This window comes from Campylobacter showae CSUNSWCD (genome assembly GCF_000313615.1).
Taxonomy (GTDB): domain Bacteria; phylum Campylobacterota; class Campylobacteria; order Campylobacterales; family Campylobacteraceae; genus Campylobacter_A; species Campylobacter_A showae_A.
In genome coordinates, this window is the sequence record NZ_AMZQ01000001.1 from 113,354 (window position 1) to 167,818 (window position 54,465).

General features: G+C 46.2%; 61 protein-coding genes, 1 tRNA gene and 1 pseudogene (2 of these 63 only partly in view). 22 read left to right on the top strand and 41 right to left on the bottom strand.

Annotated features, from left to right (window positions below; all coding sequences use genetic code 11):
- From CSUNSWCD_RS00550 to CSUNSWCD_RS00575, 6 genes are all read left to right on the top strand, one after another.
- Nucleotides 1-789, top strand: partial view of an NAD(P)/FAD-dependent oxidoreductase gene (locus tag CSUNSWCD_RS00550; protein WP_009492559.1) — the 3' portion only. It extends 558 nt beyond the left edge of the window; 789 of the gene's 1,347 nt are visible here — the last part of the coding sequence; its start codon lies beyond the left edge, outside the window; it ends in the stop codon at nt 787-789.
- 10 nt (nt 790-799) lie between these two features.
- Nucleotides 800-1,012 (top strand): YgaP family membrane protein, encoded by a 213-nt coding sequence (locus tag CSUNSWCD_RS00555; protein WP_009492561.1) that lies wholly within the window; start codon nt 800-802, stop codon nt 1,010-1,012.
- Nucleotides 1,006-1,179 (top strand): YgaP family membrane protein, encoded by a 174-nt coding sequence (locus CSUNSWCD_RS00560; RefSeq protein WP_009492563.1) that lies wholly within the window; start codon nt 1,006-1,008, stop codon nt 1,177-1,179. Before CSUNSWCD_RS00555 ends, CSUNSWCD_RS00560 begins: the two co-directional genes overlap by 7 nt.
- Nucleotides 1,180-1,344: 165 nt before the next feature.
- A complete protein-coding gene (locus CSUNSWCD_RS00565) occupies nt 1,345-2,550 on the top strand; it encodes a multidrug effflux MFS transporter (protein WP_009492565.1) in 1,206 nt (401 codons plus the stop codon).
- Between the two features lie 126 nt (nt 2,551-2,676).
- Nucleotides 2,677-3,039, top strand: coding sequence for a diacylglycerol kinase (locus tag CSUNSWCD_RS00570; RefSeq protein WP_009492567.1), 363 nt, complete (start codon nt 2,677-2,679; stop codon nt 3,037-3,039).
- 133 nt (nt 3,040-3,172) lie between these two features.
- Nucleotides 3,173-4,705, top strand: coding sequence for a phosphoethanolamine transferase (locus tag CSUNSWCD_RS00575; protein WP_009492571.1), 1,533 nt, complete (start codon nt 3,173-3,175; stop codon nt 4,703-4,705).
- A gap of 320 nt (nt 4,706-5,025) precedes the next feature.
- Here the strand turns inward: CSUNSWCD_RS00575 and CSUNSWCD_RS00580 are convergent, their stop codons facing one another.
- On the bottom strand, nt 5,026-5,442 hold the full coding sequence (locus CSUNSWCD_RS00580) for a pyridoxamine 5'-phosphate oxidase family protein (RefSeq protein ID WP_034964033.1): 417 nt from the start codon (nt 5,440-5,442) through the stop codon (nt 5,026-5,028).
- Nucleotides 5,443-5,452: 10 nt separating this feature from the next.
- A complete protein-coding gene (locus tag CSUNSWCD_RS00585; RefSeq protein WP_009492577.1) occupies nt 5,453-5,830 on the bottom strand; it encodes a hypothetical protein in 378 nt (125 codons plus the stop codon).
- Between the two features lie 87 nt (nt 5,831-5,917).
- On the opposite strand from CSUNSWCD_RS00585, the gene CSUNSWCD_RS00590 reads away from it, so the two are divergent.
- The 6 genes from CSUNSWCD_RS00590 (at nt 5,918) to CSUNSWCD_RS00615 (ending at nt 10,505) form a co-directional block, all read left to right on the top strand.
- On the top strand, nt 5,918-6,433 hold the full coding sequence (locus CSUNSWCD_RS00590) for a hypothetical protein (protein WP_009492579.1): 516 nt from the start codon (nt 5,918-5,920) through the stop codon (nt 6,431-6,433).
- 54 nt (nt 6,434-6,487) lie between these two features.
- Nucleotides 6,488-7,183 (top strand): dUTPase, encoded by a 696-nt coding sequence (dut, locus tag CSUNSWCD_RS00595; protein WP_009492581.1) that lies wholly within the window; start codon nt 6,488-6,490, stop codon nt 7,181-7,183.
- A 251-nt stretch (nt 7,184-7,434) separates the two neighbouring features.
- Entirely contained in the window at nt 7,435-8,169 is a 735-nt protein-coding gene (locus tag CSUNSWCD_RS00600) for an EI24 domain-containing protein (RefSeq protein WP_009492585.1), read from the top strand.
- 62 nt (nt 8,170-8,231) lie between these two features.
- Nucleotides 8,232-8,420, top strand: a complete 189-nt coding sequence (locus CSUNSWCD_RS00605; protein ID WP_002949209.1) for a hypothetical protein — start codon at nt 8,232-8,234, stop codon at nt 8,418-8,420.
- Nucleotides 8,421-8,899: 479 nt separating this feature from the next.
- Nucleotides 8,900-10,258, top strand: coding sequence for an NADP-specific glutamate dehydrogenase (gdhA, locus tag CSUNSWCD_RS00610; RefSeq protein WP_009492590.1), 1,359 nt, complete (start codon nt 8,900-8,902; stop codon nt 10,256-10,258).
- On the top strand, nt 10,251-10,505 hold the full coding sequence (locus tag CSUNSWCD_RS00615) for a hypothetical protein (protein ID WP_009492592.1): 255 nt from the start codon (nt 10,251-10,253) through the stop codon (nt 10,503-10,505). Before gdhA ends, CSUNSWCD_RS00615 begins: the two co-directional genes overlap by 8 nt.
- A 195-nt stretch (nt 10,506-10,700) precedes the next feature.
- Here CSUNSWCD_RS00615 and CSUNSWCD_RS00620 read toward each other — a convergent pair whose 3' ends face one another.
- Nucleotides 10,701-11,474: an ABC transporter ATP-binding protein gene (locus tag CSUNSWCD_RS00620; protein WP_009492594.1), complete on the bottom strand. Its 774-nt coding sequence runs from the start codon at nt 11,472-11,474 to the stop codon at nt 10,701-10,703.
- Nucleotides 11,474-12,481, bottom strand: a complete 1,008-nt coding sequence (locus tag CSUNSWCD_RS00625) for a FecCD family ABC transporter permease (protein WP_009492596.1) — start codon at nt 12,479-12,481, stop codon at nt 11,474-11,476. Before CSUNSWCD_RS00625 ends, CSUNSWCD_RS00620 begins: the two co-directional genes overlap by 1 nt.
- Nucleotides 12,482-12,786: 305 nt before the next feature.
- Between CSUNSWCD_RS00625 and CSUNSWCD_RS00630 the strand changes: the two genes are divergently transcribed.
- The gene (locus CSUNSWCD_RS00630; protein WP_157788733.1) at nt 12,787-12,957 is read left to right on the top strand and encodes a hypothetical protein; all 171 of its coding nucleotides are present in this window, start codon (nt 12,787-12,789) and stop codon (nt 12,955-12,957) included.
- Here the strand turns inward: CSUNSWCD_RS00630 and CSUNSWCD_RS00635 are convergent.
- The 3 genes from CSUNSWCD_RS00635 to CSUNSWCD_RS00645 all read right to left on the bottom strand — a co-directional run bounded on the left by CSUNSWCD_RS00635 (nt 12,916) and on the right by CSUNSWCD_RS00645 (nt 17,885).
- Nucleotides 12,916-14,397 (bottom strand): subtype B tannase, encoded by a 1,482-nt coding sequence (locus tag CSUNSWCD_RS00635; RefSeq protein ID WP_009492600.1) that lies wholly within the window; start codon nt 14,395-14,397, stop codon nt 12,916-12,918. The two genes, CSUNSWCD_RS00630 and CSUNSWCD_RS00635, sit on opposite strands and share 42 nt — an antisense overlap.
- Nucleotides 14,398-14,450: 53 nt before the next feature.
- A complete protein-coding gene (locus CSUNSWCD_RS00640) occupies nt 14,451-15,470 on the bottom strand; it encodes an ABC transporter substrate-binding protein (protein WP_009492602.1) in 1,020 nt (339 codons plus the stop codon).
- 156 nt (nt 15,471-15,626) lie between these two features.
- Nucleotides 15,627-17,885, bottom strand: a complete 2,259-nt coding sequence (locus tag CSUNSWCD_RS00645; protein WP_081585276.1) for a molybdopterin oxidoreductase family protein — start codon at nt 17,883-17,885, stop codon at nt 15,627-15,629.
- Nucleotides 17,886-18,383: 498 nt separating this feature from the next.
- On the opposite strand from CSUNSWCD_RS00645, the gene ciaB reads away from it, so the two are divergent.
- The gene (gene ciaB, locus CSUNSWCD_RS00655) at nt 18,384-20,213 is read left to right on the top strand and encodes an invasion protein CiaB (protein ID WP_009492608.1); all 1,830 of its coding nucleotides are present in this window, start codon (nt 18,384-18,386) and stop codon (nt 20,211-20,213) included.
- A gap of 233 nt (nt 20,214-20,446) precedes the next feature.
- Nucleotides 20,447-20,863 carry an acyl-CoA thioesterase gene (locus CSUNSWCD_RS00660; protein ID WP_009492612.1) on the top strand — a complete coding sequence of 139 codons (417 nt, stop codon included), beginning with the start codon at nt 20,447-20,449 and terminating at the stop codon, nt 20,861-20,863.
- Nucleotides 20,864-21,620: 757 nt separating this feature from the next.
- Here CSUNSWCD_RS00660 and CSUNSWCD_RS00665 read toward each other — a convergent pair.
- The 5 genes from CSUNSWCD_RS00665 to CSUNSWCD_RS00685 all read right to left on the bottom strand — a co-directional run bounded on the left by CSUNSWCD_RS00665 (nt 21,621) and on the right by CSUNSWCD_RS00685 (nt 23,614).
- Nucleotides 21,621-21,887, bottom strand: coding sequence for a type II toxin-antitoxin system RelE/ParE family toxin (locus CSUNSWCD_RS00665; protein ID WP_009492614.1), 267 nt, complete (start codon nt 21,885-21,887; stop codon nt 21,621-21,623).
- The gene (locus CSUNSWCD_RS00670; RefSeq protein ID WP_009492616.1) at nt 21,881-22,105 is read right to left on the bottom strand and encodes a hypothetical protein; all 225 of its coding nucleotides are present in this window, start codon (nt 22,103-22,105) and stop codon (nt 21,881-21,883) included. The genes CSUNSWCD_RS00665 and CSUNSWCD_RS00670 overlap by 7 nt, the downstream gene beginning before the upstream one ends.
- A gap of 651 nt (nt 22,106-22,756) precedes the next feature.
- Nucleotides 22,757-23,077 carry a hypothetical protein gene (locus CSUNSWCD_RS00675; protein WP_009492618.1) on the bottom strand — a complete coding sequence of 107 codons (321 nt, stop codon included), beginning with the start codon at nt 23,075-23,077 and terminating at the stop codon, nt 22,757-22,759.
- Complete coding sequence (locus CSUNSWCD_RS00680) at nt 23,074-23,328, bottom strand: hypothetical protein (protein WP_009492621.1); 255 nt, start codon at nt 23,326-23,328, stop codon at nt 23,074-23,076. Before CSUNSWCD_RS00680 ends, CSUNSWCD_RS00675 begins: the two co-directional genes overlap by 4 nt.
- A 13-nt stretch (nt 23,329-23,341) precedes the next feature.
- Nucleotides 23,342-23,614, bottom strand: coding sequence for a hypothetical protein (locus CSUNSWCD_RS00685; protein ID WP_009492623.1), 273 nt, complete (start codon nt 23,612-23,614; stop codon nt 23,342-23,344).
- 145 nt (nt 23,615-23,759) lie between these two features.
- Here CSUNSWCD_RS00685 and CSUNSWCD_RS00690 point away from each other — a divergent pair, with 145 nt between their 5' ends.
- Nucleotides 23,760-23,978: a hypothetical protein gene (locus CSUNSWCD_RS00690; RefSeq protein ID WP_009492625.1), complete on the top strand. Its 219-nt coding sequence runs from the start codon at nt 23,760-23,762 to the stop codon at nt 23,976-23,978.
- 1,364 nt (nt 23,979-25,342) lie between these two features.
- On the opposite strand, the gene CSUNSWCD_RS00695 is transcribed toward CSUNSWCD_RS00690, so the two are convergent.
- The 12 genes from CSUNSWCD_RS00695 to mraY all read right to left on the bottom strand — a co-directional run bounded on the left by CSUNSWCD_RS00695 (nt 25,343) and on the right by mraY (nt 34,091).
- Nucleotides 25,343-26,530: an AAA family ATPase gene (locus CSUNSWCD_RS00695; RefSeq protein ID WP_009492627.1), complete on the bottom strand. Its 1,188-nt coding sequence runs from the start codon at nt 26,528-26,530 to the stop codon at nt 25,343-25,345.
- 2 nt (nt 26,531-26,532) lie between these two features.
- Nucleotides 26,533-27,336 carry a hypothetical protein gene (locus tag CSUNSWCD_RS00700; protein WP_009492629.1) on the bottom strand — a complete coding sequence of 268 codons (804 nt, stop codon included), beginning with the start codon at nt 27,334-27,336 and terminating at the stop codon, nt 26,533-26,535.
- Entirely contained in the window at nt 27,333-27,740 is a 408-nt protein-coding gene (locus CSUNSWCD_RS00705) for a hypothetical protein (protein WP_009492631.1), read from the bottom strand. The genes CSUNSWCD_RS00700 and CSUNSWCD_RS00705 overlap by 4 nt, the downstream gene beginning before the upstream one ends.
- Entirely contained in the window at nt 27,737-28,003 is a 267-nt protein-coding gene (locus CSUNSWCD_RS00710; protein ID WP_009492633.1) for a hypothetical protein, read from the bottom strand. The genes CSUNSWCD_RS00705 and CSUNSWCD_RS00710 overlap by 4 nt, the downstream gene beginning before the upstream one ends.
- The gene (locus CSUNSWCD_RS00715; RefSeq protein WP_167536545.1) at nt 27,990-28,274 is read right to left on the bottom strand and encodes a hypothetical protein; all 285 of its coding nucleotides are present in this window, start codon (nt 28,272-28,274) and stop codon (nt 27,990-27,992) included. Before CSUNSWCD_RS00715 ends, CSUNSWCD_RS00710 begins: the two co-directional genes overlap by 14 nt.
- Nucleotides 28,252-28,470: a helix-turn-helix transcriptional regulator gene (locus CSUNSWCD_RS00720; RefSeq protein WP_034964036.1), complete on the bottom strand. Its 219-nt coding sequence runs from the start codon at nt 28,468-28,470 to the stop codon at nt 28,252-28,254. The genes CSUNSWCD_RS00715 and CSUNSWCD_RS00720 overlap by 23 nt, the downstream gene beginning before the upstream one ends.
- A gap of 185 nt (nt 28,471-28,655) precedes the next feature.
- Nucleotides 28,656-29,168 carry a hypothetical protein gene (locus CSUNSWCD_RS11215; RefSeq protein WP_157788734.1) on the bottom strand — a complete coding sequence of 171 codons (513 nt, stop codon included), beginning with the start codon at nt 29,166-29,168 and terminating at the stop codon, nt 28,656-28,658.
- 350 nt (nt 29,169-29,518) lie between these two features.
- Entirely contained in the window at nt 29,519-30,763 is a 1,245-nt protein-coding gene (locus CSUNSWCD_RS00730) for a tyrosine-type recombinase/integrase (RefSeq protein ID WP_009492639.1), read from the bottom strand.
- 252 nt (nt 30,764-31,015) lie between these two features.
- A tRNA-Phe gene (locus CSUNSWCD_RS00735) sits at nt 31,016-31,091 on the bottom strand.
- A gap of 144 nt (nt 31,092-31,235) precedes the next feature.
- Nucleotides 31,236-32,498, bottom strand: a complete 1,263-nt coding sequence (gene murD, locus CSUNSWCD_RS00740) for a UDP-N-acetylmuramoyl-L-alanine--D-glutamate ligase (RefSeq protein WP_009492641.1) — start codon at nt 32,496-32,498, stop codon at nt 31,236-31,238.
- Complete coding sequence (locus CSUNSWCD_RS00745) at nt 32,495-33,019, bottom strand: hypothetical protein (RefSeq protein ID WP_009492643.1); 525 nt, start codon at nt 33,017-33,019, stop codon at nt 32,495-32,497. Before CSUNSWCD_RS00745 ends, murD begins: the two co-directional genes overlap by 4 nt.
- A gap of 7 nt (nt 33,020-33,026) precedes the next feature.
- Nucleotides 33,027-34,091: a phospho-N-acetylmuramoyl-pentapeptide-transferase gene (gene mraY / locus CSUNSWCD_RS00750; protein ID WP_009492645.1), complete on the bottom strand. Its 1,065-nt coding sequence runs from the start codon at nt 34,089-34,091 to the stop codon at nt 33,027-33,029.
- 79 nt (nt 34,092-34,170) lie between these two features.
- Between mraY and gpmI the strand changes: the two genes are divergently transcribed.
- From gpmI to accA, 5 genes are all read left to right on the top strand, one after another.
- A complete protein-coding gene (gene gpmI, locus CSUNSWCD_RS00755) occupies nt 34,171-35,649 on the top strand; it encodes a 2,3-bisphosphoglycerate-independent phosphoglycerate mutase (RefSeq protein WP_009492648.1) in 1,479 nt (492 codons plus the stop codon).
- 80 nt (nt 35,650-35,729) lie between these two features.
- Entirely contained in the window at nt 35,730-36,473 is a 744-nt protein-coding gene (gene fabG / locus CSUNSWCD_RS00760) for a 3-oxoacyl-ACP reductase FabG (protein ID WP_009492650.1), read from the top strand.
- Between the two features lie 80 nt (nt 36,474-36,553).
- Nucleotides 36,554-36,787 carry an acyl carrier protein gene (gene acpP, locus CSUNSWCD_RS00765; RefSeq protein WP_009492652.1) on the top strand — a complete coding sequence of 78 codons (234 nt, stop codon included), beginning with the start codon at nt 36,554-36,556 and terminating at the stop codon, nt 36,785-36,787.
- Between the two features lie 19 nt (nt 36,788-36,806).
- Nucleotides 36,807-38,015, top strand: a complete 1,209-nt coding sequence (locus CSUNSWCD_RS00770) for a beta-ketoacyl-ACP synthase II (protein WP_009492654.1) — start codon at nt 36,807-36,809, stop codon at nt 38,013-38,015.
- Entirely contained in the window at nt 38,015-38,956 is a 942-nt protein-coding gene (accA, locus tag CSUNSWCD_RS00775) for an acetyl-CoA carboxylase carboxyl transferase subunit alpha (protein ID WP_009492656.1), read from the top strand. Before CSUNSWCD_RS00770 ends, accA begins: the two co-directional genes overlap by 1 nt.
- Before the next feature lie 1,026 nt (nt 38,957-39,982).
- On the opposite strand, the gene CSUNSWCD_RS11830 is transcribed toward accA, so the two are convergent.
- From CSUNSWCD_RS11830 to CSUNSWCD_RS00840, 15 genes and pseudogenes are all read right to left on the bottom strand, one after another.
- Nucleotides 39,983-40,120: a hypothetical protein gene (locus CSUNSWCD_RS11830; RefSeq protein WP_009492660.1), complete on the bottom strand. Its 138-nt coding sequence runs from the start codon at nt 40,118-40,120 to the stop codon at nt 39,983-39,985.
- Nucleotides 40,117-40,716, bottom strand: coding sequence for an amino acid ABC transporter ATP-binding protein (locus CSUNSWCD_RS00785; RefSeq protein ID WP_009492662.1), 600 nt, complete (start codon nt 40,714-40,716; stop codon nt 40,117-40,119). Before CSUNSWCD_RS00785 ends, CSUNSWCD_RS11830 begins: the two co-directional genes overlap by 4 nt.
- Nucleotides 40,716-41,333 carry an amino acid ABC transporter permease gene (locus tag CSUNSWCD_RS00790; RefSeq protein ID WP_081585278.1) on the bottom strand — a complete coding sequence of 206 codons (618 nt, stop codon included), beginning with the start codon at nt 41,331-41,333 and terminating at the stop codon, nt 40,716-40,718. Before CSUNSWCD_RS00790 ends, CSUNSWCD_RS00785 begins: the two co-directional genes overlap by 1 nt.
- Before the next feature lie 334 nt (nt 41,334-41,667).
- A pseudogene (locus tag CSUNSWCD_RS00795) lies at nt 41,668-42,435 on the bottom strand (transporter substrate-binding domain-containing protein).
- Between the two features lie 113 nt (nt 42,436-42,548).
- Nucleotides 42,549-43,376: a radical SAM protein gene (locus CSUNSWCD_RS00800; RefSeq protein WP_009492674.1), complete on the bottom strand. Its 828-nt coding sequence runs from the start codon at nt 43,374-43,376 to the stop codon at nt 42,549-42,551.
- The gene (locus CSUNSWCD_RS00805) at nt 43,376-44,152 is read right to left on the bottom strand and encodes a 4Fe-4S binding protein (protein ID WP_009492676.1); all 777 of its coding nucleotides are present in this window, start codon (nt 44,150-44,152) and stop codon (nt 43,376-43,378) included. Before CSUNSWCD_RS00805 ends, CSUNSWCD_RS00800 begins: the two co-directional genes overlap by 1 nt.
- Nucleotides 44,145-44,447 carry a substrate-binding domain-containing protein gene (locus CSUNSWCD_RS11835; protein WP_009492678.1) on the bottom strand — a complete coding sequence of 101 codons (303 nt, stop codon included), beginning with the start codon at nt 44,445-44,447 and terminating at the stop codon, nt 44,145-44,147. The genes CSUNSWCD_RS00805 and CSUNSWCD_RS11835 overlap by 8 nt, the downstream gene beginning before the upstream one ends.
- Nucleotides 44,444-45,001: a substrate-binding domain-containing protein gene (locus CSUNSWCD_RS11840; RefSeq protein WP_009492680.1), complete on the bottom strand. Its 558-nt coding sequence runs from the start codon at nt 44,999-45,001 to the stop codon at nt 44,444-44,446. Before CSUNSWCD_RS11840 ends, CSUNSWCD_RS11835 begins: the two co-directional genes overlap by 4 nt.
- Nucleotides 44,998-46,185 carry a double-cubane-cluster-containing anaerobic reductase gene (locus CSUNSWCD_RS00815; RefSeq protein WP_009492682.1) on the bottom strand — a complete coding sequence of 396 codons (1,188 nt, stop codon included), beginning with the start codon at nt 46,183-46,185 and terminating at the stop codon, nt 44,998-45,000. Before CSUNSWCD_RS00815 ends, CSUNSWCD_RS11840 begins: the two co-directional genes overlap by 4 nt.
- Nucleotides 46,175-46,768, bottom strand: a complete 594-nt coding sequence (locus tag CSUNSWCD_RS00820; RefSeq protein ID WP_009492684.1) for an acyl-CoA dehydratase activase — start codon at nt 46,766-46,768, stop codon at nt 46,175-46,177. Before CSUNSWCD_RS00820 ends, CSUNSWCD_RS00815 begins: the two co-directional genes overlap by 11 nt.
- Before the next feature lie 22 nt (nt 46,769-46,790).
- Nucleotides 46,791-46,937 (bottom strand): hypothetical protein, encoded by a 147-nt coding sequence (locus tag CSUNSWCD_RS11625; RefSeq protein WP_009492686.1) that lies wholly within the window; start codon nt 46,935-46,937, stop codon nt 46,791-46,793.
- 410 nt (nt 46,938-47,347) lie between these two features.
- Entirely contained in the window at nt 47,348-48,262 is a 915-nt protein-coding gene (locus CSUNSWCD_RS00825; RefSeq protein ID WP_009492692.1) for a hypothetical protein, read from the bottom strand.
- Between the two features lie 273 nt (nt 48,263-48,535).
- Entirely contained in the window at nt 48,536-49,564 is a 1,029-nt protein-coding gene (locus CSUNSWCD_RS00830) for a c-type cytochrome (protein ID WP_009492694.1), read from the bottom strand.
- Entirely contained in the window at nt 49,561-50,823 is a 1,263-nt protein-coding gene (locus CSUNSWCD_RS00835) for a cytochrome b (protein WP_009492696.1), read from the bottom strand. The genes CSUNSWCD_RS00830 and CSUNSWCD_RS00835 overlap by 4 nt, the downstream gene beginning before the upstream one ends.
- Nucleotides 50,824-50,833: 10 nt before the next feature.
- Entirely contained in the window at nt 50,834-51,337 is a 504-nt protein-coding gene (locus CSUNSWCD_RS00840) for a Rieske 2Fe-2S domain-containing protein (protein WP_009492698.1), read from the bottom strand.
- A 341-nt stretch (nt 51,338-51,678) separates the two neighbouring features.
- Between CSUNSWCD_RS00840 and CSUNSWCD_RS00845 the strand changes: the two genes are divergently transcribed.
- Nucleotides 51,679-52,059 (top strand): VOC family protein, encoded by a 381-nt coding sequence (locus tag CSUNSWCD_RS00845; RefSeq protein WP_009492702.1) that lies wholly within the window; start codon nt 51,679-51,681, stop codon nt 52,057-52,059.
- 96 nt (nt 52,060-52,155) lie between these two features.
- On the opposite strand, the gene mnmG is transcribed toward CSUNSWCD_RS00845, so the two are convergent.
- On the bottom strand, nt 52,156-54,021 hold the full coding sequence (mnmG, locus tag CSUNSWCD_RS00850; protein WP_009492704.1) for a tRNA uridine-5-carboxymethylaminomethyl(34) synthesis enzyme MnmG: 1,866 nt from the start codon (nt 54,019-54,021) through the stop codon (nt 52,156-52,158).
- Nucleotides 54,022-54,229: 208 nt separating this feature from the next.
- Nucleotides 54,230-54,465, bottom strand: the 3' portion of a protein-coding gene (locus CSUNSWCD_RS00855) for a hypothetical protein (RefSeq protein WP_244263899.1). The gene runs 184 nt beyond the window's last position; the window shows 236 of its 420 coding nt (coding positions 185-420); its start codon lies off the right edge, out of view — the gene reads right to left on this strand; its stop codon occupies nt 54,230-54,232.

The following is a 54,465-nucleotide window of genomic DNA, read 5'->3' on the forward strand; positions in this document are numbered from 1 at the left end:
AAGATAGTCTTTAGCGACAATAAAACACCGATGAAGTGTTCGGGTGCAAATAAAAAAGTAACGCTACTAACCGAAGATATGGCGCGAAATTTAGGCAACAGAGACAAGCTTGATATCTCGATATACTCGGGTGCTCGGACGATATTTTCCGCTCCTGTTTATGCTAAAATGATAGAAGGGATGCTGGAGGAGCGAGACGTGAAGTATTTTACCTCGCATCAGCTGGTTGAGGTGGATAAAAGTGCTAATATAGCGGTATTTGAGCACGCTATGCCGTACCGCGAAAACGGCGAAAATAAACTCGCTAAAGAGCTAGTCGAAGTAAAATTCGACTACCTACACCTAGTGCCTCGCATGAAGGCTTCTAAAATCTACGCTGATGCAGGGCTAAGCGTAGAAAAGGGCGATGTGGCGGGCAACTGGATTAGCCTCACGCGCGAGACGCTGCAACACTCGAAATTTAAAAATATATTTGCTATCGGCGATGCTTGCGGATTTCCCGCCGGTAAAACTGGAGCTAGTATACGCAAGATGTATCCAGTGCTGGCGCAAAATTTAGCCGACGTTATAAAAGGACGCGAGCCGAGTGCTAGATACGGCGGCTACACCGCGTGCCCGCTGCTAACGAAATTCGGCAAAGCGGTGATGGTGGAGTTTAACTGGACGGGCAAGCCCGAGCCTACGATAGCGTGCATGGGCGCGACTCGCGAGAGCTACCTAAACTGGGCGATGAAGCTATATATGATGAAGCCGATGGTCATGCAAGGCATGATAAGAGGCCTAGCATAAAGGAGAGAAAATGCAAAACGTCGGGATTTTAGATAAAACTATCCGCCTAGTAATCGCTGCGGTTTGGATATACGCATTTGGGTTCGTCTGCGAGTGCTGGCTGTGGCTGGTCGGTCTCGTGCCGCTACTGACGGCTGTTTACGGTTATTGTCCTCTTTATAAATTTTTTGGTATAAATACGTGTAAAAAATGCAAGAACAAAGAAAGGAATACGCAATGCTAAGTAAAAAAACTAGGATAATAAGAGCGCTGATCGGGCTAGCCATAATGATCGCTGGAGCGGTGTTTAGCAGCTGGTGGGGGCTAGTAGGGCTCGTGCCGTTTATCGTGGGCGTTACGGGATTTTGCCCCGCTTGCTACTTTTTAAACCGCTGTTCGCTAAAGCGCTAAATTTAGCCAAATTTGCACGCGCGGGCTTAAATTTAACCTCAAATTTGAGTCCGCGCTTTTAGATATATCAAATTTAAATCGGCGCACATTTCTACCCAAACAAACCTCAAAATTTAAGCTTATTTTTTATACAATCGATCCCAAATCCAAAAAGCGGAGTTTAAGATGAAATTTATCCCCAAAACCATACCTTTTGCTGAATTTATCGCGCTTATGGCGCTTCTAACCTCGCTTGGAGCTATGAGCACAGACGCGATGCTGCCAGCACTCATGCAGATCGGTCTGGATCTTGGCGTGACGCAGATAAACCAAACCCAGCTCGTCATCTCCTCGATGTTTGCGGGCTTTGCCGTCGGACAGATATTTTACGGGCCGCTTAGCGACTTTATCGGGCGACGAAACGCCGTACTGCTCGCGCTTGCGATATTTACGGCAAGCTCCTTTATTTCGGTCGTCACGAGCGATTTTACCGCGCTTTTAGCAAGCAGATTTTTCCAGGGGCTAGGCGCTGCGGGCCCTAGGATCATCGCGATGGCGCTTATTCGCGATCTTTACGAGGGGCGTGCGATGGCCCGCGTGATGAGCTTTATCGCAGCCGTTTTTATCATTGTGCCAGCACTCGCCCCGATTATCGGCGGCTTTATCTTTAAAATTTATAATTGGCGCAGCATATTTTTAATGCTCACTTTTATGGGACTTACGTGCCTAGCGTGGTTTGGGCTGCGTCAGAGCGAGACTCTGCCTGTGCAAAATCGTAATAAATTTAGCCTAAATTTGATAAAAAGCGAAGCCGCGCAGGTCGTGAAAAACAGGCGTACCGCAGGCTACACCATCGTTTTGGGGCTGATTTTTGGGATGTTTTTGAGCTATATCAGCACCGCTCAGCAGATTTTTGAGGTGAGTTACAAGCTAGGTGACGAGTTTCCTATATATTTTGCTATAAACGCTCTGGCCCTTGGCGTCGCGTCGATGATAAACGCAAAACTCGTGATGATCTACGGTATGCGCTATCTTAGCCTGCGAGCTATGGGGGCGTTTTGCGTCATAGCGGTCGCGTTTTTGTCAGTCGTCCTCGCGTATGAAGGAGTGCCGCCACTGTGGACTTTTATGGCGTTTTGTATGAGTAGCTTTTTTTGCGTGAGCATACTTTTTGGCAACCTAAACGCGATGGCGATGGAGCCCATGGGCAAGATCGCGGGCATGGCGGCTGCACTGATTGGCTCGGTTTCAACCTTTGTTTCGCTTCCTATCGGAATCGCGATCGGACAGCTATTTGAGGGTACGCTACTGCCTATGGTTGCGAGCTTTGCGCTTATCGGAGCGACGGCTTTTGCGCTGCTTTACAGGACTTCAAAGATTTCTGATGAGTAAAATAAACTAGCCGAGTTTTATTAAATTTTAGCGACAAATTTGGCTACGCTTAAATAACCGCGCCGTTCGCAAAAGCGCCTTATAAAGCAAATTTACGTTATCATTGCGCAAATTTAAAGGCAAGATATGAAACCCAAATACAACTTTTTTAAAAACTCCAAATTTGCATTCGAGGGGCTTGCTGCGATGCTAAAAAACGAGGCGGCATTTCGCACTGAGCTTTGCGTCATCGTCCCACTCGCGGTAGTTTCGCTGTTTTTACCCGTTTCTGCCGCACAGCATGCGCTACTGATCGCCGTTTTCGGACTCGTTTTGATCTGCGAGTGCCTAAATACCGCGATAGAAGCGGTAGTAGATCTCGTTTCGCCGGGCTTTCATCCGCTGGCTAAAATCGCCAAAGACTGCGCCTCCGCCGCCGTTTGCCTCTCTATCTGCACGGCTGCGATAACTTGGGCTTGGACGATTCTTACGCTTGTATTTGGCGAGTAAATTTGAGAACCGATCGGCTACCAAATTTGCGCTCAAAATCTAAATCTAAAAACTCGAATTTTACGCCGAACGACTAAAGCTTTAAGCTTTTTTTGGATAAAGTTTCACTCTTATTATCAATATTAGGAAAGCTATGAAGCTACGTATTTCTTGGTTTAAATTTACGCTTTTAAACGCAGTTTTTATCGCCGCGCTAAATTTCGCATTATTTAAATTCGCCTACTCAAAGCTTAGTTTTGACGCGGACGCGCCGATGGCCGCGAGTCTGCCGATCATCTATTTTTCGCTACTTTGCGCGCTATTTTCGCTCGTTTTTTTGCCTTATCTTGCTAAGCCCGTTAGCATCGCTGCGATTGCCATTACGTGTGGCAGCAGCTACTTCATGCAAAGCTACGGTATCATAATCGATAGCGAAATGATAAGAAACGTCGCGCAAACGGACGCGGGCGAGGTGTTAAGCTTTTTAAATCCAAAACTCATTTGCTACATGCTATTTTTGGGCGTTTTGCCCTGCCTTTTGGTCGCGTTTACAAGGATCGAGTACGGCGGCGTAAAGCGGCATCTAAAGGTCAAATTTGTGGCATTTGTGGGCTTTTTAGCGCTCGCGGCGGCTCTATTTTTGCCACAAACCAAATCCATAATCCCGTTTTTTCGCGAAAACAGCTTCATTAGAGCCTACAACCTGCCGTTTTATCCGATTTACGCGGCGCAAAAATATATAAAAATCGAGTTTTTCAAGCCCGAATTTAAACAAATCGGCACGGACGCGACGATGAGGCCAAGCCGCGAGCGACGGCTGATGGTGCTGATCGTCGGTGAAACGGCCCGCGCGAAAAACTATTCGCTCGGCGGATACGCCAAAAACGATACGAATTTTTACACGAAAAATGAGCCAAATTTGGTCTATTTCGGCGACGCTCGCTCGTGCGGAACTGCGACAGCTGTTTCGCTGCCGTGCCTGTTTTCAAAGTCCACGAGAAAAGAATACAGCAGTAAAGAATTTAGCGAAAACGCGCTTGATATCTTAAAACGAGTCGGCGTCAAGGTCGTGTGGCTAGGCAACAACTCGGGCAAGTGCAAGGGCGTTTGCGACCGTTTGGACGCGGGCGACGTCGAGTATTTTGACGCGGGATACGATACGAATATGCTACTTTCCCTCAAAAAACGCCTCGAAAATCTCGCGCAAAACGAGATCATCGTCCTGCACCTGCAAGGCTCGCACGGACCGGCCTACTACGCGCGCTATCCGAGCGAATTTCGCAAATTTACCCCGACTTGCGACACGAGCGAGCTTAGCTCCTGCGATAGCGATAGTATCGTAAACACATACGACAACACGCTGCTTTTTACCGATTTTTTTGTTGGCGAGGTCATCAAGGCAGTTAAGGACGTGGGCGGCGATAAGAGCGCTGTTTGGTACTTTTCAGATCACGGCGAGAGCCTAGGTGAAAACGGCATCTATCTGCACGGCATGCCCTACGCCATCGCGCCCGAGACGCAAAAGCACATCCCGATGATGGCGTACGCAAGCGACGAAGCGACGCTAGCTCGCCTGCGCGCGCAAAAAGACGAAGCCGTCTCGCACGATAATGTTTTTAGCTCGTTGCTTGGGTTTTTTGGGGTGGAAACAAAAGAATATGACAAAAAACTCGACATGTTTAATTAAGCAGTTTCCGCGGCTTGTCTTTTTCCGCCATACTTCGTTATCGGCTCAGTCGGCCTCGGTCACGTATTATATATACGCTCCCTCGCCTCGCTCGCCGCTGCCTCGTCTGACGAAAAAATACGGCGCCTTGACTTCTTAATATTCAAATTTGAAGCTGAAATTTACAAATTTAACTGTAAATTTGGAAGCAAAGCAACAGGGCGAAGTATCGTGAGATGATTTTTCGAGTTTTGAAGCAAAATTGAGCGCGCGCTAGGCATATAGCCTGCGGAGCGAAAATTTTGCGAAATCTCGGAAAAGCACTCGCGAGACAAGCCTTTTTATTCAATTTGCTCTCTCTGCCATATGAGTTTTTTCCCAAACCCCAACGCATTATGCGTAAATTTAACCCAGCCAAGGCTCAAAGCATAAAGGCTCGGGTTCATCGCCAAAGCGTAAGGAAAGCGCGTGAAGTAAATTTTGCTTTGCTGCGCGGTCGCGGGAGCGGCTAGGGCGCGAAACTGCACGCCCTCTATCTTGCCCACCACCTTCGTATCAAGCGCGACGGTGCCGGCAACGCCAGGCTCAGCCAAAAACGCCCTCACGTGAGCGCTCTGCTCGCCGCCAGCTACGATAAAGGCCAAATTTTCCTCGTCAAAGGCGTAAAAACAGCTCGCGCAGTATGGCCTACCATCATCTAAAACAGCAAGGCTAAGCAGGTGCATCTTGCGGATAAATTTTAAAATTTTTTCATCCATTTCGTCCACTTTAAGCGCTAAAAACTTGAGCCAAATTTGCCGAAACCCAGCTAAAATTTAGCGCTAAAAAGCAAGCTAAAACTAGCCAAAAAGCGAATATAAAAAGCTCTATTTTGACAAATTTAGCTCCCGCTTTTTCGCGTTTAAATAAAGCCACTCCAAGCCCGGCCGCAAAGCCGCCGATAAAGCTAAAATAGTGCACCGCCGCGGGCTTAACGAAGCTTGGGAGTTTGCCCGCAAAAAATAGCGAAAATATCGTAAACGAGATCAAATTTGCCAGTAAAAAGTAAAACGCGACGACGGGAATTTGCGGGAAAAATCCGTGCAAAACAAAGCTCAAAACGGTCGCGCTAATGAGCAAAAATACGCGCGTGGCAAAACAGCACATTTTCATCCTTTTTTTGCGTGATTTTAGCGCAAGGGGTATTAAGAAAAAAGAAATTTAGCCGATATAAAGCCAAAAGGACGACAAATCATGAAACTACAAAACTACCAAAGCGCGAGCCTAAACAGCTTTGATTTTAGCTTTAAAACCAGCAGCGGCGATGAAATAAATCTAAAAATGTACGACAACAAAACCGTATACTACACTAGCGCCAAAACAGCCGGTGCATCAGCATCTGCGCTCACTCTCACGCACGAGTACGGATATAGTTTCTCGTATAAAGGCGACGGTCTGGACGCGCGCGATAAAGAGGAGCTCGCAATCGCTCTAGAAAAGATAGCGCCTAGCATAGATAAATTTATGAAAAACGTCAAAGAGGGCGAGGACTGGGTATCTTCGCGCGTGACAAATCTCGCAAACTCCCTTCGCAAGGAGCTTCCAGAGGTCAAAGACGAAAATCATAAAAATTTTATCGCGGACGGCACGCTAAAGCTTTTTGATAGGCTGATGGAACAAAATAAAGCGGATAACAGGCTGCTACAAAACTCCAAAAAGCTCTTTGACGAGCTCATTTCTCAGCTGGATAGCTTTAAATTTTACGTTTAGTTCGCGGTTTAAAATTTTCGCTATAATTCATAAATTTTAAAAATAGGAAAATTTATGAACGCGAATGAAAAAATCACCCAAATGCTAAATCTCCAGCAGAGCCTAAACGACGATACCAACGGCATCGGCTGGGAAAATGGCGTAAACAAAAACGGCAAACTCATCAGCTGGAAACGCTGCATATATATGGAGTGCGCCGAGCTCATAGATAGCTTTGCCTGGAAACACTGGAAAAGCATAAACGCACCGACGAATGAAGAAAATCTGCGCGTCGAGGTCGTGGATATCTGGCACTTTTTGATGAGTTTGATGCTCGAGCAGTACAAGCTAAATAATCTGGGCGATATCGCAAAGCTATCAAGCGATATCTGTGCTAGCAGCGGCTTTGAGGCGTTTTGCCGCGAGCCGTTTAACGTCGCTGAAGAGAATATCTATGAGATCATAAACGACGTCGAAATGCTCATAAATAAGTGCTCGGGCTTTGAGTATACACTCTTTGATCTGCTCAAAATTTACTTCACGATGAGCCTAAAATGCGGCGTAAATCTCAGCTCGCTTTACGAGTGCTACATCGGTAAAAACGTCCTAAACCGCTTCCGTCAAGACCATGGCTATAAAGAGGGTGCGTATAAAAAGGTCTGGAACGGCAAGGAAGATAACGCCGTGATGAACGAGATCCTCGCTCGCGGGCTAAAAAGCGTGGACGAGATATACGCCGCGCTCGAGGCCGAGTACAAGGCGGTAAAATAAAATTTGACGGCTTTGCGGGCTAAATTTGCGCCTCTTTGGTTGTTAAATTTAGCAAATTTAGCCAAATTTTTTACGATTTAGCTTAGTGGTTTAAGTCGTGGGCTGTTAAATTTGACTGCAGTTTAGCTGTGCTCGTAAAAACTCGCCGCTTTGCGCAAAGTAAAAAATGCGCGTCAAATTTAGAAAAGCCGTCGCGCCCAAACGCCCTTTCGCCGCAAAACGGCGATAAATTTAAATAAAATGGAGATTTATTGTTCGTTGATATTTTACGCCTTTCGTTAAAGGACCTTTTCACGCCCAAATTTATCGCGCTCTCTATCTTGCCGCTAGTTTTTTCAGCGCTCATCATCGCAGCGATCGCGATGTTTGGCGGACGCGAGCTATACGAGGCGCTAAATGCCGCCGTATCGGGCGAGGCAGGCGCGCTAGCCGAGTATCCGATGGTGGCTAAAATCCTCAGCCTAGGCATCGCAAAATGGCTCATCGGCGCGATATTTTACGCCGTCGGCGCATATCTGGTCGTCATGCTTTCAGTTTTTTGCGCGCTCGCGGTTGCGGGCTTTCTAACTCCTACGATCGCCCGCGAGATAAACCGCAGACACTACCGCGTGGAGGAGTCGCAGCTGGCAAATATCAGCCTAGCTCGCCAAACGGCTCTTATGGGTCAAATTTTACTCAAATTTATCCTGATCGCGCTTATTTGCGTGCCGATTTTAGCCGTGCCTGCGCTAAATTTCCTCGCCCTGCATCCGGCGTTTTTTTACCTTTATTATTCGCTGCTTTTCATCGACGTCGCTCCAAACGCCCTCTCGCGGCACAAATTCGAGCTTTACTTGCTTGATTACGGCGGATACAAATTTAAAGCCGCCGCACTGTGCTTTTACCTGCTTTGTTTGGTGCCTATTTTCGGGCTTTTTTTGCAGGTTTTTTTCGTTATTTACTTTTCGCATTTTTTATTTTTACGCGAGACTTCGCGCTTGACGTAAATCATTTCAAATCAGCGAAAAACTAAATAAAATAAGCCCAAATTTTTAAAAAAGGAAAACAAATGAGAACTGAAAATATCGTAGTTTGCAACGTCTGCGGACAAAAAAGCACGGAAAACGAAAACGCCGTATTTATCCGCGCCCACAAAAACGGCGAAGAAGTCGATATCTGCACTGCATGCATCCCTAGCGTCATCCACGGCTCTGGCCTAGTCGTTCGCAGCAACGACGAAATCAAAGAGGATATGTAATCAAATTTAGCCCGCTTTGGGCTAAAATTTACGCTCTGACTCGCTTTTAGCAACTTTAACCCGTCCAAATTTACTCCAGCATTTTCAAATTTACCGCTTTAAATAGATTAAAAACAAGCCTACAAATCTAATCAATATTTGCAGTAAACTCAAATTTAGCCAAAAAATAAATTTGACGAGAATAGTCGCAAATTTGCCGATAAATTTCAAATTTAACTAAACCTCGTCCAAATACGCAAAATCGCGCAACCGTAAATTTCAAGCTCCTAAATTTAACATAACCGTATCCGAGCCGATCAAAATTCGCGCTAAAACCCAAAATAATGTCACGATAAATTTACCAAAAAGTTACGTTTGATAAATTTAGTTTCGATATGTAACACTTGACCCATAAAATAAAAATATAAAAATAAATTTAAATAAAAATTTTTTCTAGCCGAGTTAATATTTAACTACAAAAAAAGGAAAAAGGAGCAAAAATGAGCGAGTACATCGAACAAACGATGGAGTGGATAAAGAAGACCAATCCGGGTCAAGGCGTCTTTGTCCAAGCTGCGACTGAGGTTTTAAACAGCCTAGAGCCGCTTATAAAAAGAGAGAGTAAGTACCAAAAACACGCAATCCTAGAGCGTATAGTTATCCCTGAGCGCACGGTGATCTTTCGCGTCACATACACAGGCGATGATGGCAGACCAAAGGTAAATAACGGCTACCGCGTGCAATTTAACTCAGCTGTTGGCCCATACAAAGGCGGTTTAAGGCTCCACCCAAGCGTCGATCTTGGCGTGCTAAAGTTTCTTGGTTTTGAGCAAATTTTCAAAAACTCGCTCACTGGCGTAAATATCGGCGGCGCAAAAGGTGGCAGCACCTTTGATCCAAAGGGCAAGAGCGAGGGCGAGATAATGCGCTTTTGCCAAGCATTTATGAGTGAGCTTTACCGCCACATCGGCAACACCGTGGATGTACCAGCAGGCGATATCGGCGTGGGCGCTAGAGAGATCGGCTATATGTTTGGTCAGTATAAAAAACTAACTGGCAGGTTTGATGGCATCCTAACAGGCAAGGGACTAAACTGGGGTGGCAGCCTAGCGCGCACAGAGGCTACTGGATACGGACTCGTATATTTCACTCAAAATATGCTAAAAAAAGCAGGCCTATCGCTTGAGGGCAAAAAATGCAGCATTAGCGGTAGCGGAAATGTCGCCATCTACACAGTCGAAAAGCTCTATCAAGTAGGCGCACTGCCTATCACGGTTTCTGACTCAAACGGATATGTCTATGATGCTGAGGGTATCGATCTAGCAGTGCTTAAAGAGTTAAAAGAAGTGAAGCGCACTCGCCTTAGCGAATACATCAAATTTAGACCAAATGCAAAATATGTAAGCGTGAGCGAATATAAAGAGGGCAGAAACGGCGTCTGGGATGTGCCATGCGACGGTGCATTCCCGTGTGCGACACAAAACGAGCTTCACCTAGCCGACATAAAAGTGCTTTACGCAAATGGCTGCCGCTTCGTGGCTGAGGGCGCGAATATGCCAAGCACGCTTGATGCGATAAATTTCATGCTTGCACAAAAAGACTTTTACTTTGCTCCAGCAAAAGCAGCAAACGCTGGCGGAGTGGGAACAAGCGGTCTTGAGATGATGCAAAATGCTGGTATGACTTCGTGGAGCTTTGAGGAGGTTGATCGCAGACTGCATGGCATTATGAACCACATTTTTGAGCTAAGCTATGAAACAAGTAAAGAATTTGGCGATGAAGGCAACCTAGTGCTTGGCTCAAATATCGCTGGCTTTAGAAAAGTAGCTGACGCGATGATAGATCAGGGGTATGTGTAAATTTGACTTTGGGGCTCGTTTGCTGCATTTAGAGTGTGCGGGCGAGCCTTTTCGCATGGTTTTGCTTCGCTGCGGAAGGTCTATTTTACCGTCCTGCGCACAAAATGCGGGCAATAAAGCCAAAAAACCGCCTAAATTTGCTAGCTTTAAATTTAACGGCGAATTTACAGACGACGCAAACCCGGAGCCGTCAAATTTACAAAGCCGCACCGACTACAAGGAATCAAGGCTTCGTCAAATTTTATAGGCCCCAAATTTAAGCTAAATTTGAGAGCAGATCACAAAACGACAAGGCGAGCCGAAGCGGTCAAATTTACAAGGCGGGTACGCACGCCTCATGCCCAAGACGCATAAATTTATCCGCCCACCGCGTGCGCCCGTTGCTCTCATTCTTTTTGATTTCGCGTAGCGCAAATTTACGCCGCTTCTTGCGCGCTGTAGCTCACAGCGGATGCGTCAGGCAGCACTTTCTAGTTACTTGCTCGATGTACTCCACGCTCAAATTTAGCCCGTAAAGCTTACTAAGGTGTTCGCTCTCGATGATCTCGTCCACGCTGCCAAAAGCCACCTCGCCCCCACCCTTAACCAGTGCCACATATCCGCCTAAAAGCACGGCGAAATCCGGATTATGCGTGGTTAGCACGATGGTGTAGCCTTGCTCTTTTAGCTGCTTAACTGTGCGCAGGAATTTATACTGATTGCCAAAGTCCAGCGCCGAGGTAGGCTCGTCAAACACGATGATCTCGGGCTTTGCAGCCATAGCGCGTGCGATCGAGCACATCTGCTTTTGCCCACCACTCATCTGAGTGATAAATTTATCCTCGAGGTGCGTGATCTCAAGCTTTGCGATAAATTCCTTCGCGATAGCCGTGTCCTCCTCACTAGGCCGCGCAAAGATACCCAGATGCGCCGCTCGTCCCATCGTGATAAACTCAAGGCCCGTGTAGTCGTACTCGCAGATCTCGCTTTGGGCGACGTAGGCCATGATTTTAGCGCGCTCTTTGTTGCTAAGCTCGGCGCTGTTTTTGCCGCTGAGCCAAACTTCGCCCGAGTGCGGCGTTTGCGTGCCGCTGATTAGGCTTAGCATGGTTGATTTGCCCGCGCCGTTTCGCCCTAGTATGGTTAGGATTTCGCCTTTGCCGACGCGTAAATTTACGTTTTCTAGCCTACCAGCGCCGTTTGGATAGGCGAAATTTAGATTTTTTACTTCTAACATCACGCGACCTTTTTATTTCGCCAGAGCACCCAGACGAAAAATATCGTGCCGATAAAGCCCGTAAGTACGCCCAGAGGCACCTCGCTCACGCTGATCGTACGCGCTAGGGTGTCTACAAATAGCAAAAATATCGCGCCCATAAATATACTCGCAGGCAGGCTGCGAGCGTTGTTCGCGCCAACTAGCATACGCGCGAGGTGCGGCATCAGTAGCCCGACCCACGCCACGATACCGCTCACGCAGACGCTGCATGCCGTTAGCAGCGTAGCGCAGACAATGATGACGCCGCGCTCGAGCGTCACGTTTACGCCCAGCCTCGCCGCGCTCTCGTCGCCTAGAGATAGCAGGTTTATCCTCCAGCTCATAGCCACCAAAAGCACCGCGCAGGCTATCATCACGGGCGCTATAAATTTGAGATTATCCGCGTCGATCTTGGCTAGGCTGCCTAGCTGCCAGTAGACGATGTCGGGTAGCTTGGTCTCTGGGTCGGCGACGTATTTTAAAAAGCCGATCACCGAGGCCATGAGGCCGCTAACGATGATACCTGAAAGAACTAACATCAGCGTGCTAGATCGCCCCATCAGACGCGGTATGGATAGCGTCATACCCACGGCCGCAAGCCCGCAGACAAAGGCTAACGCCTGCACCCAAAAAAGCGATAAATCAAACATGATCGCAAGCGCGGCTCCTACGCAAGCTCCGGCTGAAACGCCAAGCAGATCGGGGCTAACTAACTGGTTGCGAAAGACGCCCTGATACGCCGCTCCGCTGATGCTAAGCGCGGCTCCGACGAGGATAGCCGCGATGATGCGCGGTATGCGGATGTTTTCGACGACGTTTTGGATATTTGCCGCGGCGTCCGTCGGCACTCCAAAAAAGCTGCCGATCACGCTAAGCACGTCGCCGGGAGCCACATAAAACCTGCCGACGCCAAGCGCGATCACGCCGCAAACTACGGTCAGCACGGCCAGCAAAATCAGCGTAAATTTAAAACTAATATTTTTCATCTTTCTCCTAAAATAAAATCTGCGTCCGCGGTAGCGCCGCGTGAAAAATCGCTCGCTTTAAGGGTCAAATTTTGCCGTTTTAGCTCGCTTTGGCAGCCTTTGCGGTATATTCGTCCGTTGCGGCGGAGCTTTGCTAAATCTTTTTGTTTTTGCGTTTTTTTGCGGATCTCGAGCCGCCTAAGCCTTTATCTAGCGTTTGCGTTTGCCGCTTTAGTCGTCGCAAGCTCGGCTCGCAACCTACAACCGAGAACCCGTCCTAACCGCCAAACAGCTTGCCATTTGCAGTCAAATTTGACTGCGCATTTTTGTTTTACGACTCGGTCGTTAGCGGTAAATTTGAACCTAGCGACGCGCTATCAAATTTAAATCTAACGTTTCCGCAAATTTTCGCTACGCCAAATTTGAACGCAAGCTTCCACAGCGTCAAATTTAAGCTATTTTACGACGCGATCTATCCATCTAAAAAGCTCGTCTAGATCGTAGTCGCCGCCGTGACCTTGACCCCAAGGAGCAGCGAAATCAACCGTCTTGCCCGCATTTTGTAGCCCTAGCGCCAAGATAAGCGGGACGGCTAGAGCCGTATCGGAGTCCGCCGCGCCGTGCCTGATGCGGTAAAATTTGGCCGCGTTTTTGTTACCTAGATAGCTCATCGCGTTTACCATTTTTATGATTTTAGCGTCTGCGATCTCGCCTCCACCGCGTTTGGCGCTAAATTCGGTAAAGTGCTTTGCCGCCACGTCCGCATAGCCAAAAAAGTCGTTTTCAGGGTTTTCTAACTTCAGCCCGTCAAAAGCCGGCACGGCTTTAGCGCGCGACATAGATAGGACGTAATCGTCAAATTTAAAATCATACCCGAGCGTGCAGCCCTGCGTCTCAAGCGTGAAAAACTCGGGCTTTAGCAGGCTTTTGTCGCGGCTTTTTGCGGCGGCGTAGGAGTCTGCTAGCGTCTTTTTGACATACTCTTTAAAGCTGCTCTCGCCGCTAGGCTCAAGCGTGAGCGAGCGGCCTTTAGCGTCCTTTAAATTTAGCGAATTTACGTAGGCGGGAAAGGCTGATTTTAGCGCGGCGGAGAGCTCTTTTTGCTCTGCGGTTAGCTCGCCGGAGACGGTTTTTGGCTTGCCGCTTCGGTCGTTAAACTCAGCCGCGTCAAGCGCGCTAAAGTCCATTTTTTCGTATTTCGTCTGCGCGCCGAACATCCACTCGTATGCTGCGTCGGCGTTTTCCAGGTTCGTAACCGGGCAGTAGGCGGAGACCGCGTAGATCTCGTCGCTAGCCTTTGCGGCTCCGAGTGCTGCTAGATACGGCTCAAACTCGGGCGCGTCCGCCGAGACGCCGAGCAGTGCCGACATCGCTCCGCCCGCACTCGTACCGTTTGATATGATTTTGTTTGCGTCGCCTGCCATCGCCGCGTCGTTAAATTTTAGATACCGCACGGCGGCCTTTAGATCAACGATGGCTGCGGGCGCTTTGCCGCTAAATTTGCCGTTTGCGTCCTTTGGCGTCCTACCTCTAGCTCCCGGAGCTGCGACGACGTAACCGCGCTCAAGCGCCGCTAGCACCGCGTTTGGCTTGCCGCTTTTATCAAGCGCTGGCGTAAAAGGCTCGCCCGGCATATACCCGCCGATGGAGTTTGGCAAAAATATCGGCGCATTTGATGCGTCAAATTTGCCCGCCTCGTCTTTACCGTCCTCGAAATACCGCGCCGGAACGTAAAAATTTAGCCTCTGAAACCGGCTATTTACTGGGTTTGCCACGTAAACTATACCCTCGTAGGCTCTAAATTTAACCTCTTTTTCGCCCGCTTTTATAGAGCGAGTTTCAAATTTGTTTGGGTCAAATTTCAGATCCGCCGCCTGCGCGCTAATCGCCGCACACAGGCAAGCCGCCGCGTTCAAAACAAGCGCCCTCTTTTTCATCTTTGTTTCCTTTTGATTTTGCGGGATTTACCCGCAAAGCCGCTCAAATTTGACTATTTGCTACCGTCCGGATTTAGCCCTTTTAGGATGTAGTCAAACTCCGCGTCGCTAAGGTCGTAGTTCATAAATTTCTTATAAAACGCCTTAGTTTTGGCTTTTACGTCGACGTCTTTAAAGAGCTCTGGCTGAACGATAGTAGCCGCCCATAAAATTTGCAGCGCAGACTCCGCGCCGTATCTATCCCAGCTAAACACGCCTTTTGGGTTGCCGTAGACTTTTTTGTTTTTGACCGCTTTTAGCCCTGCAAATACCGGATCAGCGTAAATTTTCTCAACCGCTTTTTGATTGTCCGCGCCGCCCACGATGATGATATCAGGGTCTGCCGCCACGATCTCTTCGGCCGTGATTTCTATCATGCTGCCCTCTTTTTGCACCGCATTTTTACCGCCCGCGTATTTCACCCACGTGTCGATGATCGTTTTGGTTCCGTCAATTTTTAGCAGGTTTGCGCCGCCTACGATGTGTAGCACTTTAGGGCGCGCAGCATCGTTTAGTTTGTTTGTGCGCTCGGTGACTAGCGCGATGTTAGCATCTAGATTTTCGTTTAGTTCTTTTGCTTTGCTAGCTGCGTCGCCGCCGATTAGCTCAGCCGTTAGCAGCACGCTTTTTTTCATATCGTCGTAGTCGCGAAATATCGCGTTTACCGCGTTAAAGCCGTTTTTAGTAAGGTTTTCTTGGAAATTTTTATTTGACACGACGACTACGTCGGGCGCTAGTTTAACTAGCTCCTCGATCTGGATGTCGTTGCCGTTTAGCGCGGCCGGTACCTCTGCGATGCGAGGGTAAATTTTAGCAAACCACTTGTTTTTCTTGATGAGATCGGTCGTAGTTACGATCTTATCCGCACCGCCTAGCACCAAGATCACTTGGTTGTTTGCATGCCAAAGCGCGGCTATCTTTTGCGTTTGGGCCGGGATTTTGACCTCGTTGCCGGTCATATCGGTGATGGTTTTGACCTCGGCTCCTAGCGCGACGATAGCGCTTAAAAGCAACGTCGTGAGAAATTTTTTCATCTTTTACTCCTTGTGAGATATAAATTTATAATATTACAAAAATGCATATTAAAATAAGATATATTTTCAAATTTTAAGAAAGAAGCGAAATTTGAGGCTAAATTTGAAAGACAAATTTAAAAAGCCCCGCCCGCGATTTGCGAACGGGGCTAAAAATCACTCGTGGTGATAGTCGTCGTATATGACCTTGTTAGTTTGGAATTTGATGCGTTTTAGCTCGCGAATACGCAAAAATTCCTCCTCCTCGATCCTTTGGATCTGGATAGCGGCCTTAAAGGTCGGAGTCTTACTGATGAAGTCCCAGCCGTTGCTGGTTAGCTCGTTGCAGCAGCTCTCCCAGTAGTGGTAGGTCATCTGGATGACGCCGTCCGGGACGATGCCCGTGACGTCTGCTTTGACGACGATATAGCCGTATCTACTCCACGCTTTTATGAAGTCTCCTTGTTTGATACCGTAGCGCTCGGCCAGCGCAGGGTTCATCTCGGCGATAGGCCCGATGCTGTCGCCGCCCTCTTCGATAGCTTTTGAGCGTCTAGTCATGACGCCGCCGGCGTACTGATAAACTTTACGCGTAGTTAGTAGCTGTATCGGATACTCGGCATCCGTCGGCTCGTCCACGCTACCGGCCATCACTTCGTACTCAGGCGGTAAATTTACGCGTTTAGCAAACTCGGCTTTTGCAGGCTCGATATCTGCGACGCTCTTTACGTGCAAGCAAGGGATAAATTTACCTTTGCCATCCGGCGTAAAGAATTTTTTATCTAGATAGAGACTCTGTCCGCCCATACTGTTTTCGTCAGGGCACGGCCAGTGCAAACCGTGATACTTTTTGATGCGGTAGTAGCTCATGCCGCCGTATCTTCTAGGGTCGCACTTGCGTACCTCTTCCCAAATCTCTTCAGGCGAGTTAAAGTTAAATCCCTCCGTCGCTCCGAGCCTTCTGGCGATCTCGCAGATGATCCACCAGTCTTGTCTGGCATCTCCTGGAGGCGTGATGACGTGCTCGTTGTGCTGCACGCGGCGCTCGGCGTTAGCGTATAGCCCCTCTTTTTCGCTACTTGCCACGCCAGGTAGCACGACGTCGGCTTTACGCGACGTTTCGGTTAGGAAGATATCCTGAACCACGTACATATCGACCTTTGAGATCGCTTTTAGGAAGTGGTTGGTATTTGGATCCGTCATGACTGGGTTTTCGCCCATCGTCCAGAAAAAGTGCACTCTGCCGTCAAGGATGGCGTTTGGCACTTCGGTTTTATGGATGCCGATTTTACCGTTTAGGAAGCCTGGCTCTAGATGCCAAACCTGCTCGAACCACTCGCGCTGTTTTGGATCGGTTACCGAGCCCAAATTTGGGAAAATATTTGGTAACACGCCCATATCGCAGCAGCCTTGGACGTTTTCTTGTCCGCGTATCGGCAGGTCGCCGCTACCTAGCTCGCAGATATTTCCCGTTAAAAGGAATAAATTTGAGATATCGCAAACCGCGCCCACGCCGTGGTTAAAGTGCGTGACGCCCATACCGTGCGTGATGACGGCCGGACGGATAGTCGCGTACATGCGGGCCGCTTTTCTCACGTCCTCAGGGTTTAGATTTGTGTAGCTAGCGATGGCTTCAGGCGAATAGTCCTTGACCGCTTCGCGTACGTACTCTACGCCTTTGGTGCATTCGTTTACGAAGTCCCAGTTAACTAAATTTTCCTCGAAAATAACGTAAATGAGCGAGTTTATAACCGCGATGTTGTGCTCGGGCGCTAGCTGCAAATGCACGTCCGCTCGGCTGGCAAATTCCGTTTTTATCGGATCTACCACGATGAGCTTAGCACCGCGGTTTAGCGCGCGCTGTATGTGCATCGCCGCGATCGGGTGGCCGTTTTCGGGGTTTGAGCCGATCATCAATATGCAATTACTATAAGGTCCGATCTCCGTGAAGCTGTTTGTCGCCGCTCCGTTACCGATTGTTTTGGCAAGACCTGCCACAGTCGGAGCGTGTCAAATTCTAGCGCAGTGATCGACGTTATTCGTGCCGATTACGGCGCGCATTACTTTTTGCGCGACGTAGTTGTCCTCTAGCGTACAGCGAGCCGAGTAGTTGCCTACTAGCGCGTCAGGGCCGTATTTTTCCTTGACCTCTTTCATCTTTGAGACGACTAGATCGAGCGCTTCGTCCCAGCTAGCCTCCTCAAGATCTCCGTCCTTGCTAAATACGCCGTCTTTTTTGCGGATTAGCGGTTTTGTTAATCTATCAGGCGCCCCCACGTAGTCCCAGCCGTAAAAGCCCTTTAAGCACAGATTGCCCTGATTTACGGGGTTATTTTGTACTCCAAGCGCGCTTCTTATCACGTTATTTTCGACGTGAAGCTCGACCTGACAGCCCGTGCCACAGTACGGGCATATGACTTTGCCGGTCTTTGTCATTTTTTCTCCTTTTTATATGCAAATTTTGCACATTTATTAAATATGAAATATTTGCATATTTGTCCTTAAAAGATAATAAATTCTCTTAATATTACAAACCAGTTTCTAAATTTAAGATTTAATTTATATTTTATGTCGGTATATGTAGCCAAAATCACCATTGCATCGTAATTTCTAGCGTATCATTTTAGTTACTTATAAAGGCATATTGAGAGATCTTATTAAGATTAGAATTAGTTATTGTATTAATATAACTTAAAATTCTACCTCAACGCTTAATCAAATTTTATTTGTCTATAAAGCTTTGGATTGGTAAATATAGAGGCGAAATTTATGGATTATGGTTATTTGTTGGACTTAAAATATTAACTATTACTAGTATCTGTAAATTTTACGATAAATTTTTGATTTTATGCTTTTCACGAGCTTGATATTCATTTTTAACAAAATATGCATCAAATTTAAGCTAAAATACGCCAAATTTTAAAAAGGATAAACGTGAACGATTTTAAAAGATTAAACGAGCTAGTAGCGGCCGGTAAAGATGAGCTAAATGCGATGTATAGGCAGCTGGATAATCCTAGCGAGGTCGTGCTAAAGATGCTAAAGATCGCCGGTTTTAAGGGCGAGAAAAGCGAAAAGGTGGCGGTTTTGCGCCGTATCGTCGATCTAAAGGTTGAGCCGCTAGAAAACGAGCTAAAAAAACAAGGGCGCGAGGAGGCCGAGATAGGGCGCATAAAAGACGAAGCTTTTGAGCTCGTGCGCGAGTTTTACGAGGCGCGTTTTGAAAAGCTGTTGGCGCGGGTAAAAGAGGAGAAAATAATAGACGAGTTTTATCAGGCGCTGCTTAGTGGCATGCACGGCGCGGGGCTAGCGATGAACGCGTGGCAAAGCGCGTGGGACAGGCAAATCCTGCAAACGACGAATAGGGAATTCGAAGCTAAATTTGTAAGCATGGCCGATGCGATCAAATTTATCGACGAAAACCGCCTCTATCAAAAAGACGGCGACGAAAAGGGCGAACGAAGCTACGGTGCTGTCCTAAAAAACTGCGAAAAATACGACTTTGCGCCATATGCCGTGGCTTTTGAAAAAGAAGTAAAACGCGTGACGGACGCGCTAGAGGAGCTAATCAAAAATCTAAAATCGCTAGCCGCAAACGACGAGCAAAGAGTCTACGTAACGTACTTTGAAAAGCTAAAGGCGGCGTTTTGCGAGCGAGAAAACGACCGAGCGATCCCGGCGTGGCAGGATGCCGAGCGCGCGTGGATGGATGTAAAAGGCCCGCTGCAGCCCGGCCATCCGCTCGAGTACTACGAGGACGCCTACACGCACGCCGTCGCGCTCGAGTGGGACGTCAGGCTAGCGGGTGCCAGCGACTTTGACGAGGAGAAATTTAAAGCTAGCGTCATCCGCGCCTATGAGCAAATTTGCGAGCAGTGCGGTATCAAGGACGCTGCGCTAGCACGCCAAGTCACGCAAAATATCGCACGCACGCAAACCTACATCAGCGTGCCGATGATCTACTACGGAGCCGAGCTAAACGGGCTTTTCTCTGCGCAGGTCGTGCCAAACGACGAGACCGTGAGCAAGGAGCGTGGCAAAAAGATATTCGCCTTCGTCGAGCACGTTTACGAGAGCGCCAAGGCGCGGCCGTTTATGAAGCTCAGCGGCGAGATCTTTTCGCGCGAGTTTTTGGACTACGGACGCGAAATTTTGTTTAAAAAGCCGCAAATTTGGAAGAAAACCTACGAAATCTCCACGATCGGGCACGAGTTTGGGCACATACTTTTCGTCGGCACCGACACGGAAAAGGCGATGAACGCGGACGGCGAGTTTAAATTTATCGAGGAGTACAAGGCGACCACGGGCGGGCTGGTAAATTTCTTTATCGGCGGCGACGAGGGCTACGAGATGAGCGTGTTTCACGAGCTGATCGCCCGCGCGGTCGGACTCATCGCGTGGCGCGAGGTCGATGAGGTGCGCGCGTACTACTGCGAGGGGCTCATACACCTGAGCTTGCTGTTTGACTCGGGCGCGCTTAGCTTTGATGGCGGCGCTTTGGTCGTCAAATTTGACCGTGAGCATTACGCTAAATTTAAAGAAATCTGCCTCGCAAACTACAAAAATTTGGCGCTTCACTACGCAAGGCGCGCTCCTGCGGGCGAGTTTTTGGCGAAATTTTGCGACAAAGATGGCAAAAGCTACCTGCCTAAACACGCGCAGGCAAGGGCATTTGTAGAGCACTACTACGCTCGCTACAAGGCTATCGGAAACGAGCTTGACGAGAGCGGCGAATGGGAAAAGTGGCAAGCGGGAGAGAAATAGCCCGAGGCAAATTTGCGCTAGATTAAGCGGCTTGGCATGCAAATTCGACCCGAAATTTACGTCAAATTTGCCTTTTTCGAGCGGCCGAGACCAGCACCTTTTTGACGCAAAATTTGCGTTATAAAGATGCTGGCTTTTGCAGTCAAATTTAACTCTGGCTTGACGCAAGATAAGCTAACCGCGGCGGATTGTCGATAAATTTGCAAAATTAAACAAAAATAGAAAGGATAAAAATGGAAAAAACATTAGAAGGCATGGGCGAACCGCGCATGAAACAAGTTGCCTTGCCAAAAGACACAAACTCGGCTGGCAATATTTTTGGCGGCTGGATACTAAGCCAGATCGACCTTGCCGGCGCCCAGGCCGCGCGCGAAGTAGCTCCAGAGCGCGTCGTGACGATCTCGATGCAAGAGATTATATTTAAACAGCCCGTTTTCGTCGGCGACGTCGTGAGCTGCTACGCCAAGATAACGGACGTGGGCAACACCTCGATCAAAACTAAGATCGAAGTCACGGCGCTGCGGCTAAATGCGGCGGGTTTTCGCGAGTGCATACACGTGACATCCGCGATCGCGACCTATGTGAGCGTGACTAAAGACGGTACGAAAAAGCCGATCGATCCGGAGCTAAAGAAGGCGCACGGGTTTTGATCCGCTCACTCTGAGGGCTCGGAGCTAGATATCTAGCCTGGCCCTTGGCGGCGTCAAATTTGAATAAATTTTTCGGATAATTTATAAATTCGGTAGATATTGTTGAATTGTCTTCCACGTATTTGCGCTTTGATTAATATTTGGCAAGATTTGATGCATTCAGCATTATTAGCATTTGAATATGTAAAAAACGTTTGTATTTTGCGTTTTAGACGTAAAATAGATGTAAAATTTACTTGTTTGTAAATTTAGGTTGTTTACCAAATAAATTTAGCATATCCTAAAATGCAAAAGATGCACAGGAATGCTTAAATTCAATGCGCTACAATATTATATATACCAAGAAGTAGTTAAGTATAGTCTACAAAATAACATATCTTGAAATTTTATTAACGCTACCTGTATTATAGGGGATTAAATAATAGAATGGTGGTTAGAGGCGACTTGCAGAAGTGTATTAAAGCACTTATATATCGTCATTTGATGTATACATTTGAGATAAAAAATGTCAAAATATGAACTCAATGTTCCTAAGTTTCACGAGATTAGGAAAATGGTTATGAAAATTCCAGTTTTCAAACTATTATTTCTGTAATGCCGTATTCTAGGGCTTTTGCAAGCGTTGAGGTTTATTTTTTAAGTTTAGAGGGCTTAAAGTATCTCAATATTAACTTTTTTACTTAAGATTTTGTATTTTTGTGTCGGCTTTTGGCTCGAGGCTTAATTAAGCTTCGTTGTCTTAAAACTGGCTGATGTTTCACGCCTGCCACTCGTTGGCTTTGTAAATGCCCAAAAGTTTAATGGCGTCTTTGTCTATCAAGTAGGGTATTACATAACCTTTGGCGATTAGTTCTCTTTTGTCGTCCGTTATCGCTCGCCCTAGTCGCGGATTATCCTCCAAAAGCTCCACTGCGTCCAGTAGCTTACCGACAAAACCCTGCGCTCTGTTTGGGCTATCTTTTGCGATAAAGTCAAATACTGCCCTTAGCTCGCGGTTAAAGCGTGCCGTGCGCTTAATTACCATTTGGCTATCTCGTCGCGTATTCCCTCTAGCGGATAGGTTTCAAGCTCGCCGCGCCTGATCGCTTCAATGTCGGCTTCATATTCACTAAAGCGCGACTGATATTTGACCTCATCGCTTAGGCTTAGGTTCACGCCGTCAAATTTGGCTAGCGTGATTAATATCTCTCTCGCCTTTTCTATGAAATCGGCGTTATCCGTTCGTATGGTTAGAGTTTGCATATTCTGCCCTTGTTTTAAAATCCAGTCTTATTTTAACCGCTTGGGGCTTAGGGCTTAATAAAGCGGTCATTTCCGTAGCCGTTAAACCGTTTTGCACTGATGGTAGCGATATTTACTTATCGGCTAGGCGGTCATTTTTTGCGCTCAAAAACGCGCTCAATTTTTCCGCCTAGTTTGGGGCTACTTCGATAAAATCGGGCTTTACTTGTCCGCCCTGCGCTCATTTTTCGCCGTTAAATTTTAGGTTTCATTGCTGCGGGTTAATCCCGCCATTAACGACGATTAGGGTTTCACTTATCTTGTCGCTTGACTTACCGTTTATCACTTGACTTTGTTCTCACTTGACTTTATTAATTTCTCAAAAATACGGCGCGCAAAAAATGAAATGCACCCGGCCGATGTTTCGCCGTCTCGGCCGTAGAGATTTGACCTGCCCCTACGGCTTGACTACTTTACGGGCTACGGACGAATAGGGCGGGGGCGTCCTGTTCTGGCTTCATAAAATTACTGTGCCTTAGCGTTCATTTCATCGGCGCATTTTGAGCGGATAAAATAGACTTATGGGGGAGGGCTATTAAGCCCCCTTTGATAAACCTATGCGCCCTTTAGGTCGCTGTGCCACGTGTAGCTACCCTTTGGCGCGATTTGCTCTTATAGCTTGTCGTTTAGCTCGCTTAGTAGCTTTATTTGCTCCTCTAGCTTTTCGCACTCGCTAGCGTAATAATTAAATAATCGGTATGCTTGTAAGCCCGTTTCAAATAATGCGTCCGCAATTCCTTTTGCCTCTCTCTTTGCTACCTCTGCTTGAAATGCTTCGCGCGCCTTATCGCCTCTTGCTCGCTCTAGCTCAATGCCTCGCTTATGCAAGCTAGTCCATAACCTAAAGGCGAAATCTTTTAACTGAGTGTAGCTGGGCGCGTCTGCGCCCTTAGCTAAATATCTCAAAGCTTGATTAAAGTCTCTTTTATTCATTGTTCGCGCCTTTGGGTTAGTTCCTCTCTTTGTTCGGATATTTTCTTATCTGCGTAATCTCGCACCGCTTGGGCTACGTCGTCAATCGCGCCTGCTAAAAAGTAGCTTGCGCTCATAACGGTAGCGTCGTTAATGCCTGCGTGCTTTTTAAAATACGGCAAGGCTAGCACTAAAGCACTAATAGCGTTTAGCGTGCTTGGTATTTCGTTGGTTAGGTCTAGCTCGTCGGCTATGTCAAATGTTAATTGCATTGGGGTCTCCTTTCTAAAAACTCGGTCTTGCTTTTATTAATAGCTCTTTTTTGCTTAGCCTATCTATGCCGTAAAGCCTGATCGCTCTTTGCAAATCCTCGCGCTTTTCTTGTTCGGCTTTGTATTTAGCCTCTAGTATCTTATGATTGTTTGCTAACGCCTCTAAAGCGCAGAATAAATCATAAGCGCAGTCTAGCACCTTGTAGCTCACGTCCTCGTCGGTATCGTTTAGCTTAAATTGGTAGCTGGATAGATACTCTGTAAATTTCTGTCTGGTTGGTTGCATTGGGTCTCCTTTGAATATGCATTTGCATTAAAATAATTTTGAAATTATACGCTTATGCACTTTAAAGCAAGCTTAATAAAATATGCGTAAGCACTTTTTAATAAATTATTTAATACACTAACGCATATTTCTTAAAGGTCTAAAAATGGATAGAGACGAATTTAATGAGCTTATGAAACGTGCAGGGCTTAATAAAAAACGATTAGCGGAAATTTTAGAAACAAGCTATCAGGGCGTAAATAGCTGGGGTACTAATGGACGTGGTTATCCGTATTGGGTAAAAAGCTGGCTTATTAACTACATTAAGGCTGGCAATTTCGACAAAATAGGCGAAATGTTTAAGAGCCTTGATACCGACGCCTAAAAATCCCACCGCTTTAAATCTCTCTCCGATAGCTACCTAAGTTAAATTTACCCAGCTACCTACATTTAACGTAGCTAGCTACCGGTATTTAATTCCCCCAGCTCCGATCACGGCTCATAACTTCGATTTATTCAGGCTTTGCGGTCTATTTACGGCTAAAAATGCCGTATTCTGATCTCGACGATCAACGCAAAAATGCGTCTAGCTCTATGAATTAAACTCACCCAGCTTTTAGGGTTTCCCTTTTTTTGTGGTAAACCTCTCACGCCTAGCTCCAACGGACGTAAAATTGCGTCGGTTAGGTTTCCCTTTTTTTGCGGATAACCCCTTTTCAGATTTTTCTGAATAAATGCGTTTCTCTTTTTCGTGAAATCCAAAAAAAAAGGGGGGGGGGGGGTGAATTGAATGCCACCCCCTTTTTAAAATCAGGGGGGTGTCAGTAGTGGTTACATCCTTTTACTTTGCGCCTATGGGCTAAGTTTGGCTTAGGGCATAAGTTCGCCTATGGGCTAGATTAAATCTGCCTCATCGCTTAGGTTATGCGTTCCATTTTTTTATGGAATGACGATTTTAGAGGCTTGGCTCGTTGCCTTATTTTTAAGGAGACGGACAAAGCTCGCATTTGAGGGCATTACTACGTAAGCCGAAAATTAAGCGCACGCGCTAGGCTAAAAAGCTTTTGATCGCGTCAAGCTATCCGCCTCCGCCCTTGGAGGGGCGGGGCGTATTCATCAAAAATAACCTTACCCTATTTAAACGCAAAATAAAGCTCTCTGTTTGATTTTAACTCTTTTTGATGTCCTTTGTATGTCTTTTTATTCAGTATTCAAAATCAAGCCGTTTGAGTTTGACTACGGAGCATTATTCGGACTGGGCTAAATTTTCTTTGTCCGACTGATTTATTTTGATTTATTCTCGCTTTGAAATCGAGGTGTGTTTTTTGCCTTTAAAGGTAGGGGTGAGGTCTTAATCTTGTTTTTTTCTTAAAGCTCAGTTTTTTTCAGTTTTTTAAAAAGGTTAAAAAACTCAGAGGCACGTATTTTAGGGGCTTAGAGCGTTATTTTTTTTCAGTTTTTTAGTTTTTTAACGTATGCGAAACTCTGCCTAAAAAACTGAAATAAACCGATAAAAAGGATAAAAATGCAAAAAAGACTAAAATTTAAAAAACTAAAATAAAAAGCCTTGAAAAGCCCGTAATAGCAAGGGGTTTGAGTTTTTTAAGCTCGCTAAAAAACTAAAAAAAACTGAAAAAAACTAAAAAACTGAAATATGGAGATAAATAGATGTAAATTTATTTATGTATTTATGTATTTATTTTTATGAGGGCAGGGCTTTACCTTTTTACAGGTCTAGCCCTTTATCGGTTATTCTTTGAATTCGTATGCTTCCACGGCATTGTAAGGCATAGGGTTTATCGTATTGGCATTCTCGTCTATGAGCTTGTAGATATTTGAGTTTCTAGCCCCTTTGATGATGATGTATTCTTTTTCGTCATATCGTTTTAGAAACTCCCAGAGGGCATTATTCGACAATACCTCTACGGCTTGCGCTTTGGCTAGGCTTTTTATCTCTCTAGCCAGATCGCTTTGGATTATCCCCATACGGTTATCTTTGATGATTTGTAGAGCAAGCTCGAGCGTGTATCTTTCCTTATCGGTTAGGGCATATTTGTAATAATCAGCCTGCACTAGCTTAAAATCAGCCCCGTTGATAATAAAGGCTTTATGCTCAGCGCCGTTTCTTGCTTTGGTGGGCTTTAGTGTTACAGCCAGCTTGCCCTCGCTTTTGTCCTGGTTGGTGGTTTTGTTGGATAGAAAATATGCGGTATCTACGCTATCTATAAAGGCTGTCGCGCCTTTGTAAGCTTCGTTGTTCTCATCGGGATTTTTGCTTTGCTTGGGTTGATGGTGCAAGAATATTACGGTAGCCCCATTGTCTCTAAATGCCTTTAGGTTGTTGAGGTATGGCATTACTACGCTGTCGCTTCCTAAGTCTCCTTTGATGAAGTCTCTTATGCTATCAATGATAACTAGCGTTCCTTTTAGTTCATTTGGTGCAAGGTTCTCGGCTAGATCGCTTAATACGCTGTATCGATCTATCGACTGCCCCTCGCTGTTTTGCTTAAAGAGCGGGTAGTATTCTATCTTTGAGTAGGTTTTTAGTATTTCATCGACACGCCTACGTTTTAGCGTGGTGTAACCGTTGTCGCCGTCTAAATAGATAAGTTTGCTTATTTTTTGAGCGTCCAAGAGCCACACGCCTAAAACTAGAGCTAAAAAGCTCTTGCCGCTTCCTCCGGTGGCGTATATCGTTGTTATGCTTTGCTCCATTAAAAAATCATCTATGAGCCAAACGGGGTTAAAATTCGCTATCTCATCGGGATAAATTCTAAATTCCGATAAAGAGTTAAAATTTAGCTTTATTTTGCCTTTCTTTTTTACCTCATCGCTTTTTCTCATATCCGGCTTTATTGAAGTATTCTCATATACCGGCAGCGCTTTGGGTGCGTTGATAAAATCGTCGTCTGAAAAATTTAATAATCCGCCGTTCATTTTTAAACCCTCTCTTGTCTTGCTTTGATTTCGTTTTGCAACGCTTTTAAAAGCTCTTTGTGGTTATGCTTGTCTGAGAGCTCCACGATTAAATCCCTTAGATCATACCCTTTGGGCTTGTCTTTAAACCTGACCTGGTAAAGATCGCCCCCTATGACCGGATAAAGAGCATTAAAGCCGTTTTGACTAGGCTCGTCATTATCTACGAAGCAAATTACGCGCTTACCTTTCAGCCCTCCTAAAATTTCGTCTTTTAAAGGGCTGTATTCAAATTTAGATATTTCGCCCGCATTTTGAAAACAAACGTAAGAGGCTTTTAGTATCTCAAATAGTCCGACCTCGCCTATACCCTCGGCTATGAATACCACGTCATCGGACCTATTAAAGCGATGAGGTATGAAGCTATTATTTGAGCCTTTGGCTCTTATCCACTTTTTGCCCTCGACAATATTACCGGCTTCGTTTCTTAGTCGTCTTGTGGCTATGGCTTGCGTTTTATCGCCGCTTTTTAAAATGATCGCCAGGCTTTGGTGTTTCGTGTTGTAGCCTAGACATTCAATATCTCTTAGCTTTGCGTTGCACGCTCTTAGAAAATTGCACGGATAAAGATCGTAAAGCTCGTCGGTTTGTTCCTGCGCGCATAAGCTAATCCTTGTATAGGCGCTTAAATACGCCTCCCTTAGCTTTACGGCATATTGATTAAGGTCTATGCTATCCTTTGCCTCGCTCGCTTCTTGGTAGCCCTCGCACGGCGCTAAATCCGGCTTACTCAAAGCTACGTTTTTAAAATCCTCGATTGATTTCATTTCTCAGCCTTTAGTCTTTTGTAAAGCGGTTCGTAATGAGCTCCCAAAAAATTATTTAGCATTGTTTGCGCTAGCTTCAAATTTCCGGTTAATAGCTCTCTGTTGCTCTCTATGTTTTTTAGTTCGTCTTGCGTTAATGGTTGGTAGCCGCTCGCGCCTTTTAGCCGGCTATTTTCCTCTATGGTCGCGTCAGTTACCATATCCACTAACTGCTTTTGAGTCTCCAGCTCTTGTAAAAACTCGATACTCTTAAAAATGAAATCTCTAAATATGCCCTCTTTGTCGTTCGTAAAAATAAATTTTGCCGTCTCTTTGGCTTTGGCCACGTCTATTTTTACAAGCTCGGTTAATCCGTATTCATTAGCTCCGGTATCTATTATCTTTTGCATATCTTTTGTCATCATTCCGCTCCTAAAGCATATTTGACTATTTGTAGGGCTTCTGCTTTCGAGTAGCCTACAATCTCGTTTAAAAAGGCGAATACATCGCCGCCGAATGTTCCGCCGAAGTCTTTTATGTAGCCGTCTTTATCTATCGACGCGCTAGGCGTTCTCTCGTCTCTAATCTTAAATTTGTAAGCTCTATCTACGCTGTAACCGCAATTTATGATTATGCTTACTACGGTGTCGCGGTTTAGATAAGGCTTTAGCTCCTCATATTTTGACATCTTGCACCTCATCGACATACTCGGCTATCGCTTCGGCTACTTTGTAGGCGTTTAAATACGCCTGCGCCTTTTTGCGATCTTTGATAAATCTCATCTTGCAGTTAGTGCCGTTGGCTCTTTTGTACGGTCTGCTATCGCTTATGCCTAGCTTCTCGAGTTCTACGAAGTATTGATTAGAGTTGCTTATATGAGCTACGTCTGAGGCTGTTACCTCGCCCCGGTCCAGCATTATCCTTACCAGGATTTGTTTATTTGTGCGTGCCTGTCTCATTGTCTCGCTCCGCATTCTTGCCGTTAAAGAATTGATCGCACTCTAAAGCATCAAACAGGGTTACTCTCTCGCCCACCTTTACAGGCTTTAGGTATCCTTTTTTAGTGTAATTCCAGATTGTGCTTTGGCTTACCCCGTAAATCTTTGCCACCTCATAAGCTCTTAGTTTTTTTCTTTCGTGTGTAGTTTGTTGCATTACATTGACCTTTATTTGTTTTTATTCAAGCTTGATGAGGGTATTGTTGCATAAATTAAATTTTTAGCATAACGATAAAATGGCGTTTTTTGGGTGGGTTTTGAGGTAATTAAAGTATTAAAAAGCTATTGGATTTTGATGTCAAAATCTATTAAAAAAATAGCTATTTTTTGCTAAAGATTATTTTATTTTAGCTCAAGGTATGTTTGGTAGGCGTCTTTAACGGCATTATGAAATTCATTGCGTTTAATCGGCATTGCTATGCCCAGCCCTAAAATATCGCTTAGAGCTAATAACGCCTCCTGTGTATCCCAAAATCCGGTTATCGTCTCAATGTCTCTTTCTGATTGAGCATAACCGCGCAAAAGAGGGATTAGCGATATTATCTCATCAAAAGTTAAGGCCCCCTGCGTGAGCGTGTAAAGAGTGGGCATAACATCGTTTTTTATTTCAATATCAAATAAAATTTTAAGGCTTTCTGGGTCTTTATTGTCTGCTTCAAAATAACAATCAAAAAGCAAATCAGCCAATAAGTCGCAAGCGAATTCTGCACTATCTCCGCGCCTAAAAAATTCTTTTTTTACTCCTATTCTTTTTAAAAAATTTGGGATACTGTCTTTAAAAAAATGCTTCTCGATAATTTCTTTTTGGAGTTTATTAAGCCTTTTTAAATCGTTTAAAATTTTCTTGCTTTTCATCTCGCCTCTTTTGCAATTTGTTACCTCATCGCTAATCATATCTATTAAAGCAATAAAAACAACTTCTTTTATATCGTCGCGATTATCCGTATCAAAATACGGCGTGCAAATTTCATTTGAGGCGTTGTCTAGCTTCTCTAAAGTGTCCGCGCTTGCCTTTTCTATGTCGGTTTTTTTAATACCTTGTAAAAAAATATTTAGCCTCTTGCACGATATTAAGAATTTTAACATTTCGGCGTTAAATGCAAAGCTGCGCCCTAATGAAACGTTTTTAAATTTGTCCGCATCGATAAAAGCCAAAAGTTCATCAACGATAGAATTCTCATGTTGCTTTAGCTTTTTTGCCATCTTTATCGCTCCTTATTTCTCAAATTTAGTATAAATCCACTCCACCACTCAAAGAGCCCTCTAAGCTCGTTTAAAAAGGTCGCTTTTTCGCTGTATGATAACTCCACCCTGTCGCCGTGCAGGTGGTCTAACGCCTTGTTGATTGCTTCCGTGCTAGTGTTGTGTTGCTCTCGGTAGTTGTAAACGGCTGTTTTAAATATGCCTCTAAAACTATGAGCCGTTATTATCCGCCCGGTATCTCTATCGTAAAATTCAAACTCTTTAATGGTTTTTGTAGGCGTATCTTTGTGGATTGGGTTTTTGTAGCTCGTATTCATAAAAACATACGGGTAGGCTTTAAATTCTCGCTCCTGCTCTCTTAGGATACTAATAACCTCATCGCTTAGAGGCAAGATAAAAGCCCCTAGCGATTTATTCTTATTCTTTTGTAGCTCTCTTGGTATTGTTAAAAGTTTCTTATCAAAATCCACGTATTCCCACTTTAAAAGCGTAAGCGGTGCGACCCTCAAAGGAATATGTAAGGCAAATTTTAAAATATTGCGCGTGCTAAGAAAAAACGGATAATCGTAAATTTTATTAACAAACGCCCTTAAGTCCTCTATCTCGGTAAGCTTGCCGTAATGCTCCGCCTCTTTATTTATGATGATCGCCTTTGCTTGGATATTCGAGATGATATTAAACGGCGTGTAGCCTTTTGTGGTGGCGTAATGAAATATGTTATTTAATAGCTGGTGCAGTATTTGCGCCGTTTGAGGCGTATCCTTGCCTATCTGCTCTAATATTTGCGCTATCTCGCCGTGATTTATGCTTTTGATAGCTCTATCCCCTATAAGAGGCGTAATATGATTATTTATGCGGTTTGCTTTAGTTTGTAGGGTTTTTGGCAGCACTCGCATTTTTTCAAGCTCCAGCCACTCGTTAAACACTTTGCTAAACGTCTGCTTATGGTCGCTTTGTCTTTGCTCTCTTACCTGCTTTTTATGCTCTTTCGGGCTTATGCCTTGCGATATTAGGCTTTTGTATTCCGCTCTTAGCTCTCTTGCTCTTGCTAAGGTAATATCCGGATAAAGCCCAAAGCCTGCGCTACATTTTTTACCGCTTACCGGGTCTATGTAATAAAATACCCACCTTTTCACGCCTTTAGAGGTAATAAGTATCGCTAAGCCCCCGCCGTCGGTCAATGAGTAGTCTTTTTCTTTCTTGATTGCTTTGCGTATTTGCGTATCTTTTAAAATATCTATTGCCATTTTAGCCCCTAAAATACGATATTTAAAAGCATTTTGGAACATTTAGGGTTTTTAAAAAACGGCACATTTTGGAACATTGGGGATTTTTTGGCTCATAAAAATGCTCTCAATGTTCCGTGAGTGTTCCAAAAATCTTTGGATTGCATTATATTTCATTGTAGCTTATTGGATTATAAATAGCTTAGAAATGCCGTATTTTAGGGCTTCTTTCGGTGTTGTTTGGATTGTATTATAGGGGATTAAATAATAGAATGGTGGTTAGAGGCAGAATCGAACTGCCGACACGCAGATTTTCAGTCTGCTGCTCTACCGACTGAGCTATCCAACCACGCTGTTAAAAAGAAATGTGATTTTAGCCACTTGATACTTAAATTTTGGTTAAATATGTAAAATTCGGCTATTTTTTAAAATATAAAATTCGCTTCAAAGACAGTCGCCTAAATTTAGCGGCTTTTACGGCGCATATACCGCGTCAAATTTGCAAATTTAAAATCGCTTTTTTAAATTCATCCCCACGCTCTACGTAGCTGCTAAACTGATCTAGACTAGCTGCAGCAGGGCTTAATAGCGCTATTTCGTCCAAATTTTCACTGTTTGCGTCTACTTTCGTAGCCTCGTCAAATTTGAAATTTTTATCTATCTCGCCGACTGCGACGTTTAAAAACTCGCATTTTACGGCAGGGATTTTAAACTCGCCGGCAAGCTTCATTAGCTTGTCTGTATTTGAGCCGATAGCGTAAATTTGCGACTTAGCTCCGCGCAAGGCCTCAAAAAGCGGTCGCATATCTACGCCCTTATCGTCGCCGCCTAAAATCAAATGCAAAAACTTGCCCTCATATCGTTTTACGGCCTGGATGCTCGCGTCGATGTTGGTCGCTTTCGTGTCGTTGACCCACGTTCTGCCGCGCGCATCGAGAAACTCTTCGAGCTTGTTGCCCTCAATGACAAAGTCGTTTAGTAGCCGTACGTCGCACCTATCAAGCAGAATTTTCTGGATAGTAAGCGCTAAAAGCGCGTCCGTTAAAAACGGCGTTTTAAAGGCGATATCGCTTAAATTTACCCCGCAAAACCGGGCCAAATCAACCTCGTTTTCGTAGCTTATCACCTTTGCTTTAGTCGGCGTCCCGGCGTAAATTTTAGGCAGGATCGCGACCGCGTTTTCACTCATCGTCGCTAGCGGTTTTAGCTTGGCGCGCTCATACTGGACAAAATCGCCGTGCCAGCTGAGGTGATCGGGCGTGATAGGTAAAAGCGTGTAGATGCCGGGCGTCGCGGCGTTTGTATAGTGCATCGTAAAGGAACTGGTCTCGAGTATCCAAATTTTGGCGGTTGGATCTAGGTCTGCGAGCGGAACTCCGACGTTGCCGCCCATGACGGAGCCGTGGCGCGCCAGCAGGTGCTGCGTCATCTTTGTCGTCGTGGTTTTGCCGTTCGTGCCGCTGATCCAGACGGTAAACGGCATTTTGTCGCCGTAAATTTTATAAAAATAGTCGTATTCGCTGATGAGATTTTGCGCTTTTTTGACCAGCTCGTGGCTCGGCGGGAAGCCGGGGCTTGGGATCTCGAGGCTGCTTTTTTCTGGCACGAAAAGGTTTGGCGGCAGTAACGTGTTGCCCCATTCGTCGCTTGAGATCTCGCTAAATTTATCGTCGTAGATGTCCCAGTCGCAGTCTTTTGCGAAGTTTTTTGCGATCGCGCGCGTCGTGCCACCGTAGCCAAATAGCGATTTTCTCATTTTTCTCCCCTTTTGTCCCATAAAATTTTAGTTATCTCATCCGCGCTAAGCTCAGTCATTACGCCATTGCGCTTACATCTCATAAAAAGCTTAAAATCATAAGTATCTTGAAAATTTAGCCTTAAAAATTCTGTAAAGTATCCGCCGTTATGAGTAAAGTTTGGGCGGTTATAAAAAGCATCTAAAAACTCGTCTCCAGTTTCGCGTAGCTCAAAACTCGTCATCCGTTCTACGATCTCGAGCAACTCGTTTTTTGTGATATCGGGTACCAAATTTGGTTCAGGAAGCGCGATATCAAAAGCCAAATTTTCAGCTCCTTCGGACTCCCACCATTCCCAAAGGTCAAATTTGCTCATATCTTTGCCCGTGATTGCGTGTAACTCTGTTTCTAGGTTACGGTATTTGGCGCCGTCAGGATCACCGCATGTGTCACAGTGGTCTGTGTAAGCTAAAATTTTGTTTAAAATTGCGTCGTATCTTTTCCGTGCCGTTTCAAAGTCTGGTTCAATTTGCGCGCGCATCAATAATTTACCTGATTTTTAATGCCGTCATGGCGATCAAATTTGCCAAAACGGCGATGAGCCAAAATCTCACGATGATTTTATTTTCCACCCAGCCTTTTATCTCAAAATGATGGTGTATCGGCGCCATGAGAAAAATTCTCTTTTTAAAAATTTTAAAGCTTCCGACCTGCAAAATCACGCTCAGGGTCTCCATCACGAACACGAATCCGATGATGATGAGCAGGATTTCGTTTTTCGTCATCACACCCATGAGCCCGATGTATGCGCCTACGCTTAAGCTTCCGCTATCGCCCATGAAAACCTCGGCCGGATGGCAGTTAAACCACAAAAATCCCATCAGTGAGCCGATCAGCGCAGCAGCCACGACGACCGTCTCGCCCACGCCCGCAATCTTTGGTAAAAGCAGGTACGAGCTAAACACCGCGTGCCCGCAGATGTAAGCAAACAAGCCCAGCGTCAGTAGTGAAAACACCGCAGGCACCGTAGCTAGTCCGTCTAGTCCGTCGGTCAAATTTACCGCATTTGAGGCAGCGACTATAACTAGCGTCCAAAAGGCCACCGCAAAAACGCCAAGATCAAGCACTGGAAATTTGTAAAACGGTAGGTAAAATTTACTACCCAGCTCGCCGTGTAAATAGAGCATCGCCGAGACCGCAAACGCGATCAAAATTTGCACCGCAAGCTTGGCTCTAGGGCTTAGTCCGTCGTGGTTTTTGCCGCCTGAAATTTTGCGAAAATCATCTTTAAAGCCAAGCGCGGTAAAGCCCGCTAGACAGATCAGCGAAGCAAGGACGAAGACGTTATCAAGGCGCGCGCAAATCACGCTCGCCCCAAGTGCGGCTCCGATAAAGACCAGTCCGCCCATCGTCGGCGTTTTGGCCTTTTTTTGGTGCGTTTGCGGAGCTAGCTCGTAGATGGGCTGGGCGGCATTTTTGACTTTTGCCCACGCGATAAATTTAGGCAGCGCCCAAACGGTCAAGCAAAATGCGATAAAAAACGAAAATCCCGCGCGAACGGTGATGTACTGAAAGATATTAAAATTTGAGAATTCATAAATATAGTAAAACATAAAAGCCTTTATTTAAAAAAAAACTAATTTTAGTATAATGCCGTTAAAAAATATCTAAATTTAAGGCGAAAATTTAAAAATGGCGCAAAAAACTATTTTGGTGATCACAGACGGTATCGGATATAACGAGAGTAGCGAATTTAACGCATTTGCAGCGGCAAAAAAGCCGACATACGACTGGTTGTTTAAAAACGTACCAAACGCGCTCATAAAAACTTCGGGCCTAGCAGTGGGCCTACCTGACGGACAGATGGGAAACAGCGAGGTCGGGCACATGTGTATCGGCAGCGGGCGGGTTTTGTATCAAAATTTGGTAAAAATTTCGCTCGGTTTTGAAAATGGCTCGCTAGCCAAAAGCGAAAAGCTTTTAAATTTATTTAAAACTTGCAAACGCGTTCACGTCGTCGGACTCTACTCAGACGGCGGCGTGCACTCGCACATGAGCCACTTTGACGCGATGTGCTCTCTTGCGGTCGCAAACGGCTGCGAGGTATGCGCTCATGCGATCACGGACGGCCGCGACGTGGGGCCAAAAAGCGGGCTTGCATTCATAAAATCACTGCAAGAAAAGGCGCAAAGCGGGGACTTTAGGCTAGCTAGCGTTAGCGGTAGATTTTACGCGATGGACCGAGATAAACGCTGGGAGCGCGTAAAAACGGCCTACGACGCAATGACGCGAGGAGAAAACGGGCAAACCGTATCGCCGCTAGAATACGTCATGCAAAGCTACGAGGCGGGCGTGACGGACGAGTTTATCGTGCCGGCTAGCTTTGGCGGGTTTGAGGGTATCGGCGAAAACGATGGAGTGATATTTATAAACTTTAGAAACGACCGCGTGCGCGAGATCGCTGCGGCTTTGGGCGATGAAAATTTTAGCGAATTTGCGCGTCCGTTCGTCGTCAAAAATCTACTCACGATGACCGAGTACGACGCAAATTTTGCATTTCCCGTATTATTTGAAAACGAAAAGTTAAAAAACACCCTTGCCGAGGTCGTAGCAAACGCGGGTCTAACGCAGCTACACACCGCCGAGACCGAGAAATACGCGCATGTAACGTTTTTCTTTAACGGCGGCGTCGAGGAACTCGCACAAAACGAAACGAGAGTGCTCGTGCCAAGTCCTAAGGTAAAAACCTACGACGAAAAGCCCGAAATGAGCGCGCAAGCCGTGTGCGAGGCGGTATTAAAAGGGATGGATGACGGACAGGATTTCATAGTAGTAAATTTCGCAAACGGCGATATGGTCGGACACACGGGCGAATTTAGCGCGGCGGTAAAAGCCGTCGAGGCTGTAGATACGGCGCTGGGACGCATCGTGGCAAAGGCCAAGGAGAAAAACTATGCGCTAATCATCACGAGCGACCACGGCAACTGCGAGCAGATGAAGGACACGCAGGGTAATTTGCTAACCAACCACACGACTTTTGACGTATTTTGCTTCGTGATGGGCGAGGGCGTAAAGGCGGTAAAAGCGGGCGGTCTAAACAATATCGCTGCGAGCGTTTTAGCGCTGATGGGTATCAAAAAACCGGCAGAGATGGATGAGGCGTTGTTTTAATACTATATAAATTTTAGGTAAAAGGCTTTTTAGCTTTCGTCTGATAAAATGCAAGTAAAATTTGAAATCAAGGAGAAAAAATGAAATTTAGCGGAAAAAACGTGCTAATCACCGGTGCAAGTCGCGGTATCGGCGCGCAGATAGCCAAAACTCTAGCGCAAATGGGACTAAAAGTGTGGATAAACTACCGCTCAAAGCCAGAAATTGCCGATGCGTTGCAGGCTGAAATCATAGCAAACGGCGGACAGGCTGCGGTGGTAAAATTTGACGCGACGGACGAGGATGAGTTTATAAAAGCGATAAATTTGATCGTGGACGCCGACGGCGAGCTGGGCTACCTCGTAAATAATGCCGGTATCACGAACGACAAGCTCGCGCTTCGCATGAAAACAGAGGATTTTACTAGCGTGATAGGCGCAAATTTGACTTCGGCCTTTATCGGATGCCGCGAGGCGCTAAAAGTAATGAGTAAAAAACGCTTCGGCGCCGTCGTAAACGTGGCTTCGATTGTGGGCGAGATGGGTAATGCCGGACAGGCAAACTACGCTGCGAGCAAGGGCGGAATGATCGCGATGAACAAAAGCTTCGCCAAAGAAGGCGCAGCTAGAAACGTGCGCTTTAACTGCGTTACGCCGGGCTTTATTGAGACTGATATGACGAGCGAGCTAAGCGACGAGATCAAAAAAACCTACAGCGACAACATCCCGCTAAAACGCTTCGGAAGCGCTAGCGAAGTGGCCGCAGCTGTGGCGTTTTTGCTAAGCGATCACGCTAGCTACGTCACGGGCGAGACGCTAAAGATCAACGGCGGACTATATATGTAAGCGCGCAAATTTTGCGTTTTTGCGAAAGTTTAAGCTAAAATATATTAAAATCACGAAATTTTTATTTTTAGGAGAAGAAAATGGCAATATTTGAGGACGTAAGAGACGTAGTAGTTGAGCAACTAAGCGTAGCTCCGGATGCGGTAAAGCTTGAGTCTAAGATTATCGAGGATTTGGGAGCAGACTCGCTTGACGTAGTTGAGCTGGTTATGGCTCTTGAGGAGAAATTTGAGGTAGAGATACCTGATAGCGACGCTGAGAAGCTGATCACTATAAACGACGTCGTAAGCTATATCGAGAAACTAAACAAATAAGTTTTTGCAAGGAGAGATCTTGAAAAGAGTCGTAGTAACCGGAATTGGGATGATCAATGCTTTAGGGCTCGACAAAGATAGTTCATTTAAGGCTATCTGCGAAGGTAAAACCGGCGTAAAAAAGATAACTTCTTTTGACGCGAGCGATTTTCCAGTTCAGATTGCTGCCGAGATAACGGACTTTGACCCGCTTAGCGTTATGGACGCTAAGGAGGTCAAAAAGGTCGATAGATTTATCCAGCTTGGAATAAAAGCTGCTAAAGAGGCTATGGCTGATGCAAATTTCGGCGAATTCGACGCTGAAAATTTCGGCGTTAGCTCTGCTGCCGGCATAGGCGGTTTGCCTAATATCGAAAAAAACTCCAATATCTTACTTGGAAAAGGCTCAAGACGAATTTCTCCGTTTTTTATACCTTCTGCACTAGTAAATATGCTGGGCGGCATAGTTTCGATAGAGCACGGCTTAAAAGGGCCCAATATCTCTAGCGTAACGGCATGCGCGGCGTCTACTCACGCTATCATTGAGGCTGCTAAAACCATCATGATAGGCGAAGCGCAAAAGATGCTAGTCGTAGGCTCAGAGTCTACGGTTTGCGGCGTAGGTATCGGCGGATTTGCGGCTATGAAAGCACTTTCTACTAGAAACGACGATCCGCAAACGGCATCAAGACCTTTTGATAAGGACAGAGACGGCTTTGTTATGGGCGAAGGTAGCGGTGCACTCGTACTCGAAGAGTATGAAAGCGCTAAGGCCAGAGGCGCTAAAATCTATGCTGAAGTGGTCGGTTTTGGTGAGAGTGGCGATGCATATCACATCACTTCGCCTTCGCTTGAAGGACCGCTTTCTGCGATGAAAAAAGCCTTAAAAATGGCTGGGAATTTACAGATCGACTACATCAACGCGCACGGTACTTCGACACCGACGAACGACAAAAATGAAACCGCAGCCTTGAAGGCTCTTTTTGGTAGCAATGTACCGCCGGTTAGCTCTACTAAGGGGCAAACGGGACACTGCCTAGGTGCGGCTGGCGCGATAGAAGCAGTCGTGTCTATAATGGCTATGCAAGAAGGGCTTATACCGCCTACGATAAACTATACAACAAGAGATGAGGAATGCGATCTAGACTACGTGCCAAACGTGGCTAGAAAAGCTGAGCTAAATGCCGTTATGAGCAACTCTTTTGGATTTGGCGGCACGAATGGCTCTATTATATTTAAGAAGATATAATGGCAAGTTATCTAGACTTTGAACAAGGTATCAAGCAAATAGATGATGACATCGCAAACGCGAGAATTCGCGGCGATGAACATGCGGTAGAAATTCTAAATAAAAATTTAGAAAAAGAGACCGCTAAGATTTATAAAAATCTCAACGAATTTCAACGCCTTGCTTTGGCTCGTCATCCGGATCGTCCTTACGCTATCGACTACATCAAAGGCATGATGAGGGATTTTTATGAGCTTCACGGCGATAGAGCGTATCGCGATGATGGGGCGATAGTTTGTTTTATCGGCTATATAGGCTCTAAAAAAGTCGTCGTGATAGGCGAGCAAAAGGGCAGAGGAACTAAAAATAAACTAAAAAGAAATTTTGGTATGCCTCATCCAGAGGGTTACCGCAAGGCATTGCGAATAGCTAAGATGGCTGAGAAATTTGGACTTCCTATACTGTTTTTGATCGATACTCCGGGCGCGTATCCGGGCGTTGCGGCTGAGGAGCGCGGTCAAAGCGAGGCAATCGCTAGAAATTTATTTGAATTTGCAAATTTAAAAACTCCTATGATAGCCGTCGTTATAGGCGAGGGCGGAAGCGGCGGAGCACTGGCTATAGGCGTAGCCGACAAGCTAGCCATGATGCGAAACTCTGTTTTTTCAGTTATCTCGCCAGAGGGTTGCGCGGCTATACTTTGGAACGATCCGTCAAAACAAGAGCAGGCTACGAAGGCGCTAAAAATAACCGCTGACGATCTAAAAAGCTTAGATTTGATAGATGACGTCATAGAAGAGCCGATAAATGGCGCTCACAGAGATAAAGAAACTGCTGTAAAAGCACTTGCAAGCTATTTTATAACCGAATTAGATAAGCTCGAAAAACTCAAAGTAGATGAGCTTTTAAATGCTAGAATAGCCAAAATCCTATCTGCAGGTGCATTTGAAGAAGGCAAATAACATCTCAAAATATATTCTTACAAAAAGTTTCTTGAACTTTTTGTAAGCGATTTATTTGTGTTTTTTATGTACTTAGATTTGTACGGAACATTACGTACAATATCAACAAAATCAAAACTAACCTTGTAAATTTAGCCTAGTAACTATGTATTTCAAAAAAATATCTTTATATTTAGTAGAAAATTGTAATTTACCGCAAGCAAGCGTTGAAAATATATTTTGCGTTAAATTTGAATCCAAAGACGGCTTGCTTTTGGATTATTTGTTCGGTGATTACTCAAAAATAAACATTGGCTTTCGAGTTACGCGCGTATACATAAAAATAGTGCTACTCTTTTTTGACCATCTCTTTTGTTGGTTGTGCGGCAAATTTTATATTACTAAACGGGTAAATGCCGCTTTATGCCTATGCTAATAGAATTATCAAAATTTGATGTAATTTTATGGCTTTTCTGATTGTAATAAAGGGTTTCTATTTTAAGATTTTTCCATATTCTATAGTTTTTGGACTTAATTTACCAGCTTATTACTGGTGTTATTTTGCACTTTGGTTATTCGTCACCGCAAAACACATTAAATCACCTTGGCCAAGCAAGCCACTAAAGTAAGTGAATCCAATATGTTTAAAGAAGAACAACCATACTTGCGCGGGTTTTGGATGGTTTAAAGACGCGTGTAGATGTCGGAGCTTAGATGCAACTAAATAACTATTCGGTATGACCGCAAACTGCAGTCATCCAAAGGCGCGCAGGTCTCAAAATACAACTGCTTGCAAAAATGTTTCCTTTAATGCTAGCATGCCAAAATATAGCTAGCTACGAAATACTGTCTTTAAAGAAACAAAGCTTTCAAACAGACTGCTTAGAACCACGGACTTTCAGTAAATATAGCTATCTAAAATCGCTACTTTTCAATCAACAAAGCTTTAAAATTAGCTTGCAAGCAAAAACTGATTTTTAGGCTGCAAAATCTCAAATTTTAAAAATTCGCCAAAACGACATTCAAAGGCTCGCAAAAATACCCGCCCTAAATATCCATCGCCGAGATAAATTTGACTATGCGCGGCGAGTCGCTACCGAAAAACTCCTCTGCGCCGCCGTCAAATGCGATCTTGCCGTCATCTAAAAATAAAATCCTATCCGCGACTTTGCGAGCAAAATTCATATTATGCGTGACGATGACGAGGGGTTTTTCTCTTTGGCTAGCGCTATTACGACCTTAAAAACCTCGGCCTCCAGCTCGGGATCAAGCGCGCTAGTTGGTTCGTCTAGTAGCAAAAACGCCGGATCCATCGCAAGAGCTCGCGCGATCGCCGTTCGTTGGCATTGGCCGCCCGAGAGCCTATTTGGATAGGCGTTTTCTTTCTGGCTGAGTCCGACCTTATTTAGCAGTTCGCGAGCCTTATTTATCGCGCTTTGTTTGTCTATGCCAAGCACCTGTGTCGGCCCCTCGATGACGTTTTGCAGCACCGTTAAATGCGGAAAAAGATTAAAGCTTTGAAACACCATGCCCGTATGACGGCGAAAGGACAGCAGCTCTTTTTGCGATATTTTATTTGCGAAATTTAGCCTCTGCCCGTCTAGCTCCAGCTCGCCTTTTTGCGGGATTTCGAGCAAATTTATGCAGCGCAGCAGGGTTGATTTGCCAGATCCTGATGAGCCCACTATCACGGTCGTTTGGCCTTCGTAGATTTGCACGCTTATGTCATTTAGCACCGTATGATCGCCAAATGCCTTGGTTAAATTCGTAAATTTTATCATCACACGTACCTCGAGACTGATTTTTCGAGCTTTGCTTGTAGCCAGGTTAGAGCCGTGCAGACGGCTAGGTAGATGAGGGCGGCCAGAACGTAGAGTAGTAGCGGCTCAAAGGTGCGCGCGGCGATACGCTGAGCGACCATAAACATATCTACCATCGTGATGGACGCGGCTAGCGAGGTGTCCTTGACTAGGCCGATAAAGGTGTTTGATAGCGGCGGCAGCGATATCCTCACGGCTTGGGGCGCGATGATGCGCCGTAAAATTTGCGCCTGCGTCATGCCTAGCGACATCGCGGCCTCCCACTGTCCTCGCGGCACCGATAGGATCGAGGCTCGCACGGACTCGGACGCGTAGGCGCCGACGTTTAGGCTAAAGGCGATGACGGCTGCGGTCCAGGTCTCAAGCGTAACGCCGACCGCCGGAAGCCCGTAAAACACGATAAAAAGCTGTACTAGTAGCGGCGTACCGCGAAATATCCAAACGTAAGCGCCAAATATCAAGCGCAAAATTTTCACCCCGCTAAGCCTTGCTATCGCCGTAACTATAGCGATAGTCAGTCCGCAGGCGAAGGATATCAGCGTGAGGGGTATCGTGATCTTTGCGAGTGCGACTAGCATCGGCAGCGTCGAGCTTGAGAGGATTTCTATTATGCGGTTTATGCGATCTATGTCCAAATTTTACCTCCGTTATTTTACGTCAAATTTGAGCTTAAATTTAGCGCTCGCGAGCTTTTTGCTCGTCAAATTTGCCGTCAAATTTTAAAACAGCAAGTTATATTTGCGGGCTTAAATTTGTAAATTTAGCCCGACTCCAAATTTGAGCTCAAATTTGACGCGGCGGCTTATTTGCCGCCAACTTTGCGTCTAAATTTTAAGCGGCGATTAAACCTGGATGCGTAAATTTTAAATTTGCAAATTTAAAATCCGCCCGTTCCGCCCGTCGCTTTTTGGTTTATTCTGAAATATCTTTACCGAAATATTTCAACGAAATCTCTTTTAGCTTGCCTTCGGCTCGTAGCTCGTTTAGGGCCTTGTTTATCGCTTCCAGTAGCTCGGCGTTGCCTTTATGTACGATCGCAGCAGTGTACATCGGATCCTCGCCTGCTTCTATCAGCTTTATAGGCGCTTTTGGGTGTTGCTTTTTGTAGTCGTAGAACATCACGGCGTCGTCTATCGTATCGTCGGCGCGCTTGGTGATTATGAGATTTATCTGGTCGCTTAGGCTATCGGCTACGACGAGCTTTGCGCCGTATTTTTCGACGGTTGGGATCCACATGCTATTTACCGAGTGCGTCGAGCGCTTGCCCTTTAGATCGGCGAAGCTCTTGATGTCGTCGTTATCCTCGTGCACGATGATTGCCGAGTACTAGGTCATGTACGGCACGGAGTAGTCGTACTTTTTCTTGCGCTCTTCGGTGATGCTTACTTGGTTAAACACGGTGTCCGCCTTGCCCGCGTCAAATGCTGCTATCATCGCGTCCCAAGAGGCTTCGACGAATTTCGGCTTTAGGGCTAGTTTATCGGCGACAGCCCTTGCGATCTCGACGTCGTAGCCCATCAGCTCGTCTTTTTCGTTATGAAACGAAAACGGCGAATACACTCCCTCGGTCGCGATAGTGATCACGCCGTCTTTTTTGATCTGCTCAAGCGATTTCGCGCTGGCTAAATTTAAACAAACGGCAATCGCCGCACCTAGTTTTAAAATTTGTCTTAGCTTCATGCTAACTCCTTTTGTGAAATTTGAAAATATAACCTTAAAAATCGCGATCGCGATATAAATTTAAATTTGACAGACAGATAAAAAGAGCCGACAAACCCGCCGCAAAGCAAGCCCTATCCCTCGCAAAGCTTGCCGCATGCGTCGGCGCGGCATCTACTGCAGTGAGTCATTTGATGAATGGAGCCGCCGATGAGCTTTCGCATGCTGCGAATTTCTTCGTTTGATGGCGATTTGATATTTGCAAAAGGGGTGTCATGCACGGGTATCATCGCCATGCAGTTCATGATATCGGCTTGCCACTCTTTGGCCTTTTTCGCGATTTCGGGGACGTGATTCATATTGACGCCCGGGATTACGACCGTATTGATCTTTACGATCATGCGAGCTTCTTTTAGCTTGCGGATTCCTGCCTCTTGGCGCTCCGCAAGAATTTTAGCACCATCCTCGCCGTGGTAAATTTTGTTTTTGTGGCGCACCCACGCATAAATTTTGCCGCCCACTTCGGGTGTTACGGCATTAACGGTCACCGTTACGTGGCTCACGCCGATTCGCACGATATCATCCACGTGCTCGGGCAGGGATAGGCCGTTTGTGGATAGGCAAAGTAGGGCGTGGGGGAAGCGGACTTTGCATTTTTCAAAGGTCGCTAGGGTTTTGTCGGCATCGCACATAGGATCTCCTGGCCCTGCGATGCCGATGACTGAGATATCTTGTCTAAATTTAAATAGATTTTCCACGTATAGCGCGGCCTCATCTGGGCTTTGCACCCTCCCCGTTACGCTCGGACGATTTTCGTTGGCGCAGTCGTAGATGCGGTTGCAAAAATTGCATTGGATATTGCAATGCGGCGCTACGGGAAGATGCACGCGCCCGTAGGCGGCGGACGCTTTTTTGCTAAAGCAGGGGTGGTTGTCAAAGGAGGGCCTGGCGAAAAAATTCATCAATCTTTTTTCCTTCCGAATTTGATGGCGTCCGCGTGGCAAACATCCATACAATCGCCGCAGTTCGTGCAGTTCATCTCGTCCGGTCTCGTGCCCATCTCGCATTTGCGCAAACAGGCGTTGCAGTTATCGCAGGCATCTGTTTTATAAACGCGAAATATTGAAATTTTACGCAGCAGCTCCATTATGCCGCCGCTAGGACAGGCGAAGCGGCACCATAAATTTGCTACGATCAAAGACGCGGCGATAAGAGCTACGACGACGGCAGTGCGAACCGCCCAGTACCAGTCGGAAAATTTAAAGGACATGATAACGGCGTTGAGATACTCGTCGCTGGTGCGGATAGGGATCATAACGCGAGGATTGCCGTAGATAAAATATACGCCCGCGCTAAGCAAAACGGCTAGGACCATGCCTATTTGCGCATATCGTAGCTTCTTATTGTTTTTTAGCTTGAGCTTAAAAGCGGCAAATTTTCCCAGCATTTGATTTACGAATCCGCCCGGGCAAAGCCAGCCGCAAAAGGCGCGCCCGAGGAAAATAACCAGCACTGGGATAAATAGCCAAAAGCCGAAAAACACGGTCGCGATCCGCCCCCAGCACGTAACGATCGGACAGGATTGGCAGTTTACGAAAGGCACGATAAATGGGCATCTAAAAATCCCGTAATACGCCCATTGCCCGATCGCGCCGATAAAAATCAGCTGCACCAAGCGACGAATTTTAGTTAGCCTAGAGACTTTTTTCATCTTTGCCATATTTACGATACTAAACATCTTTTACACCAAACCTTTCTATGAGTTCAAGCCCGCGCGCCGAATGGATGGAGGTAAAGCCGTGCCGCTCGAAAATTTCCTGCCCGTCCGAGCAGACGAAGTCCGCAAAATCATCGGCAAGCTTCTCGTCTTTTACGTATTTCATGATATTTAGCGTAAAGGTAAGCGGCCCCGGCGGGATGAGTTTCTCGTCGATAGGCATGTATTCGATCCTGTCTTTAAACCTATCGTGCGTCGTTAGGCGCTTTTCGATTATGGACGCATCGCCCTTGCCATCTACCAGATCGCACATCATCTGGATGACCATGAGCCGTTGGCAATCATATTTTTCATAACGGGCCCCGTGAGACCTGAATTTTTCAAAATTCCCTTTACCGGTCCGCTACCCGGAGGCGAAGCCCTTAGCGGCAGCATCACCCGCACGCCGGGTTCCGCTAGATCCTTTAGATCGCGAATGCCCGCGGGATTTCCCTTTGGCACCACTAAAACGTAGTCGGTAAAACATAGCGGTCTAAAGCGAAGGCTAAGCCCCGCCTTACGCAGTTTTTGGCTTAGCTCTAAAACGCGGGCGCCGAAAACCTCCGTCTTGCCCTGCAAGGCCAGTAGCGACTTCCCGAGCGCTCCCGCAAAGGCGCCGGTGTACTGGATGTTATGCCGCGTTTTGGACTCATAAACGGCGTTTAGCTCGTTAAATGCTTCAGACAATCCTCCGCACGACCAAACCTGCAGCGAATCGGGCTTAAACGGCGTATAGCCAGCGAGCATCGCTTCAGGTCCTGCGATAGCGGCTGCCGCCAAAGCTCCTTTTAAAAAGCCGCGACGAGATTCGTCTATCTCTTTAAATTTCATGCAATCTCTCCTTTCTTTGGATTGTTAAATTTACAAGGCTCTTTTATTTTAAAATTTAGAGCGACCCAGCTTAAAGCAGTTCTATAAACGCTTCTAGGCGCGTTCGAATTTGCCCGACGTCCTTGCTTGGAGTAGTCCGTCTCCAAGCTCATATAGTTCGCTCCCGCTTCGCGGCTCGCCTCTTTGATCCTGTTCGTCTCGATCGCGTAGGTGTGACAGCCGCTTAGCACGACGTCGATGACGCCGTGGGCTTGATATTCGCGGATAAATTCCTTGATAATATCGCCTCTGGCGTCGTTTTGATACATCACCGAACATGGAATTTTAAGGTAGCGCTCGGCGATATTTGCGACCAGATCGCCCTCTAGCTCTACGTTATTTTGATAGTTTTTCGTGCCCGTGCAGTTTTCAAAGGCCACCACGTCCGCGCCTAGCTCCTCGATCTGCTTTACGACCTTTTCGTAGATGCCCCCGCTTGGACAGCCGGTGATGATGATGCGCTTTTTGCGTTTGGCGCCACTCATGTCTTTTTCGCGCAGAGCCTTGACGTAGGAGCGTAGCATGCGTATCTTTTCGCTTTTGTCGTAGATGTAGTCGCTCGCAAATAGCACCTGATGCATCTCGCTGCCGCTAATCGGGCTTGGATTTAGCTTGCCAAGCTCCATTAGCTCGTTTAGCGCGTCTCGCTCCTCGTTAAAAATCTCTATCGTCTCTTTTAGTTTTTCGTCCGTTATTTGCGTGCCGAAACGCTGCTCCAAATAGCCTTTAAACTCCCGTAGCTCCTGCGTCCAAAGCTCCAAACTGCGTTTATTTGTCATATTTGGCAGCTCTAAAACGCGGACTTCTTTGTGTTTTGCTAGCAGCTCGTACATCTTTTTCTTGCCGTCGCAGGTTGTCTCGCCGACTACTACGTCGCTGGCGTTCATATAGGGGCATTTTTTCGTTAGCGCGTAGCCGTAGCTTGCCTTGATTAGTGGGCAAAGATTACGCGGAAGCTCGGCGTGAGCGGCGTTTATCGGCCCTTCGTCCGAGGCGCACAGGCTAACTGGTACCGCGCCCGCGGCGTAAATGAGCTCCTTTGGCGAATATGTACAAAACGTCCCCACGACACTCATTCCTTCGGCTTTTAGATCCTGGAGCGCCATAGAATTTCGCTTTTTAAGCTCCGCAAAATCATACCTCATCTTTTCTCCTTTTTCCCATTATCGCAGCGCCTATCGCGCCGCAGTAGATTGCGTTTTCGTGAGTAAAAATTTCAGCCCCCAGATGCTCGCCTAGAAGCTGTTTGAAGAGCGGCACGTTGCTAAGCCCGCCGCTTAAAAAGTAAATTTGATTTTCCAACCGTTTGATGAGAGCGGCGACCTTGTGCGCCGATGAGTCCACGATGGCATAGGCGATCTCGCTCGTTTCGGCTCCGTTTGCGCTTAGCGAGACGATCTCGCTCTCGGCAAAAACAGTGCAGGTCGAGCTTAGTTTGATAGCAGGATTTTTGCGGGCGGTTTTGTAAATTTCGCTTAGCTCTAGCTCCAGACGGCCCGCGCTGATCTCTAAAAATTTGCCCGTGCCCGCCGAGCACTTGTCGTTCATGATAAAATCCGTGGGCTTGGCGTTTTCGATCCTGATCGCCTTTGTATCCTGCCCGCCCACGTCGATGACGGTGCAATCAGGCTCAAACAAAAAGTGCGCTCCAAGGCCGTGGCATAAAATTTCGCTCATGCTAAGCTGCGCGTAGTCCACGCTGACGCGTCCGTAGCCCGTAGCCGTCACGAAAGCCCTCGCCGTAGCCTTTTTACTCTAAAACTTCCTTGATCTGCCGCGCGACTCTAACCGCGCTAAAGCCGCTTGGTAGCAAAAACAGCTCGCAAAATTTGCCACGTTCATCCATAACGGCGACCTTTGACGACGCCCCGCCGATGTCGATACCGATAAAATGCATACTTTGATCCCTAAAAAATCTTTCCGACACGCGGAACTTTGTTAAATTTGAGCGCAAATTTGAGCTCTAGTTTGTGTAAATTTGCAGAAATCGTGAATGAATATAAATTTATGCAAATGTAAATCGCAACTGCGATCTGCTTTGGTTGAAATTATAGCCAAAATCGGACGTAAAAAGCGAGGGAAATTTGAAAAGAGTATTATTTTGTGCGTAAATTTAGAGCTTTGAACGCACGGATTGGATTAAAATTGAGCTATGAAGTTTATCAAAAAGCGCAGAATTTGACGGCGGATTTTCAATTTGATCGGGCTATAAATTTAAATTTTCGAGTTAAATTTACGCGGTCAAATTTATCCGCGGCGCAAATTTAAAAGCTTAAATTTGAATTTTGCATTAGCCGCTCGACCTGCTTACTCCAGTCTAAAAATACGCCTATAAATCGCGTTGTCGATATCGCCGTCATGCAAAAACTCCAAATAATCATTTCGCATCTCCTTGCTCATAGCGTAAAAAGGCGAGACGGGCAGCAGACACTCAAATAGCGACGCACCGCCGCAAAACGCGCTGCCGCCATCGCCGCCTTTAAAGTATATCGGCGCGCTTACAAGCTCGACCGGGTAAGGGTCAAAGGCGATGAATAGCCCGAATAAATTCGGCTCAAATAGCGAAAATTCCGGATTTTTGGGCTGATTAACATGCGGTAACGCTACCTTGTCGGGGCCCAGCTCGTCGCCAAAACGCCAAAGCGTGCGCGCGCCGCATCCGGCTAGGTATTCCCATTCGTCCTGGCTGGGTAGGCTAAAGCCGTTCTTGCGTAAATTCGCTTCAAGCTCCTCGTGCGTGACGTCGTCAAACAAAAACGCGCGAATTTTGCCGTCTTCGCGAATTAACTTTATCGTGCTCCAAACCGTCATTTCAGAAATATCTTTGTCTTTACCGCACAAAAAATCCTCCATCTCGCCTGCGTAAATTTTAAGCCTTTCGTCGCTTAAATCTACCTCGTACCAGCTAAGTTCGGCGGGTTTTCTTTCGGCTAACATAGCGGGGATTTTGGCATGGCGAAGTGGCGAGGTTTGTCTCGCTATGAACTCGCGCAGGCTTTGATCCTCAGGACAAAAGTCGCATTGTTTTTTAATCTCTTTTGCCGAATTTTCATCTAAAACGGCAAAATCATCCCAGCCAAGTTCGGGCTCGTCCCCCGGGATAAAAACGAACTCGCTCCCCTCAAAATCAAAAATGCCCGTCTCAAAGCTATGCTCGCCGCACGTAAATTTGCTTAAATTTAGAAATTTAAACTGCGGATATGCGGCGGATATTTTTAGCATCGCGTCTTGTTTTTCGTTGGAATTTAGCTTTTGAAATTCTGCTTTGTTTATCTTTTTTCCTTATTAAAATTTAACGCATTTTAGCGGGCTAATCTAAAAAATGTTTAAATTTAGACGAGCGGCGCGGCTCAACTCGGCTTTGAGCTAGACCGTAAGCGATAAAATAGATTCAAGTAAAAACTATTTGTGAGTTAAAAACAGGGCGAATTTAAAAATCAAAAAGAAGGATGCGAAGCGGTAAATTTAAAAAGAGCCCGGAGTCGGGCTCAAATTTTAGTGTAGGCTAGACCAAACTTTGCGTTTCCAAAGCCATCCGAAGATGCCGAAAATCAGGAAGTAAATCATCATATTTATGCCTAGACTTTCGCGCTCGGCTTTTTTAGCGTCGCCCGCTTTTGCCATGTAGGCTATGACTTTGTCCTCGCTAGCTTTATTTAGACCTACGCGAGGCATTGCTGTGCCCGGTAGCATCTTTTGCGTGTCGTTTATAAATTTATGCAGATAATCATCGCCTTTTGAGCGGATCATCATCGATAAATCAGGCGGGTTTGAGCCCATATAGGCGGCTAAATTTACACGGTTGGTTAGCGTGTATTTGTTTTCGTACTTCATGTCGTGGCATCTTTGACATGCGTCGCGAAATACCTGTTCGTCGCTAACTTCTTTAGGTGCGATAGACTTTAGATACGCGACTATATCAGCGATCTCGGCATTTGGATCTTCTCCGCCCGCTCCGAAAAAGGCCGGCATCGGATAAGGCTTTTCGTCGTTAAATTTATGCGTTAGTTTTAGTGCCTTGGTCGGATCTTTGATAAGGGCTGCCAAGAAATGCTCGTCGTATATCGCTCCTGCAGTGCTAAGATCGGGCGGCACTACGCCGTACGCTTCGCTAAGTTCAGCAGCGCTCATAGCTGTCGGCATACCCGCAGCCTCGACTCCGTGACAGCCTGCGCAGCCAGCATTTGCAAAGGTTTCTGAGCCTTTAGTCGCGTCGCCTTTGGCTAAATTTATAGCCTTTATATCGTTCCAAAACGCAGTGTAGTCTTCGAGAGATTTTTGTGCCTCTTCGAGATCTTTTTGCGCTCCGGCGACTTTTTTCTCGTCATTCAGAGCTTTTGTCGCATCAAGTGCTTTTTGTCTAGCTTCTACTACGGATTTGGCTTGATTTATATCCTCGGCGCCAAAGTCGTAATCGGCCGCGCCGACGTGCGGATGCATGACGTTATGCGCGTAAGGCTCGATACCCCAGTATGTTACGCCAGTTAAAATAACTACGATTATGAAAATTTTTAACTCTCTCATTTTACCGCTCCTTTTTTCTCAAGAGTCGTTATGATAGGTAAAACGACAAAAAGCAGAACGAAAAACGTAATGGTCGAGTAAAATCCTATCCATGAGTTTGAAATACCAAGTGTCACGCCGTCGGCAGGTAGCTTGCCAAATATCGTAAGCACGATCATATCGACTACTAGCAACCAGAACCATACGAAAAAGCCCTTTCTTTCGTGAGCCGGAGCCACGACGTCGCTTCTATCGTAAAGCGGCATGAAAAATAGAGCTACGCCTGCGATCGCAAACGCGATAAGGCCGATGTTGTAAGCTTTAAAGCCGAAAATATCAAAGAAAAATCCGCGTAAAATCTCATACTGCCACAAGAAATACCACTCAGGATAGATGTGCGGAGGGGTTTTTAGAGCGTTGCCCGGCTCGAAATTTATCGGATCCATCGCAAAGTTGAAATGGAAACAGACTAAATAGAAAAAGAAAATCATAAAAAAGCCGATGTACATAAAGTCTTTTGCCAAAAATCCCGGCCAAAACGGAATAACTTTAGCATTTTTCTTATCGCCGCTTAGATATTTTTCAGCCTCGATATCAAAGTCTATCTCTTCACCCGTTTCGTTATTTACGTGCGGGACGCGAAGGGTGTAAAAGTGTATCGCGACGACTGCGATCAGCACGATCGGTAGCAAGCATACGTGAAGCATGAAAAATCTCGTCAAAGTCGGATCGCTAACGGCATAGTCGCCTCTGATCCACTCGACTACCGCGTCCCCGATAACCGGGATGCCGCCGAATAAATTCGTGATAACCATCGCCGCCCAGTAGCTCATCTGACCCCAAGGTAGCATATATCCGCTAAAAGCCTCGGCTGAAAACAGGATAAAGAGCAACATACCGCTCACCCAAATCATCTCGCGACCTTTTTTATAAGAGCCGTAGTAGATCGCCGTAAAGGTATGTATGTAGATGATTAAAAACACGACCGAAGCCGCAACCGCATGTATGTGACGCCATAGCCAGCCGTACTCGACCTCTTTCATTATAGTAAAATTTACGCTGTCAAAGGCTAAATTTATATCCGGTTTGTAGTACATAACTAGCATAAATCCGGTAAAAATAAGCAAAGCAAAAAGCGTCGTGAGTATAACGCCCATCGCCCAGAGGAAGTTTATATTTTTCGGTATCCAGTATTCGCTGACGAGGACTTTCATTAGCTTGTTTAGGGCGATCCTCTGATCTAGCCAGTCTAAAACGCCAGTTGATTTTCTGATATGCATTTTTCCCTCCTTACGCTTGAGCCGTTAGTTTTTCGTATTCGGGGCTAGTCTCGCCCAAAACGAGTTTCGTACCGTCTATCTTAAACGGCGGTATGTCTAGCGGGCGTGGAGGAGGGCCGAAGGTATTTACGCCGTCTGCGTTAAATTCGCCTCCGTGACAGGCGCAAACGAAAAGTTGCTTGCCCGGTTTCCACTCCGGTATACAGCCAAGATGCGTGCAAAGCCCGATCGCCACCATATATCTAGCGCCGTCTACCACGACGTCGCGCTTGTCGTTAGGCGCCATCGAAGCGTCTTTTTTTAGGATAAATATCGGCTTTTTACGCCACTCGATCTGGCGCATCTCGCCGTCTTTCATCGGGCTAAGATCTACAGTCGTAAATCCGGCCGCCTTTACGCTAGGAAGCGGATCCCAAGTCTTTTTAACGGCTACGAGAGTCGCTGCGCCGCCGACTGCGGCTACCGCGCCAAACGCTAGACCGATAAAATCTCGTCTTTCTTGTTTTACGGACATTACTTTCCTTTCAACGGTTTTTGAAGAATAATCGAGATTATACTCTTATGAAAATTAAACTTTCATTTTTTCGGCAAATAGTTTAATTATTTAAACTATTTTTAAATAATCATTTACTATTTCGTATTTTAAGGCTTTAGGGAGTAAAATTTGAGTGTAAATTTGGTTTAGTCGGTTAAATTTGACGGTCTATGAGCAGACGTAAATTTAAATTATATTTTAGTTTGCGCGTTTTACCCGCACCGCAAAAATTTGACGCCGAGCGGCTTTAAATTTACGCCGTCAAATTTGCCGTTTTTAGCGGGAAATGCTTGGTTAAATTTGATTTTAAAGGAGAATATATGCGTATCGCTTCGATCGATCATATCGTTTTAACGCTGGCAAATTTGCAACGGACGCTTGATTTTTACATACGCGTGCTGGGTATGCGGGAGATTGATTTTTCAAACGGACGCAAAGCTCTAGCCTTTGGCTCGCAAAAGATAAATTTGCACGTAAAAGACGAGGAGATTTTGCCAAACGCGCGAAACGCAAACATCGGAACGGCTGATATTTGCTTACTTACCGATACGCCGCTTGAGCTAGTTTTAGAGGAGCTAGAGGTTGCCGGCATCGCCGTAGAGCAGGGCATCGTGCCGCGAACCGGCGCGCTTGGAGCGATAAACTCAATCTATGTGCGCGACCCGGACGGAAATTTGATAGAGATCAGTAGATACGTTTAAATTTGACGGGTTTGTAAATTTAACGCCAAGAGGCGAAGCGTTAAATTTAACCTCAAATTTAACGCCTGCCCTTGTTAAATAGCATTTTATCGCGACTTACTGCGACTCCCTTGCGTTCATCTTTATATAAATATGTAAGATGTCTATCGCCGCAGGCGTCACGCCGCTGATCTCGCTAGCCGCAAATAGCGTCGGCGGGGCAAATCTCTCGAGCTTTTCGACCACTTCGTTGCTAAGCCCGCTGATACCGCGGAAGCTAAAGCCTGCTGGGATTTTCACGCTCATCATATCTTTCATGCGGTCGATCTGTTTTTTTTGCTCGGCGATGTAGTGCTGGTATTTGGCTTCGGTTAAAATTTGCTCCAAGCTAGCTTCGTCGAGCGCCTCAAAAAATGGATCTAGCTTGCGCAGCTTTTCGCCCGTGAAGCTCTTTCTGGCGACGATTTTTTGCAGGGTTAAATTTTGGCTGATTATCTCCTCGTCTAGGCTAGCTAAAAGCTCTAAATTTCGCTTCGTCGGCGTGATCTCGGTGCTGTTTAGCAGCTCTAGCCCGCGAGCCAAATTTGACCTTATGGCTTCTATTTTCTCAAACGTCGCTTCGTCTAGCAGCCCAAGCTCGCGGCCGTATCCGCCTAGGCGTAGCACGGCGTTATCCTCGCGCAAAAGCAGCCTATACTCGGCGCGCGAGGTAAACATGCGGTAAGGCTCCTTTGTACCTTTGGTCACGAGATCGTCGATGAGAACGCCGATATAGGCCTCGTCGCGGCGCAGGACGAACGGCTCTTTGCCATCAAGCGCAAGCGCTGCGTTTATGCCGGCCATCAGCCCTTGCGCGCCCGCTTCCTCGTAGCCCGTGGTGCCGTTGATCTGGCCTGCGAGATAGAGTCCGCGCGCCTTTTTGGTCTCTAGCGTGTGTTTTAGCTCGGTCGGCTGGACGTAGTCGTACTCGATCGCGTAGCCGTGGCGCACGATGCGCGCGTTTTCAAAGCCCTTGACCGAGCGCAGCATCGCGACCTGTACTTCATACGGCAAGCTCGTAGAAAAGCCGTTGATATAGTACTCCGTGGCCTCTAGCGTCTGCGGCTCGACGAAAAGATGATGTCTGTCGCGATCGCCGAATCTATTTATCTTATCCTCGATACTCGGGCAATAGCGCGGACCCACGCCCTCTATCTGACCCGTAAATAGCGGCGCTTTGTCGAAATTTGAGCGGATAATGTCGTGCGTGGTTTCGTTCGTGTAGGCGATGTAGCAGGGCAGCTGCGTAGGCGCGAAGTCCCGCGTGCGGAAGCTAAATGGGGTTGGATCCTCGTCGCCGCCTTGGATCTCAAGTACGCTAAAGTCTATGCTTTTAGCGTCCACGCGCGGGCAGGTGCCGGTCTTTAGCCGGCCGACTTCTAGGCCTAGTTCGCGCAGGCTATCGCTTAGATTTTTGGCGCTTAGCTCGCCCACGCGGCCGGCTTCTAGCTTGTTAAATCCGACGTGAATGAGTCCGTTTAAAAACGTGCCCGTCGTAATGATGAGCTTGCTGGTTTTATACTCGTTGCCTAGGTGGGTTTTTACGCCCGTGATCTCGCCATTTTGGCTTAAAATTTGCGTTGCGATCTCTTGGCTGATGTCGAGATTTGGCGTATTTAGCAGTAAATTTCGCATATAGACGCGGTAGCGGTCCATATCGATCTGAGCGCGGCTACCTCGCACAGCTGGGCCCTTGCTCTCGTTTAGCACGCGAAACTGTATGCCCACGGCATCGGTCGTTAGCCCCATCTGTCCGCCTAGAGCGTCGATCTCTTTTACGAGGTGGCCTTTTGCTAGGCCCCCTATTGCGGGGTTGCAGCTAGCTGCACCGATTTGCTCGGCTAGGATTGTGATTAGTAGCGTTTTTTTGCCCATTTTTGCGGCGGCGAGGCTGGCTTCGATGCCTGCGTGACCGCCTCCGACGACGATAATATCATAGTTCATATTCAAATTTTCCTTGTCCTTAAAATTCGCGATTTTATCAAAAAACAGATAAAATATACAAAAATTTAAGAAAAGACGGCGAGGAAAACTATCTTAAATTTGACGTTTTTTTGAGCCGGTGCGCGTAGTTTGGCGATTTGGTTTAAATTTATTTATAGTAATTTTTATAGAGTATTTTTTGAGAGATCGGGCGAAAATTTAACCCCGCTCAAATTTCCCTCGCGATTTTGTTCATTTTAGCAAAAATTTCCGCTCGCTCGCCATCTTTTAGGCTGCCCATTTCCAGCTTCGTCATCATCTGCATAAAATCAAATTTCTTAAACATTTTCGCGGCTTCTTTGGCTTCGCGCTCTAGTTTGGCGTAGATTTGCGCTTCGTTTTCGTCGTGGGCTAAATTTCGTAAAAACGAGCCAGTCTCGCCGCTGTGAAATTTATCCGCGCCGA

What these genes read in the sequence shown, in the direction of transcription:
- CSUNSWCD_RS00555 (WP_009492561.1), top strand. Translation starts at nt 800, where the DNA reads ATGCAAAACGTCGGGATTTTAGATAAAACTATCCGCCTAGTAATCGCT.
- CSUNSWCD_RS00560 (WP_009492563.1), top strand. Translation starts at nt 1,006, where the DNA reads ATGCTAAGTAAAAAAACTAGGATAATAAGAGCGCTGATCGGGCTAGCC.
- CSUNSWCD_RS00565 (WP_009492565.1), top strand. Translation starts at nt 1,345, where the DNA reads ATGAAATTTATCCCCAAAACCATACCTTTTGCTGAATTTATCGCGCTT.
- CSUNSWCD_RS00570 (WP_009492567.1), top strand. Translation starts at nt 2,677, where the DNA reads ATGAAACCCAAATACAACTTTTTTAAAAACTCCAAATTTGCATTCGAG.
- CSUNSWCD_RS00575 (WP_009492571.1), top strand. Translation starts at nt 3,173, where the DNA reads ATGAAGCTACGTATTTCTTGGTTTAAATTTACGCTTTTAAACGCAGTT.
- CSUNSWCD_RS00580 (WP_034964033.1), bottom strand. Translation starts at nt 5,442, where the DNA reads ATGGATGAAAAAATTTTAAAATTTATCCGCAAGATGCACCTGCTTAGC.
- CSUNSWCD_RS00585 (WP_009492577.1), bottom strand. Translation starts at nt 5,830, where the DNA reads ATGTGCTGTTTTGCCACGCGCGTATTTTTGCTCATTAGCGCGACCGTT.
- CSUNSWCD_RS00590 (WP_009492579.1), top strand. Translation starts at nt 5,918, where the DNA reads ATGAAACTACAAAACTACCAAAGCGCGAGCCTAAACAGCTTTGATTTT.
- dut (WP_009492581.1), top strand. Translation starts at nt 6,488, where the DNA reads ATGAACGCGAATGAAAAAATCACCCAAATGCTAAATCTCCAGCAGAGC.
- CSUNSWCD_RS00605 (WP_002949209.1), top strand. Translation starts at nt 8,232, where the DNA reads ATGAGAACTGAAAATATCGTAGTTTGCAACGTCTGCGGACAAAAAAGC.
- gdhA (WP_009492590.1), top strand. Translation starts at nt 8,900, where the DNA reads ATGAGCGAGTACATCGAACAAACGATGGAGTGGATAAAGAAGACCAAT.
- CSUNSWCD_RS00615 (WP_009492592.1), top strand. Translation starts at nt 10,251, where the DNA reads ATGTGTAAATTTGACTTTGGGGCTCGTTTGCTGCATTTAGAGTGTGCG.
- CSUNSWCD_RS00620 (WP_009492594.1), bottom strand. Translation starts at nt 11,474, where the DNA reads ATGTTAGAAGTAAAAAATCTAAATTTCGCCTATCCAAACGGCGCTGGT.
- CSUNSWCD_RS00625 (WP_009492596.1), bottom strand. Translation starts at nt 12,481, where the DNA reads ATGAAAAATATTAGTTTTAAATTTACGCTGATTTTGCTGGCCGTGCTG.
- CSUNSWCD_RS00635 (WP_009492600.1), bottom strand. Translation starts at nt 14,397, where the DNA reads ATGAAAAAGAGGGCGCTTGTTTTGAACGCGGCGGCTTGCCTGTGTGCG.
- CSUNSWCD_RS00640 (WP_009492602.1), bottom strand. Translation starts at nt 15,470, where the DNA reads ATGAAAAAATTTCTCACGACGTTGCTTTTAAGCGCTATCGTCGCGCTA.
- CSUNSWCD_RS00660 (WP_009492612.1), top strand. Translation starts at nt 20,447, where the DNA reads ATGGAAAAAACATTAGAAGGCATGGGCGAACCGCGCATGAAACAAGTT.
- CSUNSWCD_RS00665 (WP_009492614.1), bottom strand. Translation starts at nt 21,887, where the DNA reads ATGGTAATTAAGCGCACGGCACGCTTTAACCGCGAGCTAAGGGCAGTA.
- CSUNSWCD_RS00670 (WP_009492616.1), bottom strand. Translation starts at nt 22,105, where the DNA reads ATGCAAACTCTAACCATACGAACGGATAACGCCGATTTCATAGAAAAG.
- CSUNSWCD_RS00675 (WP_009492618.1), bottom strand. Translation starts at nt 23,077, where the DNA reads ATGAATAAAAGAGACTTTAATCAAGCTTTGAGATATTTAGCTAAGGGC.
- CSUNSWCD_RS00680 (WP_009492621.1), bottom strand. Translation starts at nt 23,328, where the DNA reads ATGCAATTAACATTTGACATAGCCGACGAGCTAGACCTAACCAACGAA.
- CSUNSWCD_RS00685 (WP_009492623.1), bottom strand. Translation starts at nt 23,614, where the DNA reads ATGCAACCAACCAGACAGAAATTTACAGAGTATCTATCCAGCTACCAA.
- CSUNSWCD_RS00690 (WP_009492625.1), top strand. Translation starts at nt 23,760, where the DNA reads ATGGATAGAGACGAATTTAATGAGCTTATGAAACGTGCAGGGCTTAAT.
- CSUNSWCD_RS00695 (WP_009492627.1), bottom strand. Translation starts at nt 26,530, where the DNA reads ATGAACGGCGGATTATTAAATTTTTCAGACGACGATTTTATCAACGCA.
- CSUNSWCD_RS00700 (WP_009492629.1), bottom strand. Translation starts at nt 27,336, where the DNA reads ATGAAATCAATCGAGGATTTTAAAAACGTAGCTTTGAGTAAGCCGGAT.
- CSUNSWCD_RS00705 (WP_009492631.1), bottom strand. Translation starts at nt 27,740, where the DNA reads ATGATGACAAAAGATATGCAAAAGATAATAGATACCGGAGCTAATGAA.
- CSUNSWCD_RS00710 (WP_009492633.1), bottom strand. Translation starts at nt 28,003, where the DNA reads ATGTCAAAATATGAGGAGCTAAAGCCTTATCTAAACCGCGACACCGTA.
- CSUNSWCD_RS00715 (WP_167536545.1), bottom strand. Translation starts at nt 28,274, where the DNA reads ATGAGACAGGCACGCACAAATAAACAAATCCTGGTAAGGATAATGCTG.
- CSUNSWCD_RS00720 (WP_034964036.1), bottom strand. Translation starts at nt 28,470, where the DNA reads ATGCAACAAACTACACACGAAAGAAAAAAACTAAGAGCTTATGAGGTG.
- CSUNSWCD_RS11215 (WP_157788734.1), bottom strand. Translation starts at nt 29,168, where the DNA reads ATGAAAAGCAAGAAAATTTTAAACGATTTAAAAAGGCTTAATAAACTC.
- CSUNSWCD_RS00730 (WP_009492639.1), bottom strand. Translation starts at nt 30,763, where the DNA reads ATGGCAATAGATATTTTAAAAGATACGCAAATACGCAAAGCAATCAAG.
- murD (WP_009492641.1), bottom strand. Translation starts at nt 32,498, where the DNA reads ATGAGAAAATCGCTATTTGGCTACGGTGGCACGACGCGCGCGATCGCA.
- CSUNSWCD_RS00745 (WP_009492643.1), bottom strand. Translation starts at nt 33,019, where the DNA reads ATGCGCGCGCAAATTGAACCAGACTTTGAAACGGCACGGAAAAGATAC.
- mraY (WP_009492645.1), bottom strand. Translation starts at nt 34,091, where the DNA reads ATGTTTTACTATATTTATGAATTCTCAAATTTTAATATCTTTCAGTAC.
- gpmI (WP_009492648.1), top strand. Translation starts at nt 34,171, where the DNA reads ATGGCGCAAAAAACTATTTTGGTGATCACAGACGGTATCGGATATAAC.
- fabG (WP_009492650.1), top strand. Translation starts at nt 35,730, where the DNA reads ATGAAATTTAGCGGAAAAAACGTGCTAATCACCGGTGCAAGTCGCGGT.
- acpP (WP_009492652.1), top strand. Translation starts at nt 36,554, where the DNA reads ATGGCAATATTTGAGGACGTAAGAGACGTAGTAGTTGAGCAACTAAGC.
- accA (WP_009492656.1), top strand. Translation starts at nt 38,015, where the DNA reads ATGGCAAGTTATCTAGACTTTGAACAAGGTATCAAGCAAATAGATGAT.
- CSUNSWCD_RS11830 (WP_009492660.1), bottom strand. Translation starts at nt 40,120, where the DNA reads ATGAATTTTGCTCGCAAAGTCGCGGATAGGATTTTATTTTTAGATGAC.
- CSUNSWCD_RS00785 (WP_009492662.1), bottom strand. Translation starts at nt 40,716, where the DNA reads ATGATAAAATTTACGAATTTAACCAAGGCATTTGGCGATCATACGGTG.
- CSUNSWCD_RS00790 (WP_081585278.1), bottom strand. Translation starts at nt 41,333, where the DNA reads ATGCTAGTCGCACTCGCAAAGATCACGATACCCCTCACGCTGATATCC.
- CSUNSWCD_RS00800 (WP_009492674.1), bottom strand. Translation starts at nt 43,376, where the DNA reads ATGAATTTTTTCGCCAGGCCCTCCTTTGACAACCACCCCTGCTTTAGC.
- CSUNSWCD_RS00805 (WP_009492676.1), bottom strand. Translation starts at nt 44,152, where the DNA reads ATGTTTAGTATCGTAAATATGGCAAAGATGAAAAAAGTCTCTAGGCTA.
- CSUNSWCD_RS11835 (WP_009492678.1), bottom strand. Translation starts at nt 44,447, where the DNA reads ATGATGTGCGATCTGGTAGATGGCAAGGGCGATGCGTCCATAATCGAA.
- CSUNSWCD_RS11840 (WP_009492680.1), bottom strand. Translation starts at nt 45,001, where the DNA reads ATGAAATTTAAAGAGATAGACGAATCTCGTCGCGGCTTTTTAAAAGGA.
- CSUNSWCD_RS00815 (WP_009492682.1), bottom strand. Translation starts at nt 46,185, where the DNA reads ATGAGGTATGATTTTGCGGAGCTTAAAAAGCGAAATTCTATGGCGCTC.
- CSUNSWCD_RS11625 (WP_009492686.1), bottom strand. Translation starts at nt 46,937, where the DNA reads ATGCATTTTATCGGTATCGACATCGGCGGGGCGTCGTCAAAGGTCGCC.
- CSUNSWCD_RS00825 (WP_009492692.1), bottom strand. Translation starts at nt 48,262, where the DNA reads ATGCTAAAAATATCCGCCGCATATCCGCAGTTTAAATTTCTAAATTTA.
- CSUNSWCD_RS00830 (WP_009492694.1), bottom strand. Translation starts at nt 49,564, where the DNA reads ATGAGAGAGTTAAAAATTTTCATAATCGTAGTTATTTTAACTGGCGTA.
- CSUNSWCD_RS00835 (WP_009492696.1), bottom strand. Translation starts at nt 50,823, where the DNA reads ATGCATATCAGAAAATCAACTGGCGTTTTAGACTGGCTAGATCAGAGG.
- CSUNSWCD_RS00840 (WP_009492698.1), bottom strand. Translation starts at nt 51,337, where the DNA reads ATGTCCGTAAAACAAGAAAGACGAGATTTTATCGGTCTAGCGTTTGGC.
- CSUNSWCD_RS00845 (WP_009492702.1), top strand. Translation starts at nt 51,679, where the DNA reads ATGCGTATCGCTTCGATCGATCATATCGTTTTAACGCTGGCAAATTTG.
- mnmG (WP_009492704.1), bottom strand. Translation starts at nt 54,021, where the DNA reads ATGAACTATGATATTATCGTCGTCGGAGGCGGTCACGCAGGCATCGAA.